Here is a 57,671-nt window from a genome sequence, read left to right as displayed (position 1 = left end):
GCCGACTCCATACCAGCTAAGGCAATCTGTGATGAATCAGGATAAGCCTCTTGAATGAAGGGAATAATCCGTTGAGATAGATTTTCATCTAAAAGCAGTTTCATGCTACCACTAAAACCTGCAAGGTGTGCTCACGATTGGCCGCAAATTGTAAACAAGCCATAATATCCGCAGCTTCTAACTCTGGAAAGTCTTCTAATATTTCTGAGATACTCATTCCTGCCGCAAGCCAACCCAACACATCATAAACTGCAATCCGTAAACCTCTAATACAAGGTTTACCACTACGCTTACCTGCCTCAAGAGTAATTCTATCTAAGATTTTTGTTTTCATATTAGATCACTCCATTATTGTCGGGTCTTTACTGAGATGCTGAACGCATATGGACTATTATAGACATAAGACGGTGAAGGGAATATATTTTTAAATTAACTTGTTGATTATTTTATAATAAAAACTTTGTAATTATAATTTGCTACACTGCTACTACACGCAAGCATAAGATAGTTATTTTTTGAAAGTAGATGAGGTTTGCACTTTACCCATTGAGCAAGAGGGAGATAAAGGTTTCAGTACCTAAGTTTGATTGCTGGTTTTCGACAGGTCTATCAAAGCGTTGGGTAAGATTATGGTTTTGCTTGTACTAGCTCAAGTTATGGATAGCATCAGTCCGGTGCTAATAGGTTTTGTACTCGCTTTTTAATCCCTATTTGTACATCAGCCCAAAACTCATCCTTATCAGAATCCTTTCTTAAAGGCTCGCCCTTAGTAGGTAAGGCGGTAATATCCCCTAGCTGAAATCCCTTAATGCCGTGTTCTACCCAATCAGGAGTATCCCGCGCAATAATAGGAATCACGATGGCTTCTTTAGCCTGATAACGCTTTAGTGCCAGCGGTAGCTCAATCTCATAACAATAATCCGTAGCAAGAAAATCAGGGCTAATTAATAACAAAATCAGATCAGCCTTGATGAGTTCTGCTTTAATATCCTCATGTACTAGCCCACCGGCTAGCAGTTGCTCATCTGTCCATGCCTTCACCTTAAATTGGCGGCTAATAATTTTTAGGCGTTTCTCTAGTGCTAAACGATGCTCTTTATCCTCTTTTGAGTACGAAATAAATACTTGAATGGCTGGCTTTTCGACAGGTTGGTCAAGGCGTGAGGTAAAGTTTTCCTCTTTCTTAAATTCAGGTAAAGCTTGAGCCGCCTCTTGCCCGCGTTGTAATGATTCTTCATAACGAGGGTGGGGGCTAATTTCGTTTACCAATTGACGCAAAGCATATAGCAATTGTTCCTGATGTGTCCCGCGTAGACTAAACTGTAAATAGCCTTGATTCGATTGGGTTTTATCAGGAATATGACACACTAAGGACACTTGTCCCCATTCAGTCTCACAGTAAATACCCTCCCGCCACGGTTGAGCATTCTCTTTATAGGTTTCGCCCAAACGAATAATCAAGCGCTCGATAATGCTACGGTGCAAGAAGGGGTAGTGAACCTTATAGTGCCAATCCTTAGGGTCATTGCCCCATAATTTCTCAGTCGGATTTTTTTCAGGCAAAAAGGCTGGAATAATGTATTCACGCTTGGCAAAGGGAGTATCCCACTTGCGGTTTGCTTCATAACAAATATGACAATTGCGCATGAAATTAATATAAATTTCGCGCTCAGCTTCGGAGGTGTTTTGCCAAATTAACTGGCTTTCAAAACCTGAGAATTTTCCCCCTTTCTTGAGTAACCGTTCCCGATAGGGAGCCTTACGATCAAAGACTTTATAGACAGCCTCGATAATCCAGTTTTGATCTAAAATGATTTGATCTTGAAACGCACCTTCTCGATAAAATATAACCCCTGTCTTATGCAGGTAGTCTGCAAACCACTCGGCATAATCAATCTGATGCTCTTGACACAGCGTGGTAAATGTTTCAAAGCTCAGAGTTTTGTGGTGAGCGAGTTTATAGCGATTAATCGCCTCTTCAACGGCTAGCCATGAGCGGGGTAATTGGAGACAGACTCGCCCTTTGAGTTCTTCAATCACATCGTCAATCATCCCCTTTAAGCCCTTAATATTTTTATACTGTAAGGCGGAGATTTTAGCGGCTTGGCGAATTTGCTTAGCCCCTAGCATATCAGCGTTGAAGTCAGCAGGGTAAGCACTAAGGTGCTTGTCTGAGCGATCTATCTGATTTTTGACTAGAATCACGGGGCTATTGGGCGCTAGATCATGAATAGCCTCTAGCCAATAGCTCACAGGGTGATTTATTTCTGTGGGTTGCTCTTCGGTTTCCTCTGCCCACACTAAGAGATATAGACAATCGTCACTTAAAAAGAGGCGGTGAGTAGCATGGTAGATTTCTTGCCCACCAAAGTCCCAAAGTTGCCAAGTGATAGGCTCGTTATTTTCAGAGGAGAGGCAGCAGGTTTCAATGGTAATCCCATGCGTGGATTCCATATGGGGAGGTGCAGCTTTTTGATGTTTTAGGGCATAGGCTAGGCTAGTTTTGCCAACGCGACCATTGCCAACGAATTGAATCTTGAGTTGACGCCGCCATTCCGAGCCTTGTTTAAGGGCTAGGTAGTAATGACGCAAGCTTTCATAACAGCCGTAGAAGTAGTGTCCTAATAGCACAGAGGGAATAGAGGCAATGGGGTTATTGGCTAAGCGTAGTTGATTAAATCGATGAGACAACAGGGTTTCAACGAAAGGACTTAAGTCGGTGATCTTATTGAAGCGGCAATCGAGTACTTGTAACTGTTGGAGTGATTGCAGAGGGCTTAAGTCGGTGATCTTATTGAAGCGGCAATCGAGTACTTGTAACTGTTGGAGTGATTGCAGAGGGCTTAAGTCGGTGATCTGATTGCTATCACAGTCGAGTTCTTGTAACTGAAGGAGTGATTGCAGAGGGCTTAAGTCGGTGATCTGATTGTCACCACAGTTGAGTGCTTGTAACTGGTGGAGTGAATGCAGAGGGCTTAAGTCGGTGATCTTATTGCCGTCGCAAATGAGTATTTGTAACTGGTGGAGTGAATGCAGAGGGCTTAAGTCGGTGATCTGATTGCTACCACAGTCGAGTTCTTGTAACTGAAGGAGTGAATGCAGAGGGCTTAAGTCGGTGATCTGATTGTGATGGCAATGGAGTGATTGTAACTGGTGGAGTGAATGCAGAGGGCTTAAGTCGGTGATCTGATTGCCACTGCAATTGAGTGATTGTAACTGATGGAGTGAATGCAGAGGGCTTAAATCACTCAAACTTTGTTTTTCTACGTTTAAACGTAAGAGTTTAGTTAATTGAGCAATTTCTGGAGGAATAGTCTTGATAAGTCCTTTTTCCCCTAATATCCACATGGAAAGGTCTAATTTCTCTAACCAAACCAGCTCAAACACACTAGGCGGGATTTCATCTAATAACAGTAGATTACTCAAGTCCAAGCGAGGGGCTTTGGTTTGACGGCAAGCTTCAATACGTTCTAAAGCAATCTCTAGGGGAGTGGGCATAATAGACCTAGGGTTAAGGGCGCGGATAGACAGATTTTAAAGTAAGGAGCGTGAGCAAGTAAATCAGCGAATCACTCTCCCCTAGGTGCAATCATGGATAGCATCAGTCCGGTGCTAATAGGTTTTGTACCCGCTTTTTAAGACCTGTTTGTACATCAGCCCAAAACTCATCCTTATCAGGCCACTGCTTTAAAGGTAAACCATCCTTAGGTAAAGGGGTAAGTTTGCCTAGTTTAAACCCTTCAATCCCGTACTCTTCCCAATCAGGAGTATTCCGTACAATGATAGGAATCACGATGGCTTGTTGAGCCTGATAACGCTTTAATGCCAGCGGTAGCTCAGTCTCATAGCAATCGTCATCATTAAAGAAATTAGAGCTGATTAATAACAAGATCAAATCGGCATTGGTGAGTTCTGCTTTAATATCCTCTTTGGTTAGACCACCTGCTAGCAGTTGCTCATCGCTCCATGCTGTAACCTTAAATTGGCGGCTAATATTTTTAAGGCGTTTTTCCAGTTCTTTGCGGTGCTCTTTATCCTCTTTTGAGTACGAAATAAAGACATGAATCGCTGATTTTTCGACAGGCTTATCAAGGAGCGAGGTATTAGTCATCAATACCGGAATGTCTGCCCCTTTAAGCCCTTGCAGCCCAATAGCAGTCACCCCCAATTGATGCGCAAACTCAAATGATTGACCTGCACCTAACGCATCATAAAAAGCAACGGCATATTGCAGTGCTGTCTTATCAGGGATAGCAATTGACATCCCTATGACATGCGGAATGTATTGGGTCAGTACCTTAGCTTGTTCAGTGCTGTAACACGCATTGAGCACCACACATTGAATCTGACTCTTAAACAAATCAAATAATTTCCCCAGCGCATCATTAGAAATAGCTTGAGCGTTACCTGTTTGATCTTCTAACATTAAACCTAATAGCCCCTCCCCATGCCCACAAAAATGCACAATGGTAGGTTTAACCTCTAATAGGGCACGATACAAATCTTCAGCACGTAAAGCATGACGTACTTCCAGTTTAAATCCATCGCGTTGTTGTGAGCGTTGTAAGCCTTCACGAATATCACGTACTTCTTGATCAAGGCGTAGTCGTCTAGTGTCAACAGGGTTAGCAGCCAAAACTAAAATAGTATGTTGCATAGTGGGGTTCTTATATAAAGTAGTCTTGCCTATTAATTAACACAAAGCGATTATGATTAAAAGCGAAGTCATTGAAAGTACTTGTTGTTTAGTCGGTAGTGAAGTGAGTCAAAAAGGCAAGGTTGCCCTTGCCCTTGCCCTGTTGGGTTGGTCTGAGTGAAGTGTTTTAATTTAAACGTTTTGGGGTAATGTCAATTATCGGACGGCTGATAATTTCAATCTCAATCAAGGCCGAATGAATACGGTTAACATTCACCTTAAATACCCCACTACGCTGTAACTCCCTTTCTCGAATTTGTAGCGCTTGGTCATCGCTGATATTAAGTCGAATGGTTTGAACGCTATTATCAAAGTGCATTTAAACCGCCTCTCTTTTAGTTAATTCAACCCTATCCGCTTTATATTGACTGGCTAAGATATATTTAGGTCTGCCATTGGTATAATCAGGATTCAATGCTAATACGCCTAAGTTATAAGCTCTATCTAGCCAATCACTCGCTAAACCTTCGGCTAATTTCACCCCTACCGTTAATTGATTTTCTATAATCAGGGTTTTAGCAGGTCTAACCGTTGGAGATATATCACCTTGTTTAATTAATTCTAGCCATTGGTTAAATACGCGCTCTTGTGCGGGTTTCGGGGCTAGTTTGGTGTCGCCTGTATCGGCTAGCGTCTCACCGACCGCGTACACTGGAGACGGTGCGGTGAGACGGTCTGAGACGGTATGGTGAGACGCTGGGGAAGCGTCACGGGACGCTAGGGACACCTCGCTAGGGATGGTGGAAAAACCTTCCCGTGAAGGTTGGGAAGCATAGGCAGTGATACCCGCAAAACCGACTTGAGGCATTGAATAGGGTAAGGCTACGGTTTCAGGTGCTGGGCTTTTTTCAATACTGAGATTATTTAAATGGTGTGGGTTTATATTCCAATCGAATGATTTATTCGCAAAGCGGACTAATGCCGGAAGTGGGGTAGGTTTACCAAATAGCTCGGTAAATATCACCACGCCTAAAATACTAAACTCTAAAGCTAAGGCAACTAAAAAAGCGACGGCATCGCGTGACATTCCAAACGCGGCTTTAAACTCTGGTGCTTTGTTTTCGAGTACCTGTGCAATGCGTTGGTTTTCTTGGGCTGAAATAGTGGCAGCATTGGCTTGTGCTTTGGCTATGTCGGGATTATTCAAATAACCATAGTGATCGGCTTCTCGTGCTTTTAATTGAGCCGTTAATATTCCGGCTTTGGCGGCTTCAATCGTATCTCGACTCGCTGCAATTTTATATTGTGCGGCTAGCTGTAAGTCTTGGTTCTTACCTAAAAAGGTTTCTATGACACTGGCACCCGCTGTCAGCGAATACCACATGATCATGAGCACCCCAATAGCGGCAATGCTACCGACTAAACGAAAGCCATAGCGCCACGCGGCAATGGTGAGGCGAATCAAGAACCCTTCGGAGAAGTTAAAGGCAATGACCATTGCACCCACTAGGTAGCCCAAAGGTTCCCAAATGGGTGAGAAAATACCATAGGCAAACAGGCTACCCATTAAACCGGCGGCTAGTAACAGCACCTTTTCAACCACATAGAGGCCGCCTAGTCCTTTGGTTTTGTGGCGTACTGAGTTGAGTTTTTGGGGGTTGTGTTTGTTGAGATGTAGCCAGACTAGACCACCTACCATCGCTAGGAAGGCGAAAACCAGTAAGTTATCCATGATTAACCTCCTAACTCTTGTTTAAGTGTATTGTATTCAGCTACATAGCTCGCTCGTTTAGCAGCAGTAGCGCTATCCATAGGGATACCTGCACGAGTGAATAGTGTATCTAAGCTGCTGATTTCTGCTTTTATGGCGTTTAAACGTTGTGGGGTAGGAGGAGTCACACTAGGAACGCTCAAACTCGCTCTTGGTGTGTTATTTGCTTTTAGGGCACACAGCGCACGACGGTCTAGGGTATTACGTCTTGCTGCTTGGGTTAGGGTGCGTAGATACCCCATGATATTGTTTATCTTGCCCTTATTGAGGCTATGGGCTAGCAGTAATAGGCAATCATGGGCTTGTTGCGGGCTGAGGCCATCGAGTATCTGAGCCGCTTGGTGGCGTTGGGTGCTATCCCAAGTGCTTGGATAGGGTAATTCATCCACAAAATCACTATTACAATTACAACAACAATCCTCGGTTATGGTAGGGGGAGTGAGTGTTGCGGTTTTAGTGGGTTGCTCGCGCTCGGTTGTAGCTGTTGAGGTTTTATCTGTAGTAGGTATAACTGTATGTATCCGAGTTTCAGACGTTTTTCCGTCCGAATTTCGGAGGTCTTTTCCGTTTTTCGGAGAGGGAGGTGTTATTAAGTCCAGATCGGCGTGTGCTAGAAAATGCGCCGCTATGGTATAGGTGTACTCATAGATTTTGTGCGGGGTCGCCTCAAATAGACCCACCTCGACTAGACGTTTTAGCGTGGGTTTGACTCGGTCTTTACGAGTACCTGATAGTTTAACAATACGCTTTAGGGTCAAAGCATCGGAGGTTTTACCAAAGCAGATGGTTTGACGAAAGAGCACCAAGAAGGTTTTAAGCTCATTCTTGCTTAAATCAGCGGCTAGGGCAGCATCAATTAGTTCATGGGCTAGGCTCATAGGGCGGCCTCCGGCATGAATAAGCGCTTTAGGGGCTGTGCAGGGTAGTGGTCGTTTATCATCACACTCCCTCCTGATTAGAATATTTGCCGTCAATGAAGGCCTGTATGTCAGATTGCTTCCAGGCGCTCACTTTCTGAGAGAGCTTTAGTTGTCTGGGAAAGCGGCCATCACTAATCAGACGGTAGATCGTGGTCTTGCTGAGTCCTGTACAGTACATCACCTCTTTTAGGCGTAGCAGCGGATCAATGCCTTTTACACTTAGAGTCATCACAGACCCCCTTGTACTAGTGTGAGGGGGGCTGGTTTGCTACGGCTAGCATCAAAGGTTATGGGGTGAAGTCTATAGAGAGTGTCAGGATACGGATTGATGAGGCTGTGTGAGGTATCAGAAAAGGGGAGGCTAGTTAACGCCAAAAGAATGAGGGCACTATTGCCCATAGTACTACGTGCGGTCATATTGCTATACCTTGTGACTAAATTTTAAGAGTGGGCAAAGTTGCCGGATGCTCTTAACGTTCACAAGGAAACGCTGTAGTTATTCCCGCCTGTGCGGTGTTGTATGCCCTACGCATCCGGCGATAATTCCGCCGTAATACAGACATAAAAAAACCGCCTGTGAGGTGGGAGCGGTGCTTGCCGCCTTGTGTGCTAAGAGTTCCGGTCTTGCCGGATAGACCTAACTCAATAGGTCATAGGCGAACGATAATATACTTAGGCGAACGTAGCAAGAGGGACTAAGGCACGTATGACATTAACCCTCAGCTAGTAAATGTTTTATGCGTGCTGTAATGCCTGTGTGTACATCAGCCCAAAAGTCGTCCTTATCAGGCCACTGTTTTAAGGGTAAACCATCCTTAGGTAAAGGGGTAATCTGGCCTAACTTAAAATCACCAGCCGCTTGCTCCTGCCAATTAGGAGTATTCCGCACAATGATAGGAATCACGATGGCTTTTTTAGCCTGATAACGCTTTAGTGCCAGCGGTAGCTCAATGTCATAGCAATCATCATTATCAAAAAAATCAGAACTGATTAACAACAAGATCAGATCGGCTTTGCTCAGTTCTGCTTTAATATCCTTATCAGTTAGTCCACCTGCTAGCAGTTGCTCATCACCCCATGCTTTAACCTTAAATTGGCGACTAATATTTTTAAGGCGTTTTTCTAGTTCTAAACGATGCTCTTTATCCTCTTTTGAGTATGAAATAAATACTTGAACGGCTGGCTTTTCGACAGGTTTGTCAAGGCGTGAGGTAAAGCTTTCCTCTTTCTTAAATTCAGGCAAATCTTGAGCCTCCTCTTGTCCTCGTTGTAATGATTCCGCATAACGATGATGTGGGCTAATTTCGTTTACCAATTGACGCAAAGCATATAGCAAGCCCTCCTGATGTGTGCCGCGTAGACTAAACTGTAAATAGCCTTGATTCGATTGGGTTTTATCAGGAATATGACACACTAAGGACACTTGTCCCCATTCTGTCTCACAATAAATGCCGTCTCGCCACGGCCGAGCATTGTCTTTATAAGTTTCGCCCAAACGAATAATCAAGCGTTCAATAATGCTACGGTGCAAGAAAGGGTAGTGAACCTTATAGTGCCAGTCCGTAGAGATATTGCCCCATAATTTTTCAGTCGGATTTTTTTCAGGCAAAAAGGCAGGAATAATGTATTCACGCTCGGCAAAGGGAATATTCCAATAACGGTTTGCTTCATAGCAAATATGACAATCGCGCATGAAGTTAATATAAATTTCGCGCTCAGTTTCATCGGTGTTTTGCCAAATCAATTGACTTTCAAAACCTGAGAATCTTCCCCCTTTCTTGATTAACCGTTTCCGATAGGGAGCCTTACTATCAAAGACTTTATACACTGCCTCGATAATCCAGTTTTGATCTAAAATAATTTGATCTTGAAACGCACCTTTTCGATAAAACATAACCCCCGTCTTATGCAGGTAGTCTGCAAACCACTCGGCATAATCAATCTGATGCTGTTGGCACAGCGTGGTAAAGTGGTCAAAGCTCAGAGTTTTGTGGGTAAGTTTGTATTGATTAATCGCCTCTTCAACGGCTAGCCATGAGCGGGGTAATTGGAGACAGACTCGCCCTTTGAGTTCTTCAACCACTTCCTCAATCATCACTCTTAAGCTCTTAATATTTTTATACTGTATTGCAGAGGTTTTAGCGGCTTGGCGAATTTGCTTAGCCCCTAGCATGGTAGCACTGAAATCAGCAGGGTCAGCGCTAGGGTGCTTGTCTGAGCGATCTATCTGATTTTTGACTAGAATGACCGGACTATTGGGTGCTAGATCATGAATAGCCTCTAGCCAATAACTCACAGGATGATTTATTTCTGTGGGTTGCGCTTCGGTTTCCTCTGCCCACACTAAGAGATATAAACAATCATCACTTAAAAAGAGGCGGTGAGTAGCATGATAAATTTCTTGCCCACCAAAGTCCCAAAGCTGCCAAGTGATAGGCTCGTTACTCTCAGAGGAGAGGCAGCAGGTTTCAATGGTAATCCCATGCGTGGATTCCATATGGGGAGGTGCAGCTTTTTGATGTTTGAGGGCATAGGCTAAGCTAGTTTTGCCAACGCGACCATTGCCGATGAATTGAATCTTGAGTTGACGCCGCCATTCAAAGCCTTGTTTAAGGGCTAGGTAGTAATGACGCAAGCTTTCATAACAGTCGTCGTAGATGTCTCCTAATAGCACAGAGGGAATAGAAGCAATGGGGTTATTGGCTAAGCCTAGGTGCTCGAATTGACGAGACAACAGGGTTTCAACAAAAGGACTGAAGTCGGTGATCTGATTGTCACGGCAATCAAGCCATTTTAACTGGAGGAGTGAATGCAGAGGGCTTAAGTCGGTGATCTTATTGGAACGGCAATGGAGTGATTGTAACTGCTGAAGTGAATGCAGAGGGCTTAAGTCGGTGATCTGATTGCCACTGCAATCAAGCCATTTTAACTGGAGGAGTGATTGCAGAGGGCTTAAGTCAGTGATCTGCTTCCAAATGTTTTCAGGATTACGGCGGCAAGAGAGTGATTGTAACTGCTGAAGTGATTGCAGAGGGCTTAAGTCGGTGATCTTATTGCCACCACAAGCGAGTGATTGTAACTGCTGAAGTGATTGCAGAGGGCTTAAGTCGGTGATCTTATTGTCACCGCAATTGAGTGATTGTAACTGGTGGAGTGAATGCAGAGGACTTAAGTCGGTGATCTGATTGTTCCAGCAACCGAGTTTTTGTAACTGGAGGAGTGAATGCAGAGGGCTTAAGTCGGTGATCTGATTGTTCCAGCAACCGAGTGATTGTAACTGGAGGAGTGAATGCAGAGGGCTTAAGTCGGTGATCTGATTCCAACTGCAATCGAGTGATTGTAACTGATGGAGTGATTGCAGAGGACTTAAATCACTCAAACTTTGTCTTTCTACATTTAAACGTAAGAGCTTAGTTAATTGAGCAATTTCTGGAGGAATAGTCTTGATAAGCCCATGTAGCCCATCAAATTTCCCCGGTTGAGTGGAAAGGTCTAATTCCTCCAGCCAAACCAGCTCAAACACACTAGGTGGTATTTCATCCAGTAGTAGATTTCTCAAGTCCAAACGAGGGGCTTTGGTTTGACGGCAAGCTTCAATACGTTCTAAAGCAATCTCTAGGGGAGTGGGCATAATAGACCTAGGGTTAAGGGCGCGGATAGACAGATTTTAAAGTAAGGAGCGTGAGCAAGTAAATCAGTGAGCTACTATTGATTTAGTCTCAAACTCCTCTCTCAAAGGCTCACCCTGAGTGAGTAAAGCACTACTATCCCCTCGTTTAAATCCATTTGTTTAGCTCATTAACCAGTTCACTTCTTACGCTTAGCCAGCTTATTAAGTGCGTGGCTGATCTCATAGTCTTGGATCGTATCAGCCTCGCTACCATCCAGATTAAAACGCTTACCGCCTTCACTGACCGCTTGCAGATAGAAGCGGTTAGCCGTGTGCCACTCTAAGAGCTTCATCACCACCCGCTTTGAAGCACTCAAATGATGCTTACCCACATGCTGAAACACTTGCCGCTCAAAGTTCAAGGCCAAGGGTTTACGTTCACGCCACATCGCAAACCCATTGAGGCTAGCGTCTAGCTCTTTGGCGCGTATATCAGAGGGGGGCTTAACTTTCTTTTTCGGTGGCTTGGGTCTAGCAGGCTTAGCCACGGACTTAGCGTCTTTATCCGTTGGCTTGGGTTTGGGTAGCTTCCTCGCTCGATAAAAATCGGTGCCCTTTTCCGGTTTGACCTCCTGTAACTTGTCCTTAGTCAATACCCGCTTACCCGTGCGCTGAATCGGCTGTTCGGGTGTTAACTGGTCGGGTTCGGTAGGTTCTATTGGTGTGGTAGGGGTAGGAACCACTTTCCTAATAATCTTAAGTGTTTTCTTGGGTTGGTCTGTCATGTAGGTACTCGCATCAGTGCAAGATTTTCGCTAGGTAGCGTGTTGTATCTTTGGCTAGTCTACGGGGTTTTAGTCGGCTTAGCATTAGCACTATCTAGAAAATCACCCCACCACTGCATCATTTTAATACGTTCTGGCAGGTACTCAGCCATATAGCGATAAGCACCTGCTACCTTGTTACGTTCTGCATGGGCTAATTGTTTTTCAATAATATGAGGCTCAAAACCCGCATCATGCAACGCACTAGAAGCCAAAGCACGGAAACCGTGAATAGTAGTCCGATCTTGCCAGCCCATGTGCCGTAGTACACTCAGCAAAGCATTCGGGCTAAGCTCTTTGTCTCGGCTTGTGGTGTAAAAAATTAAATGTGAATCACTTGTAAATGGCTGCAACTCTCTTAAGAGCTGTAGGGCTTGATCAGAGAGTGGGATGATATGAGCTTCTCCCATTTTCATATGATGCGCCGGAATATTCCATACGCGATTGTCCCAATCAATCTCTACCCATTCCGCACTACGTATTGAACCCGTACGAGCAAAGGTTAATAGAGCAAACTGTACCGCACGACGCATGACTTCAGAGCGGTATTTGCCTAGATCGTGCAGAAAGCTAGGTAAGTCTTTAAGCGTAAGTGCGTTAAAATGTGTCTCCTTAGGTTTGGCAATCATAGCAATACTTAAATCAGGTACAGGATTAAATTTAGCGCGTCCGGTAGCTACGGCATAGCGCATTACGGCACCTAGACGCTGCTTAACTTTACGAGCTTTATCTAATGCCCCTCTACCTTCAGTGCGTCGGATTACCTGTAAGAAGTCCATTGCTTCTAGTTCCGCAATAGGGCGAACACCAATATAAGGGAGTATGTCACTCTCTAAACATCGTAATACTTGATTAGTATTAGTGCTAGACCAGCGGTTTAGTTGAGCGTTGTACCACTCAAAGGCTATATCTCTAAAGGTTTCATGCTCCGCTTGTATTTTGGCGCGTTGCTTTTGTGTATTTGGATCAATACCTCGCTGGATCAAGCCTTTAACCTCATAAAGCACCGTTCTAGCTTGCAATAAGGTGGTGTGAGGGGGAGCTTTATTATCCTTAAATTCACCAATCGTGTAGACCGTTAGCTTTTTAGTCAGTGGGTTGCGATAGCGATGTATCCAATATTTAGTACCTTTAGGTCTAATCTCTAATTGCAAACCATCACCATAGGTTAAACGGTAGATTTTATCTTGGGGTTTAGCATGACGTGCCTCTAGTTCTGTGGAGGCATTGTGCTTAGGCTCAACGGGGTTCATGGGAATCTTACAGCCTTATCTAATGAGGGTTGTAGGGAGTTACTACACGTCGTACTACACGCGACTTTAAAATTAGACTTAATCTAGCAAAGTTACTACACAAATTACTACACGAAAATTCAGACTCTAGTAGTGCTTGTTGGAACGTAAACGGACGATAGGATTAGGATAAAAGGCTTATTTTTTAATGATTTAGAACGATATAGGACGATAAAGAATTAATTGATGGAGCGGTGAAGAGAATTAAATTATATATATAACAATATGATTTTATTTTAAATAAATAGTATATATTTTTTTATACACACTGTCTTACACACAAAAATATTAATTTATTCTTTAATATCAAATACTTAGTTTTTTATATTTTAAAGGTGTTAGTTTTCCCTAACAGGGCAATATTGCCCTGTTGGGTTAACCTGAGCACAGGGATTAATTTAAATGTTTTGGGGTAACGTCAATTATCGGACGGCTGATAATTTCAATCTCAATCAAGGCCGAATGAATACGGCTAACATTCACCTTAAATACCCCACTACGCTGTAACTCCCTTTCTCGAATTTGTAACGCTTGGTCATCGCTGATATTAAGTCGAATGGTTTGAACGTTATTATCAAAGTGCATTTAAGCCACCTCTCTTTTAGTTAATTCAACCCTACTCGCTTTATATTGACGGGCTAAGATATATTTAGGTCTGCCATTGGTATAATCAGGATTCAATGCTAATACGCCTAAGTTATAAGCTCTATCTAGCCAATCACTCGCTAAACTTTCGGCTAATTTCACGCCTACCGTTAATTGATTTTCTATAATCAGGGTTTTAGCAGGTCTGACCGTTGGGGATATATCACCTTGTTTAATTAATTCTAGCCATTGATTAAATACACGCTCTTGTGCGGGTTTCGGGGCTAGTTTGGTGTCGCCCGTAGCGGCTAGCGTCTCACCGACCGCGTACACTGGAGACGGTGCGGTGAGACGGTCTGAGACGGTATGGTGAGATGCTGGGGAAGCGTCACGGGACGCTAGGGGCACCTCGCTAGGGACGGTGGATATACCTTCCCGTGAAGGTTGGGAGGCATAGGCAGAATAACCCGCAAAGCCGACTTGAGGCATTGAATACGGTAAGGCCACGGTTTCAGGTGCTGGGCTTTTTTCAATACTGAGGTTATTTAAATGATGTGGGTTTATATTCCAATCGAATGATTTATTGGCAAAGCGGACTAATGCCGGAAGAGGGGTAGGTTTACCAAATAGCTCGGTAAATATCACCACGCCTAAAATACTAAACTCTAAAGCCAAGGCAACCAGAAAGGCGACAGCATCGCGTGACATTCCAAAAGCCGCTTTAAATTCCGGTGCTTTGTTTTCGAGTACCTGTGCAATGCGTTGGTTTTCTTGGGCTGAAATGGTGGCGGCATTGGCTTGTGCTTTGGCTATGTCGGGATTATTTAAATAACCATAATGATCGGCTTCTCGTGCTTTTAATTGAGCCGTTAATATTCCCGCTTTGGCGGCTTCAATCGTATCTCGACTCGCTGCAATTTTATATTGTGCGGCTAGCTGTAAGTCTTGGTTCTTGCCTAAAAAGGTTTCTATGACACTGGCACCCGCTGTTAGCGAATACCACATGATCATAAGCACACCAATAGCGGCAATGCTACCGACTAAACGAAAACCATAGCGCCACGCGGCAATGGTGAGGCGAATCAAGAATCCTTCGGAGAAGTTGAAGGCAATGACCATGGCACCCACTAGATAGCCCAAAGGTTCCCAAATGGGTGAGAAAATACCATAGGCAAATAGGCTACCCATTAAACCGGCGGCTAGTAACAGCACCTTTTCAACCACATAGAGGCCGCCTAGCCCTTTGGTTTTGTGGCGTACTGAGTTGAGTTTTTGGGGATTGTGTTTGTTGAGATGTAGCCAGACTAGACCACCTACCATCGCTAGGAAGGCTAAAACCAGTAAGTTATCCATGTTTAATCCTCCTTGCTTTGGCTAGTGTTTCGTGCTGATTCTTCACAATCGAGGTTATAGAGCCAGATTGCCGCTCGTTCTTGCCTTGCTTCGTAGAGGTTTTCTTGTTCCCAATCAGTGTTTCTACAGTTATTTCCAGTACTCCAAGGGGTAGCAGAGCTACCCAATGAAGAAAAAGAAGAAAGAGCGGAATCCGTGCTAGCTTGAGAGCTAGCTTGCACGGTCTGGCTAAGGTCTGACTTATAGGTAATCTCAGCGCCTTTGAGCACATCATGAAAGGTCAGCGCATCGGCTTTTAATTCAATGCGCCATGTATACACACGGGTTTTAATGGTGGGGTTTTGGAAGAGGCTAATGCCTTTTACCCTTGCCACCACTTCACCATATTTATTGGTGAGGATTTCACCCGTGCTTTTATCAATGCGGGATAGGGTATAGAGTTTGAGCGGTTGGTCTTTGCGTAACACACAGGCTCCGCCTTGAGTGACTAGGTAGCGTTCCCAATCACCACGGTCAGCGGCTTGATAGGCTGCTTTGAGTAGGTCATGTTCAAGGTCGGCCTCGTCTTTGATGCGACGTAGTTCACGCCATACACCGACAGGCGCACCGCCAATTTGCTGAAATTGACGGATACCCCATAGGCTCGCCCAAGCCCGTACACGGGAGGCTGATTCATTGGCGGCCTTGCCACTTTCAAAATCTTCATCCAGTCCAAAACCGTCAATATTTTTTGAAACATACTTGGCAATATAGCCGGTCGCACTGCCTTTGTTGGTGTCGATCTTGACGGCTTGAAAGCGGTATTTAAACGCGCCTTTCTCGTTGCCGTCTTCCATCAGTGCGTATTCACGCATCAGGCGGGTGACTTCATAGCGGTCATTTTTGGGCATAAAGAGCACTAAATGCCAGTGCGGTGTGCCGTCGTGATGTGGTTCTGCAATGCGAAAACCGTACACACTTAGCTCGTAGTATTTAAAGCTAGCGCGAATCTTTGCCCATAGTTTTGTGAGATAGGCTTGAGCTTGGCGGGGAGTCGTGCCGTTATAGCTAGGGTTTGGAATCGCTTTGCCGCCGGTGCTGAGTGTTTGCGCGTGGTATTTAGAGGGGCAGGTGAGGGTATAGAATACCGCCACATGACCTTGTGACTTGGCGTAGTTTTCATAGCCGCGCATTCTCACCATGAGTTCAGCCCGACGGACTTCGGGGTTCGCTAACGAACCCTTGAGTATGTTCAGCATATCGAGGCGTTCGCCGGTTTCTTCGCACACGGCCTCTAGGCGCTCCATCGCTTGATAGCTATTACGAATCCGGTTCGTGATGCGGGTATGCAATGGATTAGAGAGATAGGCCGCTATACCACGTCCGACCGCGTGACTGGCAATCATGAAGTGCTCTTCTTCACGATCTTGGGTCACGGTCAAGCGTCTACGCCAAAACTGTTCATCTTGTACTCTGGCAATCAGGCCGCTGGGGTTTTGTGTACCGATGGGCAAGCCTTGATTCTCTAAGAGTTCACAAGCGACTTGGTAGGCTTGGCTTTGACTATCTTCACCTTTACCTACGGCACGAATGGAACGCCTAGCCAAGAGGCTAAGACGCTCGGCCTTGAGTTTTATGGCCTCATCAGAGAGTGAGACATTGCGGCAACTGTGCGGCTTCACCCGCTTAAGGGTGTCGGCTGCGGCTAAGAGGCTAAGGTTTGCCTCGCGTCTGCCTTCAGAAGCTCTAACCGTGGTATTGCTAAAGGTCTGCTCATAGCGTTGAGTGAGCACCTCATGGGTAAGGGGAGGCAAGGCCGCTAGTTGTGTGGCAATCCATGCGGCATCCTCAGGGTGATGGTTAAAGGGGAGGTGATTAAGCATGATGCACCTCGCCTTGTATCTCATCTTGTACGTTTTTGGTCAGCCAGTTCACCCATAACCTTGCACGCATGGCGTAGGGGTTTTCAGGGTGCTTTTGAGCAATGCGTTTTTCTATTTCATCTTTGACTCGTTGTAGACGTTGGTCAAAGTTGGCAGGGGTAGGAGTCGGTGTGTTCATGCGGTGGCTCCTTGAAACGGCTGATAGGCTCCAGCTTTTATGGCCTGTTGAATTTTGAGTTTCAGGAAGGCTTGCACGTCGGCTTGTCGCCAGACACTCAGCTTAGGCGTTAATTTGATCGCTTTCGGGAATTGTCCCTCAGCCATGAGCTGATAGATGAGGCTTTTACTAATTCCGGTCATGGCGATGACATCATCTAGCCTTAGCATTTTTTCTATCGGGTCGGTCACTATTGGACTTGGTACCATAGGAGCAGGAGGCAAGGGAGCCGGATTGAGTGCGGCTAGGGTGGGGGCTTTGATGGTTTGCTTTTTGCGAGGAGGTAATAGGCTCATGCTGCCACCCCGCTATGTTGTTTTTCCCATTGCGTTAGGTCTTCATCAACTAAATGGCTCTCGATGTTTTCTAGTTTTTCAAAGGCATTCCAAAGGCGGTTAGCTACTTCTTGCGTAACCTTGACACCCGCATTGATTTCACACACGCAACTTAAGCGTAGATGGTCATGAATCAACTGAACTTGTGCTTGTAGAAGGTCGATTTCCTGCTTAATGCCAGTGATTTCATTGACAAGGTGACGGTCAATCATGATCATGCTGCCACCTCCTCAAATTCTTCGCCTTCACAGACTTCTACTAGGCAGTCATGGCCTGCAATATCAGCAAGCCATATCGTTTCTCCGTCGCCTTCGTTATTGATTAGGTAACGCTCACAAGGCTGTTTTTGCCCGTTTAGGTAGAAATATCCTGAGTCAATGGATTCAAAATGTTCAGGGGTAATCAATTCACCCAAAGCATTGAGGTAGGTATTTGGGTTCATGCTGCACCCCCAAAGAGATGTTCTAGGGTTTGCTTAGCGGCTGCTACGCTGTCAGATTCAAAGGTTTCTAGGTTGACACCGTGATAAGTGGCGCGACGGTAAGCAGCATCGACAAAACGGCAAGTATGCGGTTTGTTATTAATTTGCCCCTGATGGTAGCCTGCGATAATCCACGCAATGGGTAAACCGTCTTGGTAGGCAATAATGCCGTGGGGATTTTCAATATAATGGAGAGGATGAGGGGAGGCTATAGCCGTGCTAGCACAAGCGCTTAAGGCGTTCATGGTCGTATTCACTTTGGTAAGTTCTAGGATAAACCAGAAATTGTCAGGTGCTCCTAACGCTCCAAAGGAAACGCTGCGTGTATTTCGGTCTAAGCCGTGTTGTAGTCTACGCTCACCCGACATAACGCCGTGTTGTAGGTAGCTTACAGGCTTATAACCACCGCCTGCGTGTTGGCGGTTATGGTCGCCCTTTAGATGATAGGAGTTTGCAAATTCTGCATTCATGCCTAACTCAATAGGCACAAGTACATGATACCGTGGTGAGGTGCTTTCACTCAATTCAATAAAATTGAGGTATTGAGCCTTGATTGGTTGTATTTTTTGAATGATCAGCATATGATTGGCCTAGATTTTGATTTTTTGAGCCACCCCAGCAGGTGGCTTTTTTATTTGTACCGAGGCAAATATGGGAGATGCAATATAGGAGAATATGGGAGAATATAGGATATTTTACTTTTTTGATTGATTAGGCTTAAAACTACTATCCAAAAACCCTTCATCTAGCAAGGTTTGCCACCTTTTATTAAATACGTCTTGAGATATGGGATAGTGACTACAAAACCACTGTCTAAAACTAGCCTTAAACCCCCAAGGCAATCTCATGATGTTTAAATCTTCCTGATGGACACGTTCCAACAATTCAGACTTTATAAGCTCCAATTGCCGGTCTAGATTGCCTTGGATGCTAGATTCTTGAACTGGTCTTTCTAGAGTGATTATAGGATTAGGCAGGTAACTGCCCCATACATTAGCAACATCTAACGGATGGAGATGTGTCTTTCCTGATATTTTTATTTGCTTACCAGTAGATATTAAATCGTCAAATCTAACAAGAGTATGTATTTTTTTATTTATAGGCAGCTCTGCATAAAGTACTCGGCTTTCTTCAGGTGTTTTGAGTTGATAATTTTTAATATTTTCTCTACCAAATAAAACATTTTTTATTGACGTTTGCCACGGATAGAGATAAGGCTTTAATAATCCATCATTAATCCAGAAGCCACTTAAAACATTAGCAAAGGTCTGCTCCATACCTAGTCTTGGGCTATCAATAGCGTAAGGTTCATAAGGGAAAAATACTAATCTAGCAAGCTCTTTAACTTTCAAGACCTCGCTAACATTGTTTTTTAAAAGCAACCAGTTTTCCCAAGCTTCTTTAGTAGCTGGCTCAGTAATAATCTTACTGAACTCTGTTTCTATATGCTCTAAACAAGCCTTAATATCATCCTGAAGGGTATATTCCATAGATACATCACTAGGAAATGCATCAATATCTCTACCTACTAAAAGACTGGTGATATAGAGCTGATGTGTTCTAGTGAGTTGGTTAAACAGGCTTAACGACTTGGAGGATAGGTGAGATAATAAGTAGTTATGTGCCTTGCTTATTTGCGTGGCAATATCCATACTAAAAGCTCCTGTTAGTAGCAAATTTCAGGTATCAACAAAAAAGGGAAGCCTGCACAGCTTCCCTTTTTATTCTTAACGTTTAGCAGTTTATCCAGTAACCTGCACCGATCTATAGTGACATTGTGCTATATGCCACGTCATCGTTTTTCAGCGCATAAAAAAGGCCGGATAAGCACACTAACCCCTGAAGTAGGTATAAAAAGCCACTATCCCGCATTAGTGGCTTTTTTTTGCTCGCGCTATTGAGGCGCTAAGCCCAACTCCAAGACTTTATAAAGTTCTTTTAATTTTTCCGCTAAGGGATAGTCATTTAATTCTGCCAAGGGCAATGCTTGATTTAATTCTGAGAGTAATGACACCAAATAAACCGCGTGATTATTGTCTAATCCGGTTATAGATTGAATAGAGTGTACCTTGTTACGAAAGGCCTTGAATTGGCTTTTGGGTCGGTTTTGAGTATCCATCTTGGGGAGTTCCTTATTGTCATCACGACAATGTTATTAAATTTATAAACGATCTTAGTCGAGTGTTAAAACCAGTTTTTTACCGTATTTGTCTCTTGTTTCGGTGTAGTAGGTGACGGTTTACGAGTGAAATACCCAGGAGGCGCTGGAACCTGATCCTCTAGATCAGCGATTCTTTTATCCTTCTCCTGCACTTGCTGCTTGAGTGTCGCGTTTTCACGCTCTAATTGATCAACCGCGCTCATGAGCATGACAATAGATTGCCCATAGGTGCCACTGGTGGCATGTTCTACTTCAAACTCCACGGTTTCGCTGGTGATCGGTGTACTAAAGAGTGATTCTTTACGTGCCGAGGTATTGAATTGCATTATTTCTGTACCTAATGAGGCGGGGCTATCGGTCACACCTATTCCCACTAGATAAGCTTTGCCCGTGGATGCTAAACGCTCCACCATTTCAATCGAGAGGTGTAGCTTTTGCCCATTGCGTACCATATTGACTAGATCAGGATGCGGCTCTAGTTGTACCTTGAGCGCCTTCTTGCCCGCTAGAATACCGGCCTCGCTGCCCAAGGTGACGACTTTAACGGCAACCACTTCACCTAAGCTTTTAAATACACCATCCGGCATAGTACCTCTTAGGTGTTCTAGCCATATTTTGGCACTGTATACGGTAGGGTTATAACTGCCCATTTCATCAATTTGCTGCTCGGTAATTTCACGCCCGTCAGCGGTTTTGCCTGCTACACAGGCGGTTATAAAAGGTGTTCTTAGTTTCATCAGATTATCTCACAATCAGAGTTTGTTTGAGGTTTTCCACGTCTTGCGGGTCAAAGCGAAAACCTAAGCCCGTGCCACACGTCACCCGCATGGCAGGTAGGTCATAAACTTTTGCCCAACGTAAGAAAGTCGGTACCGATACCCCCACTAGCTTGGCGGCCTTATTAGTCGGGAGCGTGTAGTTACGCTCTATCAGTGCCTGTTTGGTACGTTGTGCTTTAGCCTTGGCCTTGGGTACGGCTTGCGCTTGTTTGCTAGCGTGGTACTTGGTCAGTGCATTGAGGTGGACTTTTGCTCCACCTGTAGGGTTTAAGTGTAAAGAGCGCTCTAGGTATTGCGTGGCTTTGACTGAATCTAGCTCAAAGTAAGCAATACCCAAGGCTTTGAAGAGCTTACTTTTAACAGAGTCTTGCATATCCTCTTGCTCTACCTTAAGGCGTAACGTCTCAAGGTCGTCTAGGTAGTGAATAGGTTTATTATCTAAACAGTAATGCACTAGATTTTCCGTCAATACCTCGGACAAGCTACGCTTAAACCCGTCGGGAGCACGCATTCCCGTTTCCATTGCTAAGAGAGCCAGCGCCATACCTTGCTTAAAATTGCCTACATCAATCGACCATAACGCACACCACACCACGACCTCATCATGACCATGAGGCTCTACTTGCCGACTGAGCAAAGGAGCCAAGTAGTCTTGGTATTCACTAAGCAGGTCTTGCTTGAGTACATTCTTAGTTTCCATTGAACGTACTGAGCGCAAACGGGCTAAGTCACTATTGAGCTTGAGGACAAAAGCGCGGTGCAGTTGTGGTTTCACTAGGTTTTTTTTAGGCAAAGTGGGCTTTTCAGCCACTAAGGACGCTGGCGACAACATTACATCCAGTCTCCGGTTTTGGTTTTGAGTAGTAACGCATCAGGGCGGACAGCGGCAAACTTGCCAAAGTCTTCGATAATAAAGGCGAGGTTCTCGCTGAAGTAATCTTCCACTCGGTCACGTTTAGCATGATCTACCATCGTGTGTCGGAGGCTTCCGGCTTGATGATAAATAGATAAGTTATCAAGGCTTGTCACCATTAACCCACGCGCGGGCATATAAGGCGGCATCAGGGCGGGGTAGCCTGCTATCGTCTTATCTGAGAGCCATGTTTTCAGGGCATTGATTTCAGTCGGGGCATTATTCAGGGCATTCATTAACCCAAAGCCGTGCTGAACCCATAATTCACGCCCGACCAAAACCACCAGATCAGAGGCTTGAGCGTGCCACGCATCAAAGCGACTACTCACCAAGTCAAAGACTAGCGCGTCAAGGGTTTCATAATCACCCCCTGCACCTAGTTGGTACTGGTTGGCGGTGCTATCACCTGTTTCAGGGTCTAAGCCTAGAATCTGGCTTGGTTTCCATTTCTTAGTAAAGGCATACCAGCCCAAGCCACAATCTTGTAAGAGAGGATATTGTGCTAGGTTGGAGGTCTTGGCGTAGTGTGTACCGTTAAAAGCAATCATGGTCATGCTTTTGGCGATGTTTTGTAGCACGTAGTTAGCGTAGGTATCATCAAAGTTTGGTACATGCGCCCATGCGTCAAGCTGGCTGTATTTAATAAAGGTGTCAAAATTGACTTGATTACAGAAGTACTCAACCCCTTCAACTACCACACCACGCGGCTTTCTGTCGTCTTGTTCAGTGTCTGTAGTGCTGCCTACGGGTTTACCATCGCCCATACTTAAGCGGTCGCCAGTTTGTGCGGTGACTAGAGGATGATTGACCAACTTGAGAAAAGCGTCTTCTTGAATCTGGCTATTAATGAAGGCTTGTTGACGGGGGACTGCGAGGGTGTATTGACTACCAACAGGCAAGCCTAAAGGTTGATAAATGCGATTAATAAGATTGTGAAACTTGGTACGTGCAAGTTCTTGCATAGCAATTTCCTTCTCAGGGATCAGCGTGTCATCACGACACTAGTTAAAAAACTTTATGAGTTAACTTTATTACCTCTATTAAACCAAATAGCAAGCAAATAATCAAAAGCAAAAGTGTGTTTTCGGCTAGGTAAATTAGCACCTATCCTATTGACTTTTATAGTAAAGTGTGCATAATTGCATGCCATTGCCTCATTATCTGTTCAATCCTATTTTTTAACCTCTTTGGTTTTTTCCCTCACCTATGCGGGGCGGGGGGGAAGAGTCTAAATACACTGCACTAAATTCACTGCACCAAACCCCACTGCATCAAGCCTTAGCGCCCTTTCTAATGCACTATTTTGTGCAAAATAGTGCAAAAGTGTACAGCCACCTCCTATTAAATCACTGCTCAGCGATGTTAGGGCTAATGGCCTAGTTGATCTCTATTAAATCACGCTTATTTTTTACGTTTAGCCAACTTATTCAGTGCGTGGCTGATCTCATAGTCTTGGATCGTGTCGGCCTCGCTACCATCCAAATTAAAGCGCTTACCACCTTCACTGACCGCTTGCAGATAAAAACGGTTAGCGGTGTGCCACTCTAAGAGCTTCATCACCACCCGCTTTGAAGCACTCAAATGATGCTTACCCACATGCTGAAACACTTGCCGCTCAAAGTTCAAGGCCAGCGGTTTACGTTCACGCCACATTGCAAATCCATTGAGACTAGCGTCTAACTCTTTGGCGCGTATGTCACTCGGTGGCTTAACCTTCTTTTTCGGTGGCTTAGGTCTAGCAGGCTTAGCCACTGACTTAGCGTCTTTATCCGTTGGCTTGGGTTTGGGTAGCTTCCTCGCTCGATAAAAGTCGGTTCCCTTTTCGGGTTTGACCTCTTGCAGCTTGTCCTTAGTCAATACCCGCTTACCCGTGCGCTGAATCGGCTGCTCCGGTGCTAACTGGTCGGGTTCGGCAGGTTCTATTGGTGTGGTAGGGGTAGGAACCACTTTCCTAATAATCTTTAGCGTTTTCTTGGGTTGGTCTGTCATGTAGGTACTCGCATCGGTTGCAAGGTTTTCGCTAGTTAGCGTGTTGTATCAGCGGCTAGTCTACGGGGTTTTAGTCGGCTTAGCATTAGCACTGTCTAGAAAATCAGCCCACCACTGCATCAGGGTAATCCGCTCCTCCCAATAGGTCGCCATATAATTATAAGAGCCAGCAATCTTATTACGCTCCACATGGGCAAGCTGCATCTCAATGGCTTTAGGATTAAAACCGGCCTCATGTAACACACTAGAGCCTAAGGCTCGCATCCCGTGCATAGTGATTTTACCACCCCATCCCATATGCCTGAGAGCGGCTAACATCGCATTCTCACTCATGGGCTTATGGATACGGTGGGTGTAGAAAATAAGGTTTGAGTTACCCGTGAAGGGTTTCAGGTCGTGAAGTAATTGCAAGGCTTGGGTTGATAACGGGATGCTATGCGCTCGCCCTAGCTTCATATGATCAGCGGGAATATGCCAGCAGGCATTGACCCAATCAATCTCTACCCATTGCGCTAAGCGAATCGAACCAGACCGTGCAAGGGTTAGCATGGTGAACTGTATCGCCCGTCTTAACACCTCCGAACGATACGCGCTTAACTCAGTGAGAAATTGCGGCAGTTCTTGCACAGTAAGCGCATTAAAATGTTGTCCTTTGGGTTTAAGCTGTAAGGCTCCACTGCTCGGTGTGGGATTATGGGTGAGTTGTCCCGAATCAAAACCATACACATACACTGCATTAATACGCTGTCTGACCTTGGCGGCCTTATCCAGACTCCCCCGCGCCTCGACGGTACGCACCACCTGCAATAGTTCTAAGGTTGTGAGTTCACTAGCCACTCTGTGCCCAATGTGGGGGAAAATATCCACCTCAAAGCACTTCATGACCTGCTCAGCATTGGCAGCCGACCAAGCACCTTGCCGCTGAGCATAAAACTCTAAGGCCAAGTCTTTAAAGGTTAGACCACGGCTTAGCTGTTTTTGGGCTTGCTTATGGGTATTAGGATCAATCCCTTGCTTAAGCAATGCTCGCGCTTCCTCAATCAATAATCGTGCTTGCCGAATCGTAATAGAAGGATATTCGCCTAGGGTGAGGATGGTTTGCTTTTGCGTGTGGGGTTGTCGGTAGCGATAGAGCCAGACCTTAGCCCCACTGGTTCTAATTTCTAGCTGCAAGCCTGCACCATCACTTAAGCGGTAAGGTTTATCTTGAGGCTTGGCGGCTTCAAGTTGGGTGTGTGTAAGCGTCAAGAATCATACTCCATTCATTACTAGGGAGACTAGAGTATATTACACACAAGCTTACACACAATAAAAGCAGCTTTACACATTTACGTGGAAAATTACACACGATTTTACACACCAAAAGGCTAGATTCTTGCGGACATAGGCAGACGCTAGCGGACGCAAAAAGCACTTTGCAGCAAGGTTTTTTAAGGGAATTATGGACGAATAGAGACTACTATGGACGTGAGACTGGAGCGGGTGAAGGGAATCGAACCCTCGTATGAAGCTTGGGAAGCTGCCGTTCTACCATTGAACTACACCCGCTTGAGAGGTCATTATTGTAGATATTCAGCCTGCAAATGGCAATGCTCTTTTCTACACAAAGCCAAGGCTAATCCATCATGCGCTAGCGAAACCTCGTATACTGATTAGATAATAATCTATAGTAGGTAGGCATATGTATCGATTCAGAAGCTATTGGTATTACTGGTATACCGGGCATAAGATGATAGCGGTGATCAGTATGCTAGTGACATCTTTGGTTTTAACATTGGGGCTATTGCTGAATGCAAAATTTGCCGTTTGGGCGATTATTACCGCCGTGTTATTAGACATATTGGGGATTTGGCTATTGATCTTATATGCCTTAATTATTCGCGCTGAAGTCCCCACTATGCTACTCACCCAAGCCGATGAATGGGTGCTGCATCAATTAATGATTCCAATATTGATAGCGTTTTTTGTGGGGCGTTTTGTGACGTATATAGTAGCCAAACAAAATGCGAGCGCTATGATACCTCAGCGCTCGCTCTCTTGAGTTGATTTTGCCTTAAATGGCTTATTCTCCCATCGCCACGCCATCGCGTCGTGGGTCGGCTCCTCCTTCTAAACCATCAGGAGTAATAGCTATTGCTTGTAAGCCAGAGTTGAGATTATCCACCTTAACGGTATAACCCATAGCTTCAAATTTAGCTTTATAATCCTCGGCAGGGGTATCTTTCTCTAAATAATAATCCCCCGTGCGATTGATCATATGCGGCATAGACACAGCCTGTTGCACATTCATGCCCCAGTCGATAATGCCAATCAGTGCCTTAGCGGTATAGACGATAATATTACTGCCACCGGGGGAGCCAATCGTTAAGACCGGCTTCTCATTTTGGAAGACAATGGTAGGTGACATAGAGGAGCGTGGGCGCTTATTCGGCTCAATCTTATTAGCGACCGGAACGCCATTTTCCTCAGCGACAAATGAGAAATCGGTTAGCTCATTATTCAATAAAAAGCCATGCGTCATCAGGCGTGAGCCAAAACCATTTTCAATCGTGGTAGTCATGGATAGGACATTACCGTCTTTATCAACAATGACGATATGGCTAGTAGAGGGCAGCTCTAAGGCACGATCATCGGCGCGTTGGCTTAGGCCGGGATTCGTGGTGGGATCGCCGGGGAATACGGATTTTAGCGGTTCACCAGTTAATAAAGCTTGTGAACGTTCTTCTAAATAATCAGGATTGAGTAATGCCTCCACAGGCACATCCACAAAATCACTATCCGCTAAATAACGATTGCGGTCTGCAAAAGCTAAGCGGGTAGCATCCCCAATTAAACGCCAGCTCTCCACACTGTCATAGCCGGTTTTAGCTAAATCAAAATGGTTTAAAATACCTAAAATCTGCCCAATGGTGACACCCCCCGATGTCGGAGGCCCCATGCCACACACATCATAAGCACGATACTCCATGCAGACAGTCTCGCGTTCTTTGACCGCATATTTCGCTAAATCCGCCATGCTCAAAAGGCCGGGGTTGGAGGGCGCTTCTGTAACGGTTTTGACAATATCTTGGGCAATTTGACCTTCATAAAAAGCCGCAGCACCTTGTTGAGCAATGAATTTTAAGGTAGCCGCATACTCAGGATTAGGGCGCAAGGAACCTGCTTTTAAGGGTTCGCCTTTATCATCAAAAAAATACGCTTTAGTGGCTGGAAAGCGTTGTAAGGACTCCGCAGAGCTTGCGATTTGCTCTGCCATATGTGGACTTACTACAAAGCCTTGTTGCGCTAATTTGATGGGGGTTTTAAATAAATCAGCCCAGGCGAGTTTGCCGTAATTCTTATGTAAGTGTTCTAGGAGTTTTACCGTGCCGGGCGTACCGACCGATTTACCGCCGACCACCGCATCCATAAAGGCTAATGGTTTACCGTCTTTATCTAAAAACATATCAGGAGTGGCGGCTTGGGGAGCGGTTTCGCGTCCATCTAAGGCAGTTAAGCTTTTTTTCTGATTATCCCAATAGAGCATGATCGCACCGCCGCCTAAGCCAGAGGATTGGGGTTCGACTAAGCCTAGGGTGAGTTGCACGGCAATAGCGGCATCGGCAGCAGAGCCACCGGCTTTTAATACCTCTAAACCCGCTTGGGTCGCATACGGATTAGCACTAGCGACCATAAAGTTTTTAGCTTTAACGAGTTGTTTGCTGATATTGGTGTGAGCAATTTGTGGATTAACCGCATCACTGGCTTGTTTGGCATAGGCCAGTGGCACTAATAAGGTACAAATAAGGGCGCATAATGATAATGATTTCATACTGATCCTTGTGGCGTAGCGATTGATGGAGAGTCCGTCAAAGTGCGGAGTTTTTATACCACCGTGAGTGTAACCGAAGTTCAGGGGATTTAGGAGAGCTACCCCCAAAACGCTGAAGGGTTTGGTGAGGTGATAGGGTGAAGTTTATATATTCCACCGATGCTCAGCGGCAGAGCTTTAACATAGTTGTACTGCTTTCTTGTGTAGTAAATACGGTAACTTAAGTTGGTATTCCTCCGTTTATCATGTATCAGGGATTATTGAATATTACTGCGAGATAATTGATGCACCTCAAACTGAATATAGGTATCCAAATGGTTGCATTAAGAATATCCAATGACTTTGCTAAAGAGGCGCATCAGCTTCCTAAGGAGACGCGGGAGAAGTTAACAAAAGTATTCTTTTTATTAACCAGTGATCCTAGGCATCCTTCTTTGCAAGTTAAGAAAATCAAGGGTGCTAAAAGGGATGATATCTACGAATGCCGTATCGATCAGTCATGGCGAATGGTTTTACGTGATATGGGGCAAATGCAATACGATCTGATATCTATTGGCGAGCATGATAAGACCATCAGTTTTGGCAAGAGTCTAGATGGTAGCATTATAGCAGGGTTAACAGGGGGAGCATGGTTAGCTGGAGGACCCTCCATAATCGTAGCTGCATTCGCAGGTCTAGAGTTACTAGGGGCGTTAGGGGGACTCGTAGGAGGATTAGCAGGAGGGCTGGTAGGGGGGCTAACAGGAGGATTAGTAGGGGGGCTAACAGGAGGATTAGTAGAAGGATTAGTAGCATGGTTAGTAATTAAAAAGCGGTGCAACTAGCAAGTTATTATGGGTTAAGTGGTTTTTGTTGAGTAAGGTTATATAAATCAATAAAGCCACTTTAGTTCTTTGACATTAATCTGTAAAAGTTCAGCTTGAATCTAAACTTTTATAGTTCAGTGCGAGTTTGATAGGCTGGCACCGTATTTCTACCGTGCCAAAATAGATCAATCAATATGTAGTATGATGCGTATAAAACTCTTAAAAACTGATGGCAGAAAACTAGATCTGAGCCATTCCACCATCCACGCTCAGCTCCACACCATTGACATAGCGTGCATCCGATGAGGCCAAAAACAGCGCAGCAGATGCTATTTCATCAGGCTGTGCCACATAACCTAAAGGTATAATAGTAGCTGCATGTTGGTTTAAAGCAGCAATTTGTGCCGCATCCATTTTCAAACCGTTTTCCATGATAGGCGTTCTGGTAAGACCAGGACTGAGGGTATTGACACGAATTTTACGTGCCTTTAGATCATTTGCCCATGAACGTGCAAAGGAGCGTACTGCTGCTTTGGAGGCACTATACAGACTGAGGTTTTCCATACCCTTGTTGGCGACAATGGAGGAGGTTAGTACAATAGAGCCTTCATCTCTTAATAAAGGTAATAGGGTCTGTACAGTGAAAAATACGCCTTTGACATTGATATCAAAGGTTTTTGCGAACTCATCCTCGGTTGTTTCCCCAAAGCTGTTTTTTTCTGCAATACCCGCATTGGCGAATATGGTATTGAGCTGATCGCCCCGTGTTTCAATCTCATCCTTAAGTTTTTGCAAGTCTGATAGGCTCGCTACATCAGATACCACCGTCACTACATGCTCGCCTAGCAGGTTGGCCGCTGCCTCTAGCGTTTTTGCTGTTCTGCCTGTCAGATAGACACGTTTAGCACCTTCTGCCAGCAAAGCCTCGGCAATCGCTAGACCGATACCGGTTGATCCGCCCGTTACCACAGCCACTTGATTTGTAAATCGACCAGACATATTGGTTTACTTCCTTTTTTCATAAGTTCAATAGTTCGATAAATATCGAACTATTGAACTCTAGCACTCAATCTGTGACACTGTAAAGTATGAGATTACCTAATCACCCCCTTACTGAAACGCTGTCATTGGTACGAGTGCTGCACGCACTGAGTGATCCCGTGCGCCTTAATCTGGTGCAAAGTCTTGCGACCAAGGGCGAACAGGCGTGCGGAGCGTTGAACCTGAATGTTGCAAAATCCACCGCATCCCACCATTTCAGAGTGCTGCGCGAGGCGGGCGTTATTCAAATGCGCCCAGATGGGACACAGTTTCTCAATTCATTACGTAAAGAAGATCTTGAGCAACGCTTTCCCGGTCTGCTGGATGCTGTATTGCGGGCGTCTAAAGCGGATGACATCTGATTAAGCCATAACCCAGCTTATCGGTTAAATTATTAAAACCTACCTTAGGAAAGCTTGAGAGTTTCGTGAAACTGCCCGCGTTTTTCGCTATGATGAGCCCTTTTCGTAGCCATTTACGCTGGATGAACTAAATAATGCAAAAATTCTTAATTGAAGGTGGGGTCGCCTTAGAGGGTGAAGTAGAGATTTCTGGGGCTAAAAATGCGGTATTACCCTTATTGGCAGCGACTTTATTAGCCAGTACACCCATGACCATTCGCAATGTACCCCGTTTAAAAGACGTGAGCACCCTAGCGGCGGTGATTGCGGGGATGGGCGTGACCCTCAGCACCGATGAACATAATAATATTCACACCGATACCTCCACTATTCACACCTTTAAAGCACCCTATGAATTGGTGCGTACCATGCGGGCGTCTATTTTAGTATTAGGCCCTATGGTGGCACGCTTTGGTGAGGCTGAAGTATCTCTGCCCGGTGGTTGTGCCATTGGGGATCGCCCCGTTAATTTACACCTCATGGGCTTAGAGGCGATGGGTGCTGAGATTGTCGTTGAGGAAGGCTATATTCGCGCCAAAGCCAAACGCCTCAAGGGTGCGCATATTGTCATGGATATCGTCAGTGTCACGGGCACGGAAAATCTACTCATGGCAGCCGTCCTTGCTGAAGGGACCACCGTACTCGAAAACGCGGCGCGTGAACCCGAAGTCGTCGATTTAGCTAATTGCTTAGTCAAAATGGGCGCAAAAATCGACGGGATTGGCACCTCGAAAATCACCGTTGAAGGTGTGGACAGTTTAAGCGGTTGCGACTATACCGTACTACCCGACCGTATTGAAACGGGTACTTATTTAGCTGCCGCTGCGATTACTGGCGGACATATCAAGGTATTAAATGCCGCACCCGATACCCTTGATGCGGTATTACAAAAATTCCGTGAAGCAGGGGCGGTGGTTAATACCGGCGCTGATTGGATTGAGCTGGATATGCGCGGACGCACCTTAAAAGCCGTTGATATTCGTACTGATCCTTATCCCGCTTTCCCTACCGATATGCAGGCGCAATTTATGGCTATGAATGCGTTTTCACAAGGTATTGGTGTGATTGTCGAGACAATTTTTGAAAATCGTATGATGCATGTGGCTGAACTCAAACGTTTAGGGGCCAATATTCGTTTAGAGGGTAATACCGCCATTGTCGCAGGTATGCCCAATCTAAAAGGTGCGCCTGTGATGGCGACCGATCTACGTGCCTCGGCGTGCTTGATTCTGGCGGGTCTAGCTGCTCAGGGTAAAACGCTAGTGGATCGTATTTATCACACTGACCGAGGCTATGAGCGCATTGAAGAAAAGCTGTCACGTATCGGTGCGAAGATTTCACGGGTAAATGAGGCATGAAAGATAAGCTGACGATTGCTTTATCCAAAGGGAGAATTTTTAAAGAGACCGTGCCGCTATTAAAAGCGGCAGGTATCGAGCCATTGGATGACCCCGAAACCAGTCGTAAATTAATCTTAGACACCAATCACTCGGATGTGAAAATCGTCATTATCCGCGCCACCGACGTGCCCACCTATGTCCAGTATGGTGCGGCAGATCTCGGTGTCGCGGGTAAAGATGTGCTGATGGAGCATGGTGGGCAGGATATTTACGAGGTATTAGACCTGAAAATTGCGAATTGCAAATTAATGGTCGCCGGATTCGCGGATCGCCCCTTACCCAAAGAGCATTTAAAAGTGGCGACTAAATTTGTCAATTGTGCGCGGCATTATTTCGCCGGACAAGGACGACAAGTCGATATTATTAAGCTCTACGGCTCGATGGAATTAGCACCCTTAGTAGGCTTGGCGGATTGTATTGTTGACCTAGTCGATACGGGTAATACCTTACGCGCCAATGGCTTAGAGCCATTAGAGCATATGGCGGATATTAGCTCGCGTTTAATTGTCAATAAAGCCTCGATGAGATTAAAACATGAGCGGATTCAAACCTTGATTAATCACATTGAAACCGCTGTGCAAGCAAAGAGATAAGCATGAAGTATTTAACCGATGACTTGCGTATTGTAGGTATGCACGAATTAATAGCCCCAGTCGAGTTACTCAGTGACTTGCCCTTAACCGACGAAACCTCAATGGTGGTCTTTAATGCCCGCCAAGAGGCGCATGATATTATCCACGGGCAAGATGACCGCTTATTAGTGGTAGTAGGCCCTTGTTCCATTCATGATATTGATGCCGCTTTAGAGTATGCGTCACGTTTAAAGGTCGTGCGGGACAAACTCAAAGCTGATTTGCACATTATCATGCGCGTCTATTTTGAAAAGCCACGCACCACTGTGGGCTGGAAAGGCTTAATCAATGACCCTGATCTAGACAATAGTTTCCATATTAATAAAGGCTTACGTCTAGCACGTCAATTACTGCTCGATCTGACTAAACAAGGTATACCGGCTGCTACTGAATACCTCGATTTAATTAGCCCGCAATATGTCGCCGATCTCATTAGTTGGGCAGCCATAGGGGCGCGGACGACTGAAAGCCAAGGGCATCGGGAATTATCCTCAGGGATTTCTTGCCCGATTGGGTTTAAAAATGGCACCTATGGCAATCTGAATATTGCCGTGGATGCCATTGCGGCGGCTTCACGTCCCCACCATTTCTTATCCGTGACCAAAGAAGGGCGTACTGCTATTTTTGCCACTGAGGGTAATGATGATTGTCATGTGATTCTGCGCGGTGGGCGGGAGCCAAATTATGATGCAGCGAGTGTACAAGCTGCAGTGGATGCCCTAGTCAAGGCTAAATTACCACCTTATCTCATGGTGGATTTTAGCCATGCCAATAGTAATAAAGACTATCGTCGCCAACCCGAAGTGGGCAAGAACGTGGCTGAGCAAATAGCCTCTGGCTCTAAAGCGATTACAGGTGTAATGATTGAGAGCCATTTAGTCGAAGGCAATCAAAAAGCAGACGGCAAGAAACGCGAAGAGTTGGTGTATGGGCAAAGTATTACCGATGCCTGCATTAATTGGGATACCACAGTAGAAGTGCTTGAGCAATTAGCGGAGGCAGTACGTCAACGTAGGAGTATCAATACATGACTACGGTACGAGAGTTAACTTCAACCTCGCCGAGTTTCTGGCAAGACTTACAAGCCTTATTAGCGTGGGATAGTGTGTCAGATGATGCCGTCTTTAATACAGTAAATGGTATCTTAAAAGAGGTGCGCACGCGCGGTGATGCGGCAGTAGTAGAGTACACCAATCGCTTTGATCGTATGCAGGTCAGTAGTATCAGTGAGCTAGAAATCCCCTTAGCTCGCCTACAACAAGCCCTGCAAAATTTGCCCACTGAGCAGCGTGCTGCATTAGAGCAGGCCGCTCAACGTATTAGTGCTTATGCCGAGCATCAAAAGCTAGAGTCATGGGGCTATACCGAGGCCGATGGTACGTTTCTAGGCCAGCAAGTCACCTGTTTAGATCGCGTCGGTTTATATGTGCCCGGTGGTAAGGCGGCTTATCCGTCCTCCGTCCTCATGAATGCTATTCCAGCTAAGGTTGCAGGTGTACCTGAATTAATCATGGTAGTACCTACCCCTGCAGGTGAGGTGAATGAGCTAGTTTTAGCCGCCGCTGCCATTGCAAAGGTAGATCGAGTCTTTGCAATCGGTGGAGCACAAGCGGTAGCAGCGCTGGCTTATGGGACTGAAACCGTTCCCGCAGTAGATAAAATCGTAGGTCCTGGCAATATTTATGTCGCCACCGCCAAGCGTATGGTCTATGGCACGGTTGGCATTGATATGATTGCAGGGCCTTCAGAAATTCTGGTGGTATGTGATGGTAAGACGAATCCTGATTGGATTGCCATGGATCTATTCTCGCAAGCCGAACATGATGAAGATGCTCAAGCCATTCTAGTCTGCCCCGATGCTGCCTTTCTTGAACAAGTGAAGGTTAGTATTAATAAGCTCGTAGCGACTATGCCGCGCAAAGAGATTATTAATACCTCACTAGAAGGGCGCGGTGCGTTGATTCTTGTGCAAGATATGCAAGAAGCGGTAGAGGTGGCTAACTATATTGCACCAGAGCACTTAGAGCTATCGGTGGATAATGCGCGTGAAGTGGCTAAGCACATTCGTCATGCGGGGGCGATTTTTATGGGACGCTATACCGCAGAAGCCTTAGGGGATTATTGCGCAGGGCCCAATCACGTATTACCCACCTCCCGTACTGCGCGTTTTTCAAGTCCGCTAGGTGTGTATGATTTCCAAAAGCGCTCATCTTTAATTGACTGCTCGGCAGCAGGAGCGGCGAGCTTAGGCAAAATTGCTTCGGTATTGGCGCGTGGTGAGGGTTTAATCGCACATGCGTGTTCGGCTGAATATCGTATTTAAGGTAGACCCCAAAAACCTAAGGGAGCTATATAGCTCCCTCAGATTCAGTCACTCATCATTGAACTTAGATAAATTGGCCTGTGACTGTGCTATTGCCATAGACTACTGAATTGTTAGAGCCACTTAAATTGCCTTCCATGCTAATGGGGCGGCCTAAAGTCTGAGACAGAATATTAATTAAACTATTCAGACCTTGAGAGGAACCTAAGAGTCCATTTAAGCGGTCATTATTCATACCTAGGCCATTAAATAGCGCAGTTAGCTCATTAGTCGACATACCTACATTAGTAGCTAATGTGGTTAGTGTATTAGTAGCTGCCGCTGTTAAGCCACTGGCGGTACTGCTAGTGGTGGTGCTAGCAACCGCAGGAGCTGGGCTGCTACTGACGGTAGTAGTAGAGATAATATAATCGCCTCCACTACTCACAACGGGAGCCGCGCTGCTAGTGGCTGTGGTGCTAGAGACAATATAATCGCCTGCACTAGTAACTGGGGCAGTGCTGCTGGTTGTGGTAGAGGTGATGACATCACCACCATTGCTAGCTCCACCGGTCATTGCCTGTGTCATGATTCCCATTAAGGTATTTAAACCTGTAGGTGAACTGAGTAAGGTATTTAATTGACTGGAGCTAATACCAAACTCATTAAACATAGAGACTAGGTCTGCGGTTTGCATCCCCATCCCACCGGCTAGTGTGGATAAGGTATTGAGTGTGGCAGTATCGATACCTGCTAATGGATTGGTGGTGGTAGTTGTGCCAGTTCCGGTAGTTGTGCCAGTTCCGGTAGTTGTGCCAGTTCCGGTAGTTGTGCCAGTTCCGGTAGTTGTGCCAGTTCCGGTAGTTGTGCCAGTTCCGGTAGTTGTGCCAGTTCCGGTAGTTGTGCCAGTTCCAGTAGTTGTGCCAGTTCCGGTAGTAGTACCAGTTCCGGTAGTTGTACCAGTGCCAGTGGTTGTACCTGTTCCGGTGGTTGTACCTGTTCCAGTAGTTGTGCCAGTGCTAGTTCCAGTAGTTGTCCCTTGAGTCAATAAACCCATTAAAGTATTTAAACCTTCAGGCGTAGCGAGCAAGGTATTTAATTGTGCGGTAGTAACGCCTGCACTATTAAATAAGCTAACTAAAGCATCAGGCTGCATACCTAAACTAGCAGTTAAGGTTGATAACGTTGCTCTGGCTTGCTCGGTTAATGTGGTGGAGCCTGTCGTAGTTCCTGTTCCAGTGGTTGTACCTGTTCCAGTGGTTGTACCTGTCCCAGTGGTTGTACCTGTCCCAGTGGTAGTTCCTGTCCCAGTAGTGGTTCCTGTTCCAGTAGTGGTTCCTGTTCCGGTTGTGCTACCTGATAAAATCCCAGTTAAAGTGCCCATGAGAGTATTAATACCCTCTGGTGTTTTGAGCATAGTATCTAGTTGCGTTGCTGAGATACCAACACTGGTGAAAATATTCATTAAATCAGTTGCTGAGACACCAATACTGGCAGCTAAGCTACTCATAATAGTATTTAAGTCTGCTGTGGTGCCGGTAGTCGTGCCAGTCGTTGTACCCGTCGTTGCAGTGCTACCTGGAACCGTAGTGCCAGTAGGGCGTGAACCATTAATAATATAGTTAGCTGAAGACGTGCTATTGCCTGGGTGTTGTAATACATTCCCTAAAATAACATTGGTGTCATTATTAGGGCCTGCGTAAATGGTTTTACCATCTAAGTTAACGTCGGTATTTTTATAACCATCTAAAATATAGTTCACATTACCGCCACTATTACCTAAAGCAGTCAAGACGGCAGATAAAATGAGGTTGGTATCATTATCAGGGCCTGCGGCAATAATACTATTACTGCTATTGGCATCTCCCGCCCATAAGAAGGCTTTACCATCCTGAGTAAGCGCTTGTGCATTAGTGCCATAGGTTTGAGTAGTGGCTTTAGTAAAGTCTACTGATGCCGTTTTATCATCCGTGATAGTCACTGGTGTTTTGGTCATGACCCCTAAGTGGTTACGATGCGTTAAGGAGATGAAATAATCACCTTCAGGAATATCTTTAAAGCTGAGGGTAGAGTTATTCGTATCTGCAGTAGCAACATCGCCATCGCGTTGGATAATAGCCGCTTGGCGGGTAATGATTTTGGAAGGATCGTTTTTATCCCGTAACTCGACCATAACCCAATCCACGGGCGCGTCATTGCCAGTGGTCGCTAGGGTGCTAGCGGATAGTTTTTCACTACCAGTATAGCCTGCATAGGGTTGATTAGCAGGTAAAAAGCCTTGAGTGCGTAAATCATCCCGCATTAAGCCATTGGCAGCATTATAAGCGCCTTGTAATAAGCCTTTCACCTGTACGGTGATCGTACCAGAGGTGGGCGTAATGGTATCATTTGGTTTAGGTGTAGGCGCGGGTAGCGGGCTATTAGGTGTTGTGGTCGGCACTGGTGTAGGCGCGGGTACAGGTGTAGGAGTAGGTACAGACTGTGACACGGTATTTTTGATCGTTACAATAACATCGTTAAAATCTCTGTCATTACATCTAGCACCAGTACGATCTTCAAAAGCTAAGCGAATAGTTCCTGCTTGGTTCGTGGTAACCTTGACACCATTATTGCCAATATGAGCATAGGTATTTTGTGATTTGTTATACAAACGCACATTATTAGCATTGAGTTCTTGGCTAGGTGGATTTTGTGGGTTTAATGTAACCCATTGACCGGCATTGTTTTTGTATTGGATGATATTTTTATCAAGAGTACCTGTAGCCACTTTGATATTAACAGTAGGTTTGCCTGCAACAGTAGAGCCGCCTGTATTAGTGCCAGTACCTGTGCCGGTATTAGTGCCAGTACCTGTGTTGGTATTAGGTGTTGGGGTAGGAGTACCCTGAATGGTTGCATTGGCAGTAGTACCCGTTTGACCGCTAGTGTGACCGCCTCCGCTAATCTGACCCAATAAAGACAAGGCTAGACTTTGTAAGTTACCACTGTTTTGACCCAGACTATTCAGCAATACTAATGCCGAGCTAGTGCCGCAACGGGTAGCTGTAGGAGCTGTAGTTGTGGTATGAGTAGTACGACTGGTAGAACTCAACATATTGATGAGGTTAGACATGGTAAGGTAGCTCCTTATTGTGATTTTTTCACTAAGAATTGTTAATTATGTTAATTGAGCGTAGTAAGCTAATACTGTATTTATAAGTCGTATTTATTCACATAATAGTAATATTTATCATCCCAAATTGGATAAGTTGCACTTATAGGCGTCTAATCGGTAATTCAGATAAAAAGCTGGTAATTTTTTATGCTAAATGGGGCTAAAGTGAGGGGGCATTATGAAAGGTAGTTACTACCTGTTAATACTGAGTTTAGTGGGGATAGTAAGCTGTGATCGTCTCTCGAATACACCGTTACCTATTGAAAAATCTCAATATAGTGAGTTACTGCATCCTTCAGTGGTAGCAGGGACAGTATTAGCTAGTAAAAATACACCAGTACTGTCTAGTGGCGGAGAGGGCAAAGCACCTGAGCATCAAGGAGAGTATCAGCTTATGACTTGGGCCGATTTAGAACTACCCGGACATAGGATTGCAGATATAGTGGAGCGCTATGAGTCCCGTATCGAGCAGGCTGAAGCAGAGCATAGCCATGCTGAGCATACTCATGAGGAACCTACTCAAGAAGAGCTATTACAAGAAGAGTTACAAAAAGCTTTAGCTCAAGCCCCCATTAATCCCGCTATGAATGGCAAAAAAATTAAGCTGCCGGGATTTATCGCCCCCCTAGCCATTGATGAAAGCAAAGCATTGGTTAAAGATTTTTTACTCGTTCCCTATATTAGCGCTTATATTGATTTACCTTCCCCTCCACCTAGCCAAACGATTTTAGTGCAGCCGCACGAGGGGCAAGGTATTGGTCTAGAGCGGGTGGCGGAGCCGGTGTGGGTGTATGGTACTTTGCTGGCGGAGGCCACTACCACCGACTTAGCACCAGCGGGCTATCAAATCAAAGATGCCTATGTGGAGGTCTATCAGGATCGCCAAACGCCTACGCTGAGTTTCAGCTCTACTAAACCATAAGCCCATCGCATGACAACACCGACCAAACCCCGTATTCCTGTACTGTTATTAACAGGTTTTTTAGGTAGTGGCAAAACCACCTTACTCAATCACCTATTACAATCTGACACGGTACAACAAGAACCAGTAGCCTTATTAATTAATGAATTTGGCAGTGTTGGACTAGATCAGCAGCTCGTGGGTGCAGCCGATCTGCCTATGGCGTTATTAGCTGGTGGCTGTGTGTGTTGTGCTATGCAAAATACCCTCTTGCCTACGCTCAAAAACTTATGGATGGAGCGCAATAGCGGCAAATTCAAACCCTATCAACGGATTATTATTGAAACCACTGGCTTAGCCGATCCCACCTCTATTTTAGCCACATTTGTGCAAGCCAAATGGGCTGCTGATCGTCATTATGTGGATGGAGTGATTACCACTGTTGATGCAGTACTGGGCATGCAGCAATTAGATGAGCATTTTGAGGCTGTGCAACAAGTCACACGCGCGGATAAATTACTCATTACCAAAGCGGATTTAGTAGATTCCCAGCCATTAGCCCTCTTAACACAGCGCTTACATGCCTTAAATCCCTTAGCGTTGATCGAGATAGTAGAACATGGGCAAATCGCTGCCACACAGTTATTTAACTTACGTCAAACACAAGCTAGCCTAATTAGCGCCTTTAATCCTCAATCCTTCCAACCCTTGCAGACGGGAGCTAGCACGCTACCTTTAGCCTCTAATCAGGTAGGTAGCAAAGTAGATAAACAAATACACAGCTTTGCGCTACAGTTTGAACAGCCGGTGGATTTAGAGCGGGTTAAATTGGGTCTGTCGGTTGTGATGGGGTTTTGTGATACGCATCTATTACGCATGAAAGCGGTGTTACAGACGACGCAATATTCCACTCCGGTCGTATTACAGGCGGTACAGCACTTATTGTTTCCAGAGCAAGTATTAGAACAGTGGCCTAGTGAGGATCGAGTGAGTAGGGTGGTGTTTATTACTGCTGGCTTGGAGGTGAGTACTATGGAGTCGGTGCTGGATGAATTTCGAGCTATTGTAGCAACCCCAACAACATAAAGCTCATTCAAGCCCGCTACTATCTCTTGCTATGATAGTAAGTCTTTAGACTTGGAGTGAGATTTTAGCCATGACGATTAGCCTAAATGCCTATAGCGCTCAATTGGGTGAGCATTTTATTTTGCAGCCTACCGACTGGCAAATCGAGCCTAAGCAGCATTGGGTGATTTTAGGCGCTAATGGCTCAGGTAAGTCCGCCTTAGCTGCCACATTGTTAGGAGCTGGGGAGCACTTAGCCGGCACAATAATGGGTGTACCTCACGATAGTGTCATAGTCTCTTATGAAACACAGGCCGAGCTGATCGAGCAAGAGCGGCGTAAAGATGATGCGGATATTTTGGATATTATTAGCGAGGGCACACCCGTACTCGAAATCCTCACAGCCGAACCCCACGATAGCGAGCTACTGCAACAACTGATTCAAGCCTTTCAATTTGAGCCATTACTACAGCGCAGTTTCCGCAAACTTTCGACCGGAGAGACGCGCAAAACCTTATTGATTAAAGCACTGGCTAAAAAGCCGCAATTACTCATTTTAGACGAGCCATTTGATGGCTTGGATATTAATTCTATGGGGTTTTTGCAGGAGCTATTACAAGACTATGCTCAAAGCACGCAATTGATTTTAGTATTAAATCGTATAGATGAAGTACCGGATTTTATTACCCATTTTGCCTATATGGATCATGGCAGCTTAGCCCATCAAGTTGCACGCTCTGATCAGGAAGCGTTAGATAATCTCTATCAATTACTGCACTTAAAAACTTCTCACCTCACTATTCCAGCAGCCACTAAAAGCCATGTGCCACCACTAGATCCCCAGCAACCCCTCGTCAAAATGCGTAATATTCGCATTGCCTATGAGGAAAAAGTGATTCTGGATAAGGAAGAGTGGACGATTGAAAAAGGGCAGCATTGGCAATTAACCGGCCCTAATGGTAGTGGTAAAACCTGTTTACTTAACCTCATCACGGGCGATCATCCGCAATGTTATGTGAATGATATTTTCGTATTTGGCATGCAACGTGGAACGGGGGAGAGTATTTGGCAGGTTAAGCAATATATTGGCTATGTATCGAGTGCTTTGCAGTGGGAGTATCGAGTTAGTATTAATGTGCGAAATGTGATTATTTCCGGGTTTTACGATTCCATTGGGTTATATCAAAAATATACCGAAACCGAAAAGGCGATTGCAAATCAATGGCTGGAGGTATTAGGTATGCGTGATCGTGCCGAGCAGCCGTTTAATCAACTATCTTTTGGGGATCAGAGACTATTACTCATTGCCCGTGCGATGGTCAAACATCCCACTTTATTAATTCTGGACGAGCCTTGTTTAGGGCTGGATGATATGAATCGACGTTTGGTCTTAGCGCTGATTGAGAAAATTGTGGCGGGGACAGAAACAACCGTGCTGTATGTCAATCATCACCCCCATGATCGAATCGTGGGGATTGCACAGTATAAAGCCTTGGGGGCGGTAGTTACTGCGTAGTAGTAGGAGTGATCGTGTAGGGTGGCAACGGTGAGTAGCTAGAAATACACGATCACCTAGGGTCAGGCTTTTAGGCAATAGACCTTTTCGTGCAAACGAGTAATACCCGCATTTTTAAAGCCCGGACTCTGCGGCAAAATATCAACATCTAGCCATAGATCGACCTGAAAAGCGTCTTGATAAAGTGCTCTGACTTCTGATTCTAATACCGCAAATGGGGGGCCGGCACGTTCGGCTTGATCGTATTCAAAGGTGATGAGTAGCGTGGAGGCTTGGGCGGGCAAAATACGCATAAAATGTTCAGCATATTGTTGGCGTAGCTCAGGTGGGAGAGCGACTAAGGAGGCACGATCATAGACACTGCCGCAATGGCGGAGATCTTCCGCACTTAAGGCAAAAAAATCACCCACTAATATGGCAATCCCCTCAGTCTCCCAGCGCTCAAAAGCCCCTTGAGGGGTGATATTAGGCGTAATATTGCGCTCTTTAAAGAAATCACTCACCGCCACTGCGCTAAGTTCCACCCCTAATACGGTATAACCTTGAGTACGCAACCAGACCATATCAATACTTTTGCCGCATAAAGGTACAAATACGGTTTGATCATGCGGAGCATCTAGCTGAGGCCAAAATGATTGCAAATAGGGATTGATTTTATCTTGGTGGAATCCAATTTCATTGTTTTCCCAACGGGCATGCCAAAATGCTGCTTCCATGATGGTTATACTCTGTTAATTAAAATATCAGCAGTGTAGAGCAAAGTAGTATAAGGGGCTATCCTTAGGGTTGAGTGTTTTCGCCGGAGGCGTTTATTTTACATCCTGTATGCCGCTAACATTGATCCATTAATACTAGTCCCTTTGAAAACACTCAACGCTAAGGATAATTCTAGAGCTAGTTAAAATAATGCAAGTCCTTACTTATATAGACCATGATAGGCCAAAGGTGCAAAGTATCTTGGGTTAATGCGAAATTTTGTACAGTTCATGCCTGTATTGCTTAGTTTTTGAGTTTATTGTGCCGCTATATTGCGATGTAGGGTTAAGTACTTGAGCCAAAGTAATCGAGTATTTCTTCCGCAGCCGCTGTGAATACATCCTTGTACGCTACAAGGCGGCTTCCCTGCCGCCAAGACTGCTCCAGAAATACCCGATTACTTTGATATACCTACTTATGAGCATTAGATTAGAGGCTGATAGCTTGCTTCTGTGCGGTGCAACATTTTGTCCTTACTCCCTAAAATGGTGAGTATTACCCCATGCACAAATAGCTTTCTGCTTGATTAGGATTGATTCGCTAGGCTTATTAGCTATTGGCATAATACCTGCATGTTAAAAAATAATTGCTGCCTGGGTAGTTAACGGCGACCACCTGCGGCTATTCCACGCACTGTAGCGTACAGATACATCATGGGTAACGAAGCCCTGAATCCTATGCCATTTATTTTAGGCTCTAGGATTCAGGGCCTTTTTATTTGCAGGAGATGCAAACATGCTCAAAGAAAACCTGATACTAATCGGCAATGGTATGGCTGGGGTGCGAACTTTAGAGGAATTACTCAAACTAGCGCCTGATCATTACAATATTACGGTATTTGGTGAGGAGCCTTATGGTAACTACAACCGTATTATGCTCTCGCCGGTACTCGCTAGCGAAAAAACCATTGAGCAAATCATGCTTAATGATGATCAATGGTATGTGAATAATGGCATTACGCTACATAAGGGTAAAAAGGTAAGCCGAATCAATCGCTCACGGCGTGAAGTCATTGCGACCGATGGCACCGTAGCACGTTATGACCGGCTGGTGATTGCGACAGGGTCTGTACCCTTTATGCTGCCAGTACCCGGAGCGGATAAACAAGGCGTGATCGGCTTTCGTGATATTAAAGATGTGAATGTAATGCTGGATTCAGCACGTCAGTATCCGAAAGCAGTGGTGATTGGGGGCGGCCTATTAGGTTTAGAGGCAGCTAATGGCTTACTCAAGCAGGGTATGGATGTAACCGTGGTACACCTGAATGAGTTTCTCATGGAGCGCCAGCTCGATAAGCCAGCAGCCCTTATGTTGCAAAAATCGCTAGAAGCGCGTGGCATAAAATTTCTTATGAAGCACAGCACAGACGAGATTCTAGGCGATGAGCGTGTCACAGGGCTGCGTTTTAAAAATGGCCTCACTATTGATGCCGACTTGGTAGTCATGGCAGTGGGGATCAGACCCAATATTGAATTAGCAAAATCAGTGGGCTTGTATTGTGAACGCGGTATTGTGGTGAATGATACGATGCAAACCATTACTGACCCCAAGATCTATGCTATTGGTGAGTGTGTACAGCATCGTGGTACCGCTTATGGTCTGGTGGCACCACTATTTGATCAAGCAAAAGTAGCGGCTAATCACCTAGCTCGTTATGGTATTGCCCGCTATCAAGGCACGGTTACCTCTACTAAATTAAAAGTTACGGGAATTGAATTATTCTCTGCTGGTGACTTTATCGGTAATGAGCAGACCGAAGATATTATCTTTAAGGATGCCGCTTCAGGTACTTACAAGAAAATTGTATTGGAAGATAACCGCATCAAAGGTGCGGTGCTATACGGTGATACCGTGGATGGGAGTTGGTATTTCCAACTCATGAAGGATGGTACGGATATCTCCGCCTTCCGCGATACCTTGCTATTTGGACAAGCACATCTAGGTGATTCCGGTCATAACCCAGAAACACGAGTAGCGGTGCTGCCCGATGAGGCCGAGATCTGCGGCTGTAATGGGGTCTGTAAGGGCGACATTGTGAGGGCTATTACCGAAAAAAAGCTCTTTACCCTAGATGAGGTACGCGCCCACACCAAGGCCTCTGCCTCCTGCGGCTCTTGCACGGGACTTGTGGAGTCATTACTAGCACATACCGTAGGGGGTGATTATTCCCAGACTCCTACCAGCAAGCCTTTATGTAAATGTACCGACTTTACCCATGATCAAGTTCGCTCCGGGATTTTAGAGCATCAGCTCAAAACCATGCCTGCGGTACGCGAATTTTTTGAGTGGCGCACCGAGGATGGTTGTCCTTCTTGCCGTAATGCCCTCAATTACTATCTGCTGTGTGCTTGGCCTAATGAGTATCAGGATGATGCTCAGTCACGTTTCATCAATGAACGCGCTCACGGCAATATTCAAAAGGATGGTACTTATTCCGTCGTGCCGCGTATGTTTGGTGGTCTATGTACCCCAGTTCAATTGCGTACCATTGCTGATGTCGCCGATAAATATCAGGTGCCAGAAATGAAAATTACGGGTGGTCAGCGCATTGATCTATTTGGAGTGAAAAAGGAACAACTGCCAGCCATGTGGAAGGATCTCACGGATGCCGGTTTTATTTCCGGTCATGCTTATGCTAAAGGGCTGCGTACAGTGAAAACCTGTGTGGGTAGCACGTGGTGCCGTTTTGGGACTCAGGATTCCACCGGCCTTGGCGTCAAATTAGAGGAACTCACTTGGGGTTCATGGATGCCGCATAAGTTCAAAATGGCGGTTTCGGGGTGTCCGCGCAATTGTGCCGAAGCGACTATTAAGGATTTCGGTGTGGTCTGTGTCGATTCCGGTTATGAGCTGCATATTGGCGGTAATGGCGGTATTAAAGTGCGCGTCACCGATTTACTGTGCAAGGTGGCAACCGAGGAGGAGGTATTGGAATACAGCGCGGCATTTTGCCAGTTTTACCGTGAGGATGCTCATTATCTAGAGCGCACCGCGCCATGGGTAGAGCGGGTAGGTTTGGAGCGGATTAAGCAGGTCATCAGTGACCCTGAAAACCGTGCAGCTCTTTGTGAGCGCTTCCGCATTTCCCAGCGAGTGGCTCAGATTGACCCTTGGAAGCAGTGTGCTGATGGTGCATTTGCGCATGAATTTAAACCGATTACCCTAGCAGAACTCGCAACGGTAGAGTGAGGAAAGACCATGAGTCTATGGATTGAAGTCGTTGAATTAAACCAAATCCCGGTGCTAGGTGCACGAGTCATTAAGACCCCCGATATGGATATTGCCGTATTCCGGGGGCGCAATGATCAGGTCTATGCCATCCGTGATGCCTGTCCACACAAGCAAGGCCCCTTATCACAGGGCATTATGCACGGCTCTACCGTGACCTGCCCCTTACACAACTGGAAAATTGATCTCGCCAGTGGAGAGGCATTAGGGCCGGATGAAGGCTGTAGCCGCGTGTTTCCAGCACGAGTAGAGGACGGTAAAGTCCTGTTACAGCTAATACCAGAAGTAACGATCCCGTGCTGATTTAAAGCGTATGGAGAAAATATTATGTCCTATTTGGAACCTACCGAATTTGTATCCAAAATGGTTGATCAGGGCGAAGCAAAAGTCTATATGTCGACCCGTGATACTCTGATTAGAGCCTTCATGGCGGGCGCTATTTTGGCGCTAGCTGCCGTATTTGCCGTGACTGTCACTGTTAAGACGGGTTCCCCATTAGTGGGAGCGTTGTTGTTTCCAGTTGGCTTCATCATGCTTTATTTGATGAAGTTTGATCTCCTAACGGGAGTGTTCACTCTAGTACCGCTAGCACTGATTGACAAGCGACCAGGTGTAACCGTAGCAGGAGTGCTGCGCAATTGGGGATTGGTTTTTATTGGTAATTTTGCGGGTGCATTGACCGTTGCATTCATGATGTCCTTCATTCTGACCTATGGCTATCATACTGATGGTGGTGAAGTGGCTACTAAGGTGTCCGAAATTGGTGAGTCGAGAGTGTTAGGCTATGCGGCTCATGGTGTAAGCGGATGGCTGACTATTTTCATTCGCGGTGTGTTATGCAACTGGATGGTCTCCATGGGTGTGGTTGGAGCTATGATTTCTACCTCTGCTACTGGCAAGATATTGGCTATGTGGATGCCGATTATGCTGTTCTTTTTCATGGGGTTCGAGCATTCCATTGTTAATATGTTCCTATTCCCCTTTTCCATGATTATGGGCGGCAATTTCACCTTTATGGAATATATGATCTGGAATGAGCTACCAACAGCCTTGGGCAATCTGGTCGGTGGTTTCTTGTTTGTTGGCCTACCACTCTACCTGACTCATGTGCGTACCCAACGCGAACGTAGTTTGAAAAACAGACCAGAAGCTGAACAAACTACTTCGGTGTTTAAGCACGCATGATCAAATTTCAAATTGATATTAATAATATCTCGGCTTGTAATAGGCCGATATTTTTGTCTCGTGATGGGGTTAATTATCACCATCAAGTAATTTTCTAATTAAGAGTACGAGTCGCAAAATTATAATGCATGCTGCGTCGCACAAAAAATACCGCTTAGGTTGAACTTCTTGCCTGCCAATGGGGACAAAACTATATTGTTGCAATGCACAATATTACATCGATAAGTTATAAACCAGAGGCAGCAATGAATATGAAAAACTATCTTGTCCTCGGCGAAAAGTGGGTACGCGCCATGGTGTTTGCTGATGAAGCGGATGCAAATGATTACACCGAAAAGAATTGTGCCCATATCCCGTATCAGCGCTACTCAGAGGCAGAGTTTAAGCGTATTTATGTCAATTCTGGCAAGCATAGGCTGGAATACAAAAATGATTATCGACAAGCTGTACCGCTGATCATCATACATTAACTAAGCTCTACCACTGCATCCCTAAGGGGATGTCTCAATACAGTTATCTATGCTCGAATAGGAGGAGGTTTCTCCTCCTATTCATCTATAAGTACTTGAACTTATACCTAAATATCACCCTGCCATACCTTCCATTAGTCACTTATTCCGATTCGTTTATGCCTTTGGTAGGTCTATATATATCGTTTATAAGCCTATAGATTTTTAATATAAATAAACAGTGTTAGCTTATTAAGTAAGTTAATGACCCATTCATTAACAACTTATTAACCGTTACACGAGTAGCAACTGCATGATAATCAATAACTTTTCTAAAGTCAGTACCTACAAAGTAGGTCTAGCACTAGGCTTAAGCCTCGTATTAGGTTTAAGTGGCTGTAACAGTGGTGGTTCTAGTTCATCGAGTTCTGGTCAATCCCCTAATCAAACACCTACACCCAATAATACTAATGAGTTACCTGTTGCCAAAGCGGGTGCAGATGTAACGGTAACCTCTAAACAAGTCGTCACTCTCGATGGTAGTCAAAGTACTGATACCGATGGACGCATCGTGAGCTATAGCTGGAAACAAACCTTTGGCCCGGCTGTTGAGCTTACTAATAGCACTAACAGCCAATTACAATTCACAGCACCTGAGGTGAGTGTGGATACCGTGTTCACCTTTGAGTTAACTGTACAGGATGATGCAGGTGCCAAAGCTACGGATACGGTCACCGTATTAGTTAAGGCTAATAGCAATAAAGCTCCTGTTGCTAATGCGGGTGCAGATCAAAGTGTGGCAAGTAATACGCCATTCGTATTATTTGGTAAAGGTACGGATACTGATGGAACAGTAGTAAGCTATCAATGGACACAAGTGAGTGGCCCTGCCGTAACCCTGAGTGATGCAAATCAAGCCAATATCGCTTTTAAAACGCCAACCGTTGCGATAGCTACCAATTTAGTTTTCTCATTGAAAGTAACCGATGACAAAGGTGCCACTCATACTGACACGGTCACTATTCAAGTTAAACCAGTAGCAGTGATTACAACTCCTCAAGTGCAAATTACCCCAGTTGAACCTGATGGTGCCACACTCAAGTGGGAAGCGATTGCAGGTATTAGCAAATACTTTATTTGCCAAGCGCAAGAGCCGATTGTTGATATTGCCAAATGTACGACTTACAAATTAGGCAAATGGATTCCAGTCAGCAATGCGACTAGCTATCAAGCCACCCATTTGCGTATGAATGAGACCACCTATTTCCGGGTAGTTGCTGAGGATGATAACGGTAATCGTAGCCCCGCGAGTGCTGAGGTAAAAATCACCCCGATTTTATCCAAACCCACTCATCCGCTGAATGATACCGGCGTGACTTATTGCTTAGATCAAGTCAATAAAGTTTGCTCGACATTAGATAAGAGTGTTTTATTACAAGATGCTTTCGCCGGACGTGATGCGACTCATAATGATGATAGTGACGGACATGCGGGCTTTAGCTTTAGCAAACTAGATTTTCAAGGTGCAGCACTCAGTGCTAAAGCATCGAGCTGGAATTGTGTGCGGGATAATGTGACAGGCCTTGTGTGGGAAAAGAAAATTACCCAAGGTGATAACGGCCTACATGACCAAGATTATACCTTTAGCGAAAAGGAAATTGCGCTGCCTGTCAATTGCCCGACTTGCTCCATTGCTCAATATGTAGCGAGTGTGAATAAAGCAGGCTATTGCGGTTTTAATGATTGGCGTGTACCGACTGCTTTTGAGCTGCGTTCGATTATGGACTATAGCTACACCAAAGAAGGGGAAACTTTAGTCGATAGCCAATACTTCCCTGATATTAAAAGCACGGATTTCTATGTAACTAGTACCCCGTCTTATTACTATAACTTCACTCGTCCGGTGGTGTTAGCGTTTGATTATCTAAAAGAGGACAGTTTTGTTGCTAGCGAGCCGCTCACTAGCACCGCTTATAAAGTGCGTTTAGTACGTTCAGCTACAACAAAATAAGGAAGTTATAACCATGAAAGCTCTTAAATATTTAATCCTCAGTGCTGCGCTAAGTATGAGTAGCTCACTACTAGCGGCTACAGAAGCGGCGACAGGTTGTCTAACAGCACCCGGTTTAGGTGTCAGTATTACCACACCAACCAGTGATTTTATCCTACAAGGCTCTGTAGCGATCCATAAGAAAACAGGTTTAATGTGGCAACGTTGTATGGCGGGTGAAGTACTAGATGACAAAAATACACCAGACGGTAGTGACGATATCTGTGTCGAAAGTCCAGTGGCTGCCACAGTAACTAATACTTACACATGGAGTCAAAAAGCTGTAGCAGGTTATACAGATTGGCGCTTACCTAATCTTAAAGAGCTGTATAGCATTGAAGAGGAATGTCCTACTGTAGAAGGACACCTGCTTAACTTAACCGTATTTCCAGTTTCTAGTGCTAATCGTGGAGCAGATAAACTGCCTGTACTGTTATCAAGCACTAACTTAATGCTGGTTAAGCAAATTATTGATCCGGCAAACTCCACCCTTGCCATACGCTTAGTGCGTGAGATGCAACCTGCACCAGCCACTAAGTAGCCTTGTACTGACAGAGGTAGGACTACCTACCTCTGTTACCCTATCCAGTACATCGATGTTGACATTAATGTACTAGGTCTTGCTTATTAAAATTAATTTTTAATTAACTCTTCTTATTACCACAACTAAGTGATAAATTTTTGCTCTTTATAACTAAGGCAAAAATAAAAGATGCTGAAACAACTATTATCAATAATCGTATTAATATCCTTAAGTATTACTTTTACAGGTTGTGCCACCATTACCCGTGGTACAGAAGAGGCTCTAGTGGTGGAGTCTGATCCGACAGGGGCGGATGTGAAATTATCAAATGGTATGACGGGGAAGACGCCTACTAGTTTTATGGTAAAGCGTAAGACTAATTTAGTCGTGACGGTGAGTAAAGCAGGGTATCAAACAACCACGGTTAATGTGAACTCACAAATTGCTGGTTCTGGTGGGGCTGCTATGGCAGGCAATCTAATCTTTGGAGGCGTTATTGGCGCAGCAGTAGATTCAAGTAATGGCGCTACTCGCGAACTAAAGCCTAATCCGGTTAAAGTGAAACTCAATCGCTTATAAGCTTACAAAATCTTTAGGAGAGCTGTTAGGCTCTCCTAACATGATTATTGACCCCAAAACTCATTCGTCATACTGCTTTCAAATAGCGCTCGTAATCGCTCTGCATCTACTCCTACACAAGCCTTTTGTTTCGGGCGATGGTTCCAGTTTTTCAGGGCATAAGAGGATAAACCATGACGATCAATAATGGTTTGACCGATAGCTACCCCCTCTGTGGCTACACAAATACTACCTTCAATAGTCTGAAATAAGGTAGGGTCAATCACATAGGCCACGGCGGAAATATCATGCCCATAGCAGCCTTGAATCCCCCGAATGCTGCCATAAAAACGCATATAGAATTGCACTGCATTATACATGAACTGCCCAACACGGGGATTCTGATCACGAATCCGCTCGAATAACGCTCGATCTAATATCACTTGATGCGTGACATCTAAGCCCACCATGACTACAGGCCAAGAGGCCGCCATCACATGCTCTGCTGCATGAGGGTCACAATAAATATTCGCCTCCGCCACGGGTGAAACATTACCGTCATGCTCAATAGCACCGCCCATAATCACCACTTGCTTCACTAGTTGAGCAATTTCAGGATTCAGTTGTAGGGCAGTCGCTAGATTATCCAGTGGGCCAATGGCTACGATAGTAATCTCATGCGGATGTTTCAGAATCTGCTCGACCATAAAAGCGGGGGCGGGCTGTGTAATTGCAGAGGTAGTCGGTAGTGGTAAATGCAAATTACCAAAGCCATCTGCGCCATGGACAAAATCAGGGAAGGGTGGGGTGGGTACTATCCAAGGACTAGCTCCACCTTGTGCCACCGGAATGTGACTAGCCTGAGCCATTTCTAATAAAGTCAACGCATTACGGGTAGCTTGGGAGACGGCTACATTGCCAAAGGTAGTGGTGACACCGATGAGATCAATAGCAGGATGTGCTAAGGCGGTAAATAATGCCATGGCATCATCAATGCCCGGATCGGTATCTAAAATGATTTTATGACTCATGCTAATACTTCTTCTAAGGTAGGGATGCTTTGTGCTGCTCCTGCGCGTTGTACACACAGTGCAGCCGCACGGCAGCCTAATTCTAAGGCATATTGAATCCCTTGTCCTCGACTCAATGCCGCTAACGCAAAACCAATAAAGGTATCACCTGCGGCGGTGGTATCCACCGCTTGCACGGGTAATGCAGGGACTTCAATCGCTTGATGCTGATCAACCCAAACGACTCCCTTGTCGCCTAGGGTAATAATAACGGCTAAGCTGGGATAACGCGTACTCAGCACCTGTGTGATTTGGCTCAACTCAAAGGTATCAAGCTGTAGTAATTGCTGTGCTTCGACTTTATTGATAATTAAGAGATTAAGCGATTCTAGGGGTAATTGAGCCACTTGTGCCGTCATGGGGGCGGGATTAAAAGCCACTTTTAAATGGTGTTGTGCCGCTAGTGTGATCATCTCTGCGGTGCAACTGCACTCATTTTGTAAGAGTAACCAATCATTAGCTTGAGCGGTTTTTAATAAATCCGGTAACTCGGTAGGGGTAAAAGAGTGATTAGCACCCCTATACAACACAATAGCATTCTCGGCTTGGTCATCTACTTGAATAATGGCGTGACCCGTAGGTAAGGGGCTAGCGGTGACTAAATGACAATCCACACCCGCGCTTTCAAGTTGCGCTAATACCCATTCATCACCCTCTCCATAACGACCAATATGCTGCACTTTAGCACCTGCTCGCGCTAAAGCGATGGATTGATTCGCTCCTTTGCCCCCCAGTAGGGTTTGATAAGAGCGGCTAGCTAGGGTCTCGCCCGGCTGTACTAAATGTGGCACACGATACACATGATCGATATTAATAGAACCATAATTAAAAATAGCCATCTGTGATCTTTCTCTTAGCTCAAGTAAGTAATGTCCACCAGCTTAAAACATTAGCTGCAAGCTGATAAGAGGGCTATTCAATAAAATTTTGCTCCCTTTCTGCCTAAATTGGGTATGATGCGTACTTATTTTTTAGGTGCTGGGAAGTTATTTATTATGTCGCACTTGCAATTTAACCTATTGAATACACAAGGTGCTGCTCGGCGCGGTCAACTGACCTTCCCACGCGGCACGGTACAAACCCCAACGTTTATGCCGGTAGGAACCTATGGCACGGTTAAGGCCATGACCCCCGAAGAACTAAAGGGACTAGGGGCGGAAATTATTTTAGGGAATACCTTTCACCTCATGCTGCGTCCGGGGACGGAAATCGTGCGCTTGCAGGGAGATTTGCATGAGTTTATGCATTGGGATAAGCCCATTCTGACCGATTCGGGCGGTTTTCAGGTCTTCTCCTTGGCACAAATGCGTAAGATTACCGAGGAGGGTGTGCATTTCCAATCGCCCGTCAATGGCAGCAAAATCCTAATGACGCCTGAGTCTTCTATGCAGGTACAGCGCGAATTAGGCTCGGATATTGTAATGATTTTTGATGAGTGTACCCCGTATCCTGCCACCTTTGAGGTCGCAAAGACGTCTATGGAGCTATCTTTACGCTGGGCAAAACGTAGTAAAGTAGCACATGAGGGTAATCCGTCTGCACTGTTTGGTATTGTACAAGGCGGGGTCTATGAGGATTTGCGCAAAATATCGGCAGAAGGTTTACAGGCTATAGACTTCGATGGTTATGCCGTAGGGGGGTTAGCGGTAGGCGAGCCTAAGGCTGATCGTGATCGTATTTTAGAGGCTACCGTTCCGCTATTGCCGCAAGATAAACCGCGCTACTTAATGGGCGTGGGTAAGCCTGAGGATATCGTCGAGGGGGTGAGACGCGGGATTGATATGTTTGACTGTGTGATCCCGACACGTAATGCGCGTAATGGTTTTCTCTTTACCCGTTATGGACAGCTTAAAATTCGCAATAGTATCAATAAAACCGATACGCGCCCGATTGATGAGCAGTGTGGTTGCTATACCTGTCAACACTATTCACGCGCCTATTTGCATCACTTGGATAAATGTAATGAAATTCTAGGTGCTCGCTTAAATACCATTCACAATCTTTATTATTATCAAGAACTCATGCGCGGTATCCGTGCAGCCTTGGAACAGGGAGTTTTTGAGGCTTTTGTGGTGGATTTTTATGCCCAACGCACAGCGTCACAGGAGCCTAGTTAGTAGATGGGTAACCGTAAGCGGGTATTCCCTCCGCAGTCGCTGTGAATACATCCTTGTACGCTACAAGGCGGCATCCTTGCCGCCAAGACTGCTCCGAGAATACCCGCTTACGGTTACGCTGTAAGTTTATGAATGGATACGTTTGGTGCTATGAAGAAACATATTTTGCTGATTGAAGATGAAGCACCGATCCGGCAAATGGTGAGGTTTGCTTTAGAGCGCGAAGGGTATGAAGTGTCAGAAGCTGCACATGCTAAAGCAGCACGAGCGCTGATTGCCGAGCGTGTGCCGGATTTGATGTTAGTGGATTGGATGCTACCCGATTTATCGGGGCCTGAGCTGATTAAACGCTTGCGTTCCGAGGAGCTGACGCATGATGTGCCGACGATTATGCTCACCGCTAAAGTAGATGAGGAGAATATGATTCAAGGTTTAGATCATGGTGCAGATGATTACCTGACTAAGCCGGTTTCGATGAAATTGCTTAGCGCTCGGATTAAGGCATTATTACGTCGTAGCATAGGCTTTAATGAAGAAACCGTTTTGCAAAGTGGACGTTTAGCACTTGATCAAGCTTCTTATCAATTGCGTATTGATCAAGTGCCTGTAACCATTGGTCTCACTGAGTTTCGTTTATTGGAGTTTTTTATGCAGCATGCGGGGCGTGTTTACTCGCGTGCTCAATTGCTGGATTTTGTCTGGGGACAAAGTAAGTATTTAGAAGAGCGCACGGTAGATGTGCATATTTTACGTCTGCGTAAAGCCCTGAAACCGTATGAAGTAGATCACTATATTCAAACGGTGCGCGGGGCAGGCTATCGGTTTGAACAGGACAATACCTAAACACATGCAAGTATATTGGTCGATTGAGCTACGCCGTCTGGTCGGGGGCGTAATGGTGGCGGTGATTTTTGGGTTTATCACGGGTTATTGGTGGGCTGCTTTTCTAGTCACCGCGCTGGGTTATGTGGCATGGCTGTTATATAAGTTGCGTCAATTACAGCTATGGTTAGTACATGATTTTAAGCCCGATGAGTTACCCGATAGTGATGGGGTGTGGGAGCAGGTAGTTACCTTAATCAATCGCTCGCGCCAAAAAAGTATTAAACGCAAACAAAAACAAGAAGAGATCTTACAGCGCCTTAATAATATTATTTCAGCACTGCCCGATGCGGTGATTTTATTTGATGATGATCATGTGATTCAGTGGAGTAATAGCACCGCGTTAGCCTTAATGGGTATTAATGGCAAAACCGATGTGGGGCAGCGCATTGATAATTTACTGCGTGCGCCCGAAATTGCTCAGGCACTCACGGGCATGGATACCGAGGAGGAAATTCAGTTTATCTCCCCACGTAATGCTCAAGCCACCTTACAGGCGCGTATTTTACCCGTAGAGCGGGGGTTATGGTTATTGAATGTGCGTGATATTAGCCAGCGGATTCAATTGCAGCATACGCGCAAAGCTTTTATTGCCAATGCCTCTCATGAATTGCGTACTCCTTTAACAGTGGTGAGTGGCTATTTGGAGTTAATGCAGGAAGATCCTGAGGTGCCAGCGCATTTAGTGATGGCGATTCAACAGTCGCGTGAGCAAACCCTCCGCATGCAGCAAATTATCAGTGATATGCTCACCCTGTCTAAATTAGAGACTATGGAACGCGCTCAAATCCCGCTACGGGTGGTGGATGTGCCAGAGATGCTTAAAAATACTAGCCAAGCTTTAACTGATACCCTAGCCGCGCAATCTCATACCTTAGAAACCCATATTGATGCTGAGCTAATGATTATGGGGGTAGAGGGGGAGCTTACGAGTGCGATTACTAATCTGATAGATAATGCGATTAAACATACGCCAGCGGGTACGCATGTGATTGTGCGTTGGGAGCGTCTCAATCAAGATTATGCTGCCCTCACCGTGACGGATAATGGGCCGGGGATTCCGAATGAGCATATTGTGCATCTCACCGAGCGCTTTTATCGGGTGGATACCGGACGCTCACGTGAGCGTGGGGGGACGGGGTTAGGTTTGTCGATTGTGAAGCATGTGATTCAAAATCATCAGGGTTATTTAAGTATTAAAAGCCGTCCGGGGGAGACTACGTTTCAGGCGAGTTTTCCTTTGATTAAAGAGACAAAAGAGGCTGAAATTTTGGTTAATACTTAATCTAATATTGAGGCCGTTTAAGTAGCTCTTGAGTGATAGGTGAGAACGTGGGTTTTGTAAAAAAAGCAGAGTCTGCTTGTTGTTCGAGTTGAGTATCAAGCGGGAGAATAGCCAGCATTTTTCCTTCTAGTCCTTGCTCATTACGAGTTTCCCACAGGCGCTTAAATTGCCCACGAGTTAATGTGCGATTACCTAATGAGGGATCCGCTAGTTTAACCAGTCGATCATTAATCCCAGTAATCACAGTGAAATGATCTTCTTTGCGCTGCTGTACATAGACAATGACAGGGAGTTTTAGCTCTAATAATTGTTCCCAATCGGTAGCAACGCCAATACCTTTGAAACCCAGTTGCGGTAAAACGGCCTGCATATCGGCAAAGGAGGCACGGCCTTTATTGCCGGTGTGTCTGACAATGAGGTCAAGAATCTGTTGTTCGGTGGTGGGGCGGCGGTAATACTCGGTGAGAATAGTCGCAATGGAGGCCGAGCCGCAGGAGTAATCTAAATCCTGTTTAACGACTCGTGCATCTCGTCGGGCTTTCCAGTGTTGAATAGGAAGTGAGCCATTTAATGAGGGGGTTTGCATCCAAACAGTATTAGGGGGGGTATTGGTGTCTGCGCTGGCGTTGTTTACTAGGAGAGCTAGGCTAATTAGGATAAGAGTGGGGTAATGGAGCATTTTAAAATTCCTAGGTGATTATAATGTCATTAATTAATTGTAACCACTCAGTCTATGCTCTGGTAGCGTACACTCCATTCAATCAATGAGTTATAAAACTTGATGATTGTATTTTACTAAAAATCACCATTTAGAAAGCAAGCATAAAACAACATATTGTGTTATCTATTGCTGAAAAGAGCTATATCTATAGACTGAGTGTTACGTTATTTCTAATAAAGAATATATCTATAAATTGTTATAGTTATTGAAACCAATATCCATATGGTTATGGATAGTAAAATTACTTTTGAAAGTGACATGCTTTTAGCTGAGATACCTCCATATTTTAAATTTATTTGGCAAAAGCTAGTTTTTAGCAATAAATTAGGTAGTATTAAAATCAAAAAAATGGATAATAAGTTAAAAATCTCCCAAGGGTTCTGAAATACTAATAGTCCTGCACCATGTAAGATACCGAATAATGAAAAAGGCATTACTATGCAAAATATCATTTTAATAGGCATGGGATGGAGTCCAGTTTTTTGACTAAGTGATAGAGCCTGCAGCAATAAATACTGCAAGCCTATTATTAGTGCTATTACTAGTAAGTACTCAAGTAAAAGTTATTGAGGTTTGTTCTTTAAAATACAATGGCTTATAAATTCAAAATTCCGGATAACTTCGTTTAACTACTTAAGACAATATATCAAGAATATATTATGGTTTTTAGAGCTTATGCCTCCTAGCAAAGTAAAAAAAGAAGCTACCCCATGTTACAAGGAAAGCAATAATAAAATTAAGAAAGCTATTTTCAAATATATTCTTATATAATAAAAAAAGAGCTAGAAATAATATGCTACATATAATAATGCTGCCTTTTATATTAAAAGGAGGTTGAATATAATAGTTATGTGCCACCCATAAAGCGCCAAAGCTGCATATCCAATATAAAGTGTTATAAAAAAAAGACATATCTGTAAACCTATGGCTGACTAAAAATAGGACGTAAGATAGACAGTTGATTCATTTGAAGGTTGATGGCAGATAAATCAGATATGGCACTATCTTGATGTATCTACCACCATGCCATACTAGTGCTTATCTACGATATGGGAAGCCTGTGCCTCCACTCCAAGAGTGCCAGTTATTTACAATATGACTGTCATTAGCACCTATTCCACCACCTACCAAAGCTGATGTTGTATTAAACCTGATCATGTAATTTACCGATATATTAGGGTACTTTGAGTGTAATTAATGATAAATAATCAGTCTAATAATTTTTTTAAATTAATAATTGATTCGCTATTGCTCTGTATAGACTAGAGAGTACGCTCAACAACCCATTGAAGTCAGTGCTATAATGATTTCAACGTCACTACTCAACTTAACCTATGGCTGAAAAAGACATTATAAGCAAAGACGTACTACAACATTTAGCCGCAGATATTGCTAATATCCTGCTGCATCTCGATGTTGAGTATGACTCAGTAGAACTATTGCAAACAGAACAACAGCGTATTGAAGTACGCCGTGCCGATATGGTCGCACGCATGCGTAAACGCCAAACAGGCGAGCAATTCATTCTTCACGTTGAAATTCAAAACGCTAATGATGCCACTATGCCGGTACGCATGCTGCGTTATGTCAGCGATATACTGCTCTTGCATCCAAATGAGCCAATTTATCAATATTTGGTCTACATTGGCAAAGCGCGTCTGAGTATGCCGAATGAGTTATTATTACCCGATTTTCACTATCGCTATCGGGTATTAGATATGCACACCGTGGATTGCAGTTTACCGAACCAGCCGTAAAGCCCCTTGCTTCAGCTAGGGGATATCAGGCGATCGGCGACAGCCGATGAAAGGTAGTACTACAGTAATAGCAGTTAGCACCTTTTGTAGTATAATCAACATCATGAAATCAGCCACTCACCTCAAAACCCTCAAAGTTCGCATCAAGGATAAGCACAAGCCTATTCTTGAACGTATGGCGTTTGAGGTGAATCAGGTGTGGAATGCTGCCAATGAAGAAACCGCCTATTATTCTCACTTTTTCATTCCAGAGTTTGGTTTTCACTCACTTTATCTCAGTGCGTATGATCTACAAAGCCAACTCAAAGGCATGAAAGCCGAACGAGGCTTTAT

Annotated in this window: 53 protein-coding genes, 1 tRNA gene and 2 pseudogenes (1 of these 56 running past the window's edge); 22 read left to right on the top strand and 34 right to left on the bottom strand. The window is 45.0% G+C overall.

Annotation, left to right across the window (positions count from 1 at the left end; genetic code table 11):
* From A3IK_RS21700 to A3IK_RS0105655, 27 genes and pseudogenes are all read right to left on the bottom strand, one after another.
* Positions 1-104 (bottom strand): annotated as a pseudogene (locus A3IK_RS21700) (DUF5615 family PIN-like protein) (it extends 127 nt beyond the left edge of the window).
* The gene (locus A3IK_RS0105790) at positions 101-334 is read right to left on the bottom strand and encodes a DUF433 domain-containing protein (protein ID WP_020559031.1); all 234 of its coding nucleotides are present in this window, start codon (positions 332-334) and stop codon (positions 101-103) included. The pseudogene A3IK_RS21700 and the gene A3IK_RS0105790 overlap by 4 nt, the downstream one beginning before the upstream one ends.
* Before the next feature lie 332 nt (positions 335-666).
* A complete protein-coding gene (locus tag A3IK_RS0105785) occupies positions 667-3,498 on the bottom strand; it encodes a leucine-rich repeat domain-containing protein (RefSeq protein ID WP_020559030.1) in 2,832 nt (943 codons plus the stop codon).
* A gap of 103 nt (positions 3,499-3,601) precedes the next feature.
* Positions 3,602-4,657, bottom strand: coding sequence for a TIR domain-containing protein (locus A3IK_RS21695; RefSeq protein WP_020559029.1), 1,056 nt, complete (start codon positions 4,655-4,657; stop codon positions 3,602-3,604).
* Between the two features lie 166 nt (positions 4,658-4,823).
* The gene (locus tag A3IK_RS0105775) at positions 4,824-5,015 is read right to left on the bottom strand and encodes a hypothetical protein (RefSeq protein ID WP_020559028.1); all 192 of its coding nucleotides are present in this window, start codon (positions 5,013-5,015) and stop codon (positions 4,824-4,826) included.
* A complete protein-coding gene (locus tag A3IK_RS0105770) occupies positions 5,016-6,368 on the bottom strand; it encodes a hypothetical protein (RefSeq protein WP_020559027.1) in 1,353 nt (450 codons plus the stop codon).
* Positions 6,369-6,370: 2 nt separating this feature from the next.
* Positions 6,371-7,285, bottom strand: coding sequence for a replication protein (locus A3IK_RS0105765; protein ID WP_020559026.1), 915 nt, complete (start codon positions 7,283-7,285; stop codon positions 6,371-6,373).
* Positions 7,286-7,346: 61 nt separating this feature from the next.
* On the bottom strand, positions 7,347-7,556 hold the full coding sequence (locus A3IK_RS0105760; protein WP_020559025.1) for a helix-turn-helix transcriptional regulator: 210 nt from the start codon (positions 7,554-7,556) through the stop codon (positions 7,347-7,349).
* 483 nt (positions 7,557-8,039) lie between these two features.
* Complete coding sequence (locus tag A3IK_RS0105750) at positions 8,040-10,958, bottom strand: leucine-rich repeat domain-containing protein (RefSeq protein ID WP_020559023.1); 2,919 nt, start codon at positions 10,956-10,958, stop codon at positions 8,040-8,042.
* 176 nt (positions 10,959-11,134) lie between these two features.
* The gene (locus tag A3IK_RS20215) at positions 11,135-11,722 is read right to left on the bottom strand and encodes a ProQ/FINO family protein (RefSeq protein ID WP_110690321.1); all 588 of its coding nucleotides are present in this window, start codon (positions 11,720-11,722) and stop codon (positions 11,135-11,137) included.
* Between the two features lie 59 nt (positions 11,723-11,781).
* The gene (locus tag A3IK_RS0105740) at positions 11,782-13,014 is read right to left on the bottom strand and encodes a tyrosine-type recombinase/integrase (RefSeq protein ID WP_020559021.1); all 1,233 of its coding nucleotides are present in this window, start codon (positions 13,012-13,014) and stop codon (positions 11,782-11,784) included.
* Positions 13,015-13,446: 432 nt separating this feature from the next.
* Complete coding sequence (locus A3IK_RS0105735; protein ID WP_020559020.1) at positions 13,447-13,638, bottom strand: hypothetical protein; 192 nt, start codon at positions 13,636-13,638, stop codon at positions 13,447-13,449.
* Positions 13,639-14,991 carry a hypothetical protein gene (locus tag A3IK_RS0105730; RefSeq protein ID WP_020559019.1) on the bottom strand — a complete coding sequence of 451 codons (1,353 nt, stop codon included), beginning with the start codon at positions 14,989-14,991 and terminating at the stop codon, positions 13,639-13,641. It lies immediately after the preceding gene.
* 2 nt (positions 14,992-14,993) lie between these two features.
* The gene (locus tag A3IK_RS18680; protein ID WP_020559018.1) at positions 14,994-16,853 is read right to left on the bottom strand and encodes a replication endonuclease; all 1,860 of its coding nucleotides are present in this window, start codon (positions 16,851-16,853) and stop codon (positions 14,994-14,996) included.
* A complete protein-coding gene (locus A3IK_RS0105720; RefSeq protein ID WP_020559017.1) occupies positions 16,846-17,031 on the bottom strand; it encodes a hypothetical protein in 186 nt (61 codons plus the stop codon). Before A3IK_RS0105720 ends, A3IK_RS18680 begins: the two co-directional genes overlap by 8 nt.
* Positions 17,028-17,366, bottom strand: coding sequence for a helix-turn-helix transcriptional regulator (locus A3IK_RS21690; RefSeq protein ID WP_020559016.1), 339 nt, complete (start codon positions 17,364-17,366; stop codon positions 17,028-17,030). The genes A3IK_RS0105720 and A3IK_RS21690 overlap by 4 nt, the downstream gene beginning before the upstream one ends.
* Entirely contained in the window at positions 17,363-17,617 is a 255-nt protein-coding gene (locus tag A3IK_RS0105710) for a hypothetical protein (protein WP_162596617.1), read from the bottom strand. Before A3IK_RS0105710 ends, A3IK_RS21690 begins: the two co-directional genes overlap by 4 nt.
* A 2-nt stretch (positions 17,618-17,619) precedes the next feature.
* A complete protein-coding gene (locus A3IK_RS0105705; protein ID WP_020559014.1) occupies positions 17,620-17,847 on the bottom strand; it encodes a hypothetical protein in 228 nt (75 codons plus the stop codon).
* Positions 17,844-18,467 carry a hypothetical protein gene (locus tag A3IK_RS0105700; RefSeq protein ID WP_020559013.1) on the bottom strand — a complete coding sequence of 208 codons (624 nt, stop codon included), beginning with the start codon at positions 18,465-18,467 and terminating at the stop codon, positions 17,844-17,846. The genes A3IK_RS0105705 and A3IK_RS0105700 overlap by 4 nt, the downstream gene beginning before the upstream one ends.
* A 114-nt stretch (positions 18,468-18,581) precedes the next feature.
* Complete coding sequence (locus A3IK_RS0105695) at positions 18,582-19,538, bottom strand: hypothetical protein (RefSeq protein ID WP_020559012.1); 957 nt, start codon at positions 19,536-19,538, stop codon at positions 18,582-18,584.
* A gap of 242 nt (positions 19,539-19,780) precedes the next feature.
* The gene (locus A3IK_RS0105690; protein ID WP_020559011.1) at positions 19,781-20,005 is read right to left on the bottom strand and encodes a hypothetical protein; all 225 of its coding nucleotides are present in this window, start codon (positions 20,003-20,005) and stop codon (positions 19,781-19,783) included.
* A 65-nt stretch (positions 20,006-20,070) separates the two neighbouring features.
* A complete protein-coding gene (locus tag A3IK_RS20210) occupies positions 20,071-20,784 on the bottom strand; it encodes a GPO family capsid scaffolding protein (RefSeq protein WP_051081549.1) in 714 nt (237 codons plus the stop codon).
* 4 nt (positions 20,785-20,788) lie between these two features.
* The gene (gpM, locus tag A3IK_RS0105675) at positions 20,789-21,658 is read right to left on the bottom strand and encodes a phage terminase small subunit (RefSeq protein ID WP_020559010.1); all 870 of its coding nucleotides are present in this window, start codon (positions 21,656-21,658) and stop codon (positions 20,789-20,791) included.
* On the bottom strand, positions 21,658-22,701 hold the full coding sequence (locus A3IK_RS0105670; protein WP_020559009.1) for a P2 family phage major capsid protein: 1,044 nt from the start codon (positions 22,699-22,701) through the stop codon (positions 21,658-21,660). Before A3IK_RS0105670 ends, gpM begins: the two co-directional genes overlap by 1 nt.
* Before the next feature lie 439 nt (positions 22,702-23,140).
* Positions 23,141-23,728: a ProQ/FINO family protein gene (locus A3IK_RS20205; RefSeq protein WP_051081548.1), complete on the bottom strand. Its 588-nt coding sequence runs from the start codon at positions 23,726-23,728 to the stop codon at positions 23,141-23,143.
* Positions 23,729-23,788: 60 nt separating this feature from the next.
* Complete coding sequence (locus tag A3IK_RS0105660; RefSeq protein WP_020559007.1) at positions 23,789-24,976, bottom strand: tyrosine-type recombinase/integrase; 1,188 nt, start codon at positions 24,974-24,976, stop codon at positions 23,789-23,791.
* A gap of 226 nt (positions 24,977-25,202) precedes the next feature.
* A tRNA-Gly gene (locus A3IK_RS0105655) sits at positions 25,203-25,276 on the bottom strand.
* 199 nt (positions 25,277-25,475) lie between these two features.
* Here A3IK_RS0105655 and A3IK_RS0105650 point away from each other — a divergent pair.
* The gene (locus tag A3IK_RS0105650) at positions 25,476-25,769 is read left to right on the top strand and encodes a hypothetical protein (RefSeq protein WP_020559006.1); all 294 of its coding nucleotides are present in this window, start codon (positions 25,476-25,478) and stop codon (positions 25,767-25,769) included.
* A gap of 21 nt (positions 25,770-25,790) precedes the next feature.
* Here the strand turns inward: A3IK_RS0105650 and ggt are convergent, their stop codons facing one another.
* A complete protein-coding gene (gene ggt / locus A3IK_RS0105645) occupies positions 25,791-27,539 on the bottom strand; it encodes a gamma-glutamyltransferase (RefSeq protein WP_020559005.1) in 1,749 nt (582 codons plus the stop codon).
* Between the two features lie 284 nt (positions 27,540-27,823).
* Here ggt and A3IK_RS0105640 point away from each other — a divergent pair, with 284 nt between their 5' ends.
* Positions 27,824-28,363, top strand: coding sequence for a type II toxin-antitoxin system RelE family toxin (locus tag A3IK_RS0105640; protein WP_020559004.1), 540 nt, complete (start codon positions 27,824-27,826; stop codon positions 28,361-28,363).
* Between the two features lie 222 nt (positions 28,364-28,585).
* Here the strand turns inward: A3IK_RS0105640 and A3IK_RS0105635 are convergent, their stop codons facing one another.
* Positions 28,586-29,344 carry an SDR family NAD(P)-dependent oxidoreductase gene (locus tag A3IK_RS0105635; protein WP_020559003.1) on the bottom strand — a complete coding sequence of 253 codons (759 nt, stop codon included), beginning with the start codon at positions 29,342-29,344 and terminating at the stop codon, positions 28,586-28,588.
* Between the two features lie 89 nt (positions 29,345-29,433).
* Here A3IK_RS0105635 and A3IK_RS0105630 point away from each other — a divergent pair, with 89 nt between their 5' ends.
* The 5 genes from A3IK_RS0105630 to hisD all read left to right on the top strand — a co-directional run bounded on the left by A3IK_RS0105630 (position 29,434) and on the right by hisD (position 34,142).
* Positions 29,434-29,748 (top strand): ArsR/SmtB family transcription factor, encoded by a 315-nt coding sequence (locus tag A3IK_RS0105630; RefSeq protein ID WP_026220825.1) that lies wholly within the window; start codon positions 29,434-29,436, stop codon positions 29,746-29,748.
* 134 nt (positions 29,749-29,882) lie between these two features.
* On the top strand, positions 29,883-31,145 hold the full coding sequence (murA, locus tag A3IK_RS0105625; protein WP_020559001.1) for a UDP-N-acetylglucosamine 1-carboxyvinyltransferase: 1,263 nt from the start codon (positions 29,883-29,885) through the stop codon (positions 31,143-31,145).
* Positions 31,142-31,780 carry an ATP phosphoribosyltransferase gene (gene hisG / locus A3IK_RS0105620; protein WP_020559000.1) on the top strand — a complete coding sequence of 213 codons (639 nt, stop codon included), beginning with the start codon at positions 31,142-31,144 and terminating at the stop codon, positions 31,778-31,780. Before murA ends, hisG begins: the two co-directional genes overlap by 4 nt.
* Before the next feature lie 2 nt (positions 31,781-31,782).
* Positions 31,783-32,850, top strand: coding sequence for a 3-deoxy-7-phosphoheptulonate synthase (locus tag A3IK_RS0105615; protein ID WP_020558999.1), 1,068 nt, complete (start codon positions 31,783-31,785; stop codon positions 32,848-32,850).
* Positions 32,847-34,142, top strand: coding sequence for a histidinol dehydrogenase (hisD, locus tag A3IK_RS0105610; protein WP_020558998.1), 1,296 nt, complete (start codon positions 32,847-32,849; stop codon positions 34,140-34,142). Before A3IK_RS0105615 ends, hisD begins: the two co-directional genes overlap by 4 nt.
* A gap of 64 nt (positions 34,143-34,206) precedes the next feature.
* On the opposite strand, the gene A3IK_RS21285 is transcribed toward hisD, so the two are convergent.
* On the bottom strand, positions 34,207-37,233 hold the full coding sequence (locus A3IK_RS21285) for a hypothetical protein (protein ID WP_020558997.1): 3,027 nt from the start codon (positions 37,231-37,233) through the stop codon (positions 34,207-34,209).
* A 220-nt stretch (positions 37,234-37,453) separates the two neighbouring features.
* On the opposite strand from A3IK_RS21285, the gene A3IK_RS20195 reads away from it, so the two are divergent.
* The 3 genes from A3IK_RS20195 to modF all read left to right on the top strand — a co-directional run bounded on the left by A3IK_RS20195 (position 37,454) and on the right by modF (position 40,757).
* Positions 37,454-38,197: a DUF3299 domain-containing protein gene (locus tag A3IK_RS20195; RefSeq protein WP_020558996.1), complete on the top strand. Its 744-nt coding sequence runs from the start codon at positions 37,454-37,456 to the stop codon at positions 38,195-38,197.
* Positions 38,198-38,206: 9 nt separating this feature from the next.
* Positions 38,207-39,262, top strand: coding sequence for a CobW family GTP-binding protein (locus A3IK_RS0105590; protein WP_020558995.1), 1,056 nt, complete (start codon positions 38,207-38,209; stop codon positions 39,260-39,262).
* 70 nt (positions 39,263-39,332) lie between these two features.
* The gene (modF, locus tag A3IK_RS0105585) at positions 39,333-40,757 is read left to right on the top strand and encodes a molybdate ABC transporter ATP-binding protein ModF (RefSeq protein ID WP_020558994.1); all 1,425 of its coding nucleotides are present in this window, start codon (positions 39,333-39,335) and stop codon (positions 40,755-40,757) included.
* A gap of 62 nt (positions 40,758-40,819) precedes the next feature.
* Here the strand turns inward: modF and A3IK_RS0105580 are convergent, their stop codons facing one another.
* Complete coding sequence (locus A3IK_RS0105580; protein ID WP_020558993.1) at positions 40,820-41,473, bottom strand: thiopurine S-methyltransferase; 654 nt, start codon at positions 41,471-41,473, stop codon at positions 40,820-40,822.
* Between the two features lie 775 nt (positions 41,474-42,248).
* Here A3IK_RS0105580 and nirB point away from each other — a divergent pair.
* From nirB to A3IK_RS0105545, 7 genes are all read left to right on the top strand, one after another.
* A complete protein-coding gene (gene nirB, locus A3IK_RS0105575; protein ID WP_020558992.1) occupies positions 42,249-44,702 on the top strand; it encodes a nitrite reductase large subunit NirB in 2,454 nt (817 codons plus the stop codon).
* A 9-nt stretch (positions 44,703-44,711) separates the two neighbouring features.
* Positions 44,712-45,044, top strand: coding sequence for a nitrite reductase small subunit NirD (nirD, locus tag A3IK_RS0105570; RefSeq protein ID WP_020558991.1), 333 nt, complete (start codon positions 44,712-44,714; stop codon positions 45,042-45,044).
* Positions 45,045-45,068: 24 nt separating this feature from the next.
* Positions 45,069-45,926 carry a formate/nitrite transporter family protein gene (locus A3IK_RS0105565; protein ID WP_020558990.1) on the top strand — a complete coding sequence of 286 codons (858 nt, stop codon included), beginning with the start codon at positions 45,069-45,071 and terminating at the stop codon, positions 45,924-45,926.
* Positions 45,927-46,177: 251 nt separating this feature from the next.
* Positions 46,178-46,396, top strand: a complete 219-nt coding sequence (locus A3IK_RS0105560; RefSeq protein WP_040848758.1) for a hypothetical protein — start codon at positions 46,178-46,180, stop codon at positions 46,394-46,396.
* 292 nt (positions 46,397-46,688) lie between these two features.
* Positions 46,689-48,386, top strand: coding sequence for an Lcl C-terminal domain-containing protein (locus A3IK_RS0105555; RefSeq protein WP_020558988.1), 1,698 nt, complete (start codon positions 46,689-46,691; stop codon positions 48,384-48,386).
* Between the two features lie 13 nt (positions 48,387-48,399).
* Positions 48,400-48,966 (top strand): Lcl C-terminal domain-containing protein, encoded by a 567-nt coding sequence (locus tag A3IK_RS0105550; RefSeq protein WP_020558987.1) that lies wholly within the window; start codon positions 48,400-48,402, stop codon positions 48,964-48,966.
* A 171-nt stretch (positions 48,967-49,137) separates the two neighbouring features.
* On the top strand, positions 49,138-49,527 hold the full coding sequence (locus tag A3IK_RS0105545; RefSeq protein WP_020558986.1) for a PEGA domain-containing protein: 390 nt from the start codon (positions 49,138-49,140) through the stop codon (positions 49,525-49,527).
* Between the two features lie 44 nt (positions 49,528-49,571).
* On the opposite strand, the gene A3IK_RS0105540 is transcribed toward A3IK_RS0105545, so the two are convergent.
* Positions 49,572-50,537, bottom strand: a complete 966-nt coding sequence (locus tag A3IK_RS0105540; RefSeq protein WP_020558985.1) for a nucleoside hydrolase — start codon at positions 50,535-50,537, stop codon at positions 49,572-49,574.
* The gene (locus A3IK_RS0105535; RefSeq protein ID WP_020558984.1) at positions 50,534-51,415 is read right to left on the bottom strand and encodes a ribokinase; all 882 of its coding nucleotides are present in this window, start codon (positions 51,413-51,415) and stop codon (positions 50,534-50,536) included. Before A3IK_RS0105535 ends, A3IK_RS0105540 begins: the two co-directional genes overlap by 4 nt.
* A 165-nt stretch (positions 51,416-51,580) precedes the next feature.
* On the opposite strand from A3IK_RS0105535, the gene tgt reads away from it, so the two are divergent.
* The 3 genes from tgt to phoR all read left to right on the top strand — a co-directional run bounded on the left by tgt (position 51,581) and on the right by phoR (position 54,860).
* Positions 51,581-52,693, top strand: a complete 1,113-nt coding sequence (gene tgt / locus A3IK_RS0105530; RefSeq protein ID WP_026220824.1) for a tRNA guanosine(34) transglycosylase Tgt — start codon at positions 51,581-51,583, stop codon at positions 52,691-52,693.
* Positions 52,694-52,825: 132 nt separating this feature from the next.
* Positions 52,826-53,536, top strand: a complete 711-nt coding sequence (gene phoB, locus A3IK_RS0105525) for a phosphate regulon transcriptional regulator PhoB (RefSeq protein ID WP_020558982.1) — start codon at positions 52,826-52,828, stop codon at positions 53,534-53,536.
* Positions 53,537-53,540: 4 nt separating this feature from the next.
* Positions 53,541-54,860 carry a phosphate regulon sensor histidine kinase PhoR gene (phoR, locus tag A3IK_RS0105520; protein WP_020558981.1) on the top strand — a complete coding sequence of 440 codons (1,320 nt, stop codon included), beginning with the start codon at positions 53,541-53,543 and terminating at the stop codon, positions 54,858-54,860.
* 1 nt (position 54,861) lies between these two features.
* Here the strand turns inward: phoR and A3IK_RS18645 are convergent, their stop codons facing one another.
* Positions 54,862-55,539 carry a C39 family peptidase gene (locus A3IK_RS18645; protein WP_020558980.1) on the bottom strand — a complete coding sequence of 226 codons (678 nt, stop codon included), beginning with the start codon at positions 55,537-55,539 and terminating at the stop codon, positions 54,862-54,864.
* Between the two features lie 1,376 nt (positions 55,540-56,915).
* Here A3IK_RS18645 and A3IK_RS18640 point away from each other — a divergent pair.
* Together A3IK_RS18640 and A3IK_RS18635 are read left to right on the top strand one after the other, a co-directional pair.
* Positions 56,916-57,338, top strand: a complete 423-nt coding sequence (locus tag A3IK_RS18640; RefSeq protein ID WP_020558978.1) for an RpnC/YadD family protein — start codon at positions 56,916-56,918, stop codon at positions 57,336-57,338.
* A gap of 103 nt (positions 57,339-57,441) precedes the next feature.
* Positions 57,442-57,671: pseudogene (locus A3IK_RS18635) on the top strand (RNA-guided endonuclease InsQ/TnpB family protein); the annotation flags it as partial.

Origin of the sequence: Thiofilum flexile DSM 14609 (assembly GCF_000380185.1) — a bacterium.
GTDB lineage: Bacteria > Pseudomonadota > Gammaproteobacteria > Thiotrichales > Thiotrichaceae > Thiofilum > Thiofilum flexile.
Note: the sequence above shows the minus strand (reverse complement) of the source record. Positions and strands in the feature narration are given on the sequence as shown.

Excerpts from the sequence above, each read along its gene's own strand:
- A3IK_RS0105775 (WP_020559028.1), bottom strand. The coding sequence starts at position 5,015 with ATGCACTTTGATAATAGCGTTCAAACCATTCGACTTAATATCAGCGAT.
- A3IK_RS0105565 (WP_020558990.1), top strand. The coding sequence starts at position 45,069 with ATGTCCTATTTGGAACCTACCGAATTTGTATCCAAAATGGTTGATCAG.
- A3IK_RS0105735 (WP_020559020.1), bottom strand. The coding sequence starts at position 13,638 with ATGCACTTTGATAATAACGTTCAAACCATTCGACTTAATATCAGCGAT.
- A3IK_RS0105720 (WP_020559017.1), bottom strand. The coding sequence starts at position 17,031 with ATGAACACACCGACTCCTACCCCTGCCAACTTTGACCAACGTCTACAA.
- A3IK_RS0105740 (WP_020559021.1), bottom strand. The coding sequence starts at position 13,014 with ATGAACCCCGTTGAGCCTAAGCACAATGCCTCCACAGAACTAGAGGCA.
- A3IK_RS21285 (WP_020558997.1), bottom strand. The coding sequence starts at position 37,233 with ATGTCTAACCTCATCAATATGTTGAGTTCTACCAGTCGTACTACTCAT.
- A3IK_RS0105690 (WP_020559011.1), bottom strand. The coding sequence starts at position 20,005 with ATGGATACTCAAAACCGACCCAAAAGCCAATTCAAGGCCTTTCGTAAC.
- A3IK_RS0105545 (WP_020558986.1), top strand. The coding sequence starts at position 49,138 with ATGCTGAAACAACTATTATCAATAATCGTATTAATATCCTTAAGTATT.
- A3IK_RS0105765 (WP_020559026.1), bottom strand. The coding sequence starts at position 7,285 with ATGAGCCTAGCCCATGAACTAATTGATGCTGCCCTAGCCGCTGATTTA.
- A3IK_RS0105580 (WP_020558993.1), bottom strand. The coding sequence starts at position 41,473 with ATGGAAGCAGCATTTTGGCATGCCCGTTGGGAAAACAATGAAATTGGA.
- A3IK_RS0105650 (WP_020559006.1), top strand. The coding sequence starts at position 25,476 with ATGCTAGTGACATCTTTGGTTTTAACATTGGGGCTATTGCTGAATGCA.
- A3IK_RS21690 (WP_020559016.1), bottom strand. The coding sequence starts at position 17,366 with ATGAGCCTATTACCTCCTCGCAAAAAGCAAACCATCAAAGCCCCCACC.
- A3IK_RS0105550 (WP_020558987.1), top strand. The coding sequence starts at position 48,400 with ATGAAAGCTCTTAAATATTTAATCCTCAGTGCTGCGCTAAGTATGAGT.
- ggt (WP_020559005.1), bottom strand. The coding sequence starts at position 27,539 with ATGAAATCATTATCATTATGCGCCCTTATTTGTACCTTATTAGTGCCA.
- A3IK_RS0105630 (WP_026220825.1), top strand. The coding sequence starts at position 29,434 with ATGAGATTACCTAATCACCCCCTTACTGAAACGCTGTCATTGGTACGA.
- A3IK_RS0105705 (WP_020559014.1), bottom strand. The coding sequence starts at position 17,847 with ATGAACCCAAATACCTACCTCAATGCTTTGGGTGAATTGATTACCCCT.
- A3IK_RS20205 (WP_051081548.1), bottom strand. The coding sequence starts at position 23,728 with ATGACAGACCAACCCAAGAAAACGCTAAAGATTATTAGGAAAGTGGTT.
- A3IK_RS0105590 (WP_020558995.1), top strand. The coding sequence starts at position 38,207 with ATGACAACACCGACCAAACCCCGTATTCCTGTACTGTTATTAACAGGT.
- A3IK_RS0105750 (WP_020559023.1), bottom strand. The coding sequence starts at position 10,958 with ATGCCCACTCCCCTAGAGATTGCTTTAGAACGTATTGAAGCTTGCCGT.
- A3IK_RS20215 (WP_110690321.1), bottom strand. The coding sequence starts at position 11,722 with ATGACAGACCAACCCAAGAAAACACTTAAGATTATTAGGAAAGTGGTT.
- A3IK_RS20210 (WP_051081549.1), bottom strand. The coding sequence starts at position 20,784 with ATGAAACTAAGAACACCTTTTATAACCGCCTGTGTAGCAGGCAAAACC.
- A3IK_RS0105785 (WP_020559030.1), bottom strand. The coding sequence starts at position 3,498 with ATGCCCACTCCCCTAGAGATTGCTTTAGAACGTATTGAAGCTTGCCGT.
- A3IK_RS0105790 (WP_020559031.1), bottom strand. The coding sequence starts at position 334 with ATGAAAACAAAAATCTTAGATAGAATTACTCTTGAGGCAGGTAAGCGT.
- phoR (WP_020558981.1), top strand. The coding sequence starts at position 53,541 with ATGCAAGTATATTGGTCGATTGAGCTACGCCGTCTGGTCGGGGGCGTA.
- A3IK_RS0105560 (WP_040848758.1), top strand. The coding sequence starts at position 46,178 with ATGAAAAACTATCTTGTCCTCGGCGAAAAGTGGGTACGCGCCATGGTG.
- A3IK_RS0105615 (WP_020558999.1), top strand. The coding sequence starts at position 31,783 with ATGAAGTATTTAACCGATGACTTGCGTATTGTAGGTATGCACGAATTA.
- hisD (WP_020558998.1), top strand. The coding sequence starts at position 32,847 with ATGACTACGGTACGAGAGTTAACTTCAACCTCGCCGAGTTTCTGGCAA.
- A3IK_RS20195 (WP_020558996.1), top strand. The coding sequence starts at position 37,454 with ATGAAAGGTAGTTACTACCTGTTAATACTGAGTTTAGTGGGGATAGTA.
- A3IK_RS0105730 (WP_020559019.1), bottom strand. The coding sequence starts at position 14,991 with ATGGATAACTTACTGGTTTTAGCCTTCCTAGCGATGGTAGGTGGTCTA.
- A3IK_RS0105695 (WP_020559012.1), bottom strand. The coding sequence starts at position 19,538 with ATGGATATTGCCACGCAAATAAGCAAGGCACATAACTACTTATTATCT.
- A3IK_RS21695 (WP_020559029.1), bottom strand. The coding sequence starts at position 4,657 with ATGCAACATACTATTTTAGTTTTGGCTGCTAACCCTGTTGACACTAGA.
- hisG (WP_020559000.1), top strand. The coding sequence starts at position 31,142 with ATGAAAGATAAGCTGACGATTGCTTTATCCAAAGGGAGAATTTTTAAA.
- modF (WP_020558994.1), top strand. The coding sequence starts at position 39,333 with ATGACGATTAGCCTAAATGCCTATAGCGCTCAATTGGGTGAGCATTTT.
- A3IK_RS0105535 (WP_020558984.1), bottom strand. The coding sequence starts at position 51,415 with ATGGCTATTTTTAATTATGGTTCTATTAATATCGATCATGTGTATCGT.
- A3IK_RS0105640 (WP_020559004.1), top strand. The coding sequence starts at position 27,824 with ATGCACCTCAAACTGAATATAGGTATCCAAATGGTTGCATTAAGAATA.
- A3IK_RS0105760 (WP_020559025.1), bottom strand. The coding sequence starts at position 7,556 with ATGACTCTAAGTGTAAAAGGCATTGATCCGCTGCTACGCCTAAAAGAG.
- A3IK_RS0105770 (WP_020559027.1), bottom strand. The coding sequence starts at position 6,368 with ATGGATAACTTACTGGTTTTCGCCTTCCTAGCGATGGTAGGTGGTCTA.
- A3IK_RS0105700 (WP_020559013.1), bottom strand. The coding sequence starts at position 18,467 with ATGCTGATCATTCAAAAAATACAACCAATCAAGGCTCAATACCTCAAT.
- A3IK_RS0105555 (WP_020558988.1), top strand. The coding sequence starts at position 46,689 with ATGATAATCAATAACTTTTCTAAAGTCAGTACCTACAAAGTAGGTCTA.
- A3IK_RS18640 (WP_020558978.1), top strand. The coding sequence starts at position 56,916 with ATGGCTGAAAAAGACATTATAAGCAAAGACGTACTACAACATTTAGCC.
- gpM (WP_020559010.1), bottom strand. The coding sequence starts at position 21,658 with ATGTTGTCGCCAGCGTCCTTAGTGGCTGAAAAGCCCACTTTGCCTAAA.
- A3IK_RS18680 (WP_020559018.1), bottom strand. The coding sequence starts at position 16,853 with ATGCTTAATCACCTCCCCTTTAACCATCACCCTGAGGATGCCGCATGG.
- A3IK_RS0105670 (WP_020559009.1), bottom strand. The coding sequence starts at position 22,701 with ATGCAAGAACTTGCACGTACCAAGTTTCACAATCTTATTAATCGCATT.
- phoB (WP_020558982.1), top strand. The coding sequence starts at position 52,826 with ATGGATACGTTTGGTGCTATGAAGAAACATATTTTGCTGATTGAAGAT.
- nirD (WP_020558991.1), top strand. The coding sequence starts at position 44,712 with ATGAGTCTATGGATTGAAGTCGTTGAATTAAACCAAATCCCGGTGCTA.
- nirB (WP_020558992.1), top strand. The coding sequence starts at position 42,249 with ATGCTCAAAGAAAACCTGATACTAATCGGCAATGGTATGGCTGGGGTG.
- A3IK_RS0105710 (WP_162596617.1), bottom strand. The coding sequence starts at position 17,617 with ATGATTGACCGTCACCTTGTCAATGAAATCACTGGCATTAAGCAGGAA.
- A3IK_RS18645 (WP_020558980.1), bottom strand. The coding sequence starts at position 55,539 with ATGCTCCATTACCCCACTCTTATCCTAATTAGCCTAGCTCTCCTAGTA.
- A3IK_RS0105635 (WP_020559003.1), bottom strand. The coding sequence starts at position 29,344 with ATGTCTGGTCGATTTACAAATCAAGTGGCTGTGGTAACGGGCGGATCA.
- murA (WP_020559001.1), top strand. The coding sequence starts at position 29,883 with ATGCAAAAATTCTTAATTGAAGGTGGGGTCGCCTTAGAGGGTGAAGTA.
- A3IK_RS0105540 (WP_020558985.1), bottom strand. The coding sequence starts at position 50,537 with ATGAGTCATAAAATCATTTTAGATACCGATCCGGGCATTGATGATGCC.